This window comes from Hymenobacter rubripertinctus (assembly GCF_003583925.1).
Taxonomy (GTDB): Bacteria; Bacteroidota; Bacteroidia; order Cytophagales; family Hymenobacteraceae; genus Hymenobacter; species Hymenobacter rubripertinctus.
Map to the genome: position 1 here is coordinate 1 of NZ_QYCN01000033.1, position 42,428 is coordinate 42,428.

The 42,428-nt window shown below is 63.8% G+C and carries 36 protein-coding genes and 1 riboswitch; of the genes, 22 read left to right on the top strand and 14 right to left on the bottom strand.

Annotation, left to right across the window (positions count from 1 at the left end; all coding sequences use genetic code 11):
* A partial coding sequence (locus D0T11_RS17400; RefSeq protein WP_147374707.1) for a M4 family metallopeptidase occupies positions 1-2,384 on the bottom strand: 2,384 nt, incomplete at its 3' end.
* Positions 2,385-2,685: 301 nt separating this feature from the next.
* Here D0T11_RS17400 and D0T11_RS17405 point away from each other — a divergent pair.
* Positions 2,686-3,477, top strand: a complete 792-nt coding sequence (locus D0T11_RS17405; protein WP_119657083.1) for an SDR family oxidoreductase — start codon at positions 2,686-2,688, stop codon at positions 3,475-3,477.
* Between the two features lie 15 nt (positions 3,478-3,492).
* Here D0T11_RS17405 and D0T11_RS17410 read toward each other — a convergent pair whose 3' ends face one another.
* Positions 3,493-4,368 carry an ATP-grasp domain-containing protein gene (locus tag D0T11_RS17410; RefSeq protein WP_119657084.1) on the bottom strand — a complete coding sequence of 292 codons (876 nt, stop codon included), beginning with the start codon at positions 4,366-4,368 and terminating at the stop codon, positions 3,493-3,495.
* A 134-nt stretch (positions 4,369-4,502) separates the two neighbouring features.
* Positions 4,503-5,810 carry an amidohydrolase gene (locus tag D0T11_RS17415; protein ID WP_119657085.1) on the bottom strand — a complete coding sequence of 436 codons (1,308 nt, stop codon included), beginning with the start codon at positions 5,808-5,810 and terminating at the stop codon, positions 4,503-4,505.
* A gap of 218 nt (positions 5,811-6,028) precedes the next feature.
* Between D0T11_RS17415 and D0T11_RS17420 the strand changes: the two genes are divergently transcribed.
* On the top strand, positions 6,029-6,670 hold the full coding sequence (locus tag D0T11_RS17420) for a phosphatase PAP2-related protein (RefSeq protein WP_119657086.1): 642 nt from the start codon (positions 6,029-6,031) through the stop codon (positions 6,668-6,670).
* A 181-nt stretch (positions 6,671-6,851) separates the two neighbouring features.
* On the opposite strand, the gene D0T11_RS17425 is transcribed toward D0T11_RS17420, so the two are convergent.
* Positions 6,852-7,634, bottom strand: coding sequence for an SDR family NAD(P)-dependent oxidoreductase (locus D0T11_RS17425; protein ID WP_119657087.1), 783 nt, complete (start codon positions 7,632-7,634; stop codon positions 6,852-6,854).
* Between the two features lie 120 nt (positions 7,635-7,754).
* On the bottom strand, positions 7,755-8,573 hold the full coding sequence (locus D0T11_RS17430; RefSeq protein WP_182888471.1) for a phytanoyl-CoA dioxygenase family protein: 819 nt from the start codon (positions 8,571-8,573) through the stop codon (positions 7,755-7,757).
* Between the two features lie 224 nt (positions 8,574-8,797).
* Between D0T11_RS17430 and D0T11_RS17435 the strand changes: the two genes are divergently transcribed.
* The 5 genes from D0T11_RS17435 (at position 8,798) to D0T11_RS17455 (ending at position 13,522) form a co-directional block, all read left to right on the top strand.
* A complete protein-coding gene (locus tag D0T11_RS17435; protein WP_119657088.1) occupies positions 8,798-9,601 on the top strand; it encodes a WG repeat-containing protein in 804 nt (267 codons plus the stop codon).
* A gap of 71 nt (positions 9,602-9,672) precedes the next feature.
* Positions 9,673-10,446 carry an energy transducer TonB gene (locus D0T11_RS17440; RefSeq protein WP_119657089.1) on the top strand — a complete coding sequence of 258 codons (774 nt, stop codon included), beginning with the start codon at positions 9,673-9,675 and terminating at the stop codon, positions 10,444-10,446.
* Positions 10,447-10,483: 37 nt separating this feature from the next.
* The gene (locus D0T11_RS17445) at positions 10,484-10,966 is read left to right on the top strand and encodes a TonB family protein (RefSeq protein ID WP_182888472.1); all 483 of its coding nucleotides are present in this window, start codon (positions 10,484-10,486) and stop codon (positions 10,964-10,966) included.
* Positions 10,967-11,049: 83 nt separating this feature from the next.
* Positions 11,050-12,606, top strand: a complete 1,557-nt coding sequence (locus D0T11_RS17450; protein WP_119657091.1) for a hydroxymethylglutaryl-CoA reductase — start codon at positions 11,050-11,052, stop codon at positions 12,604-12,606.
* A 133-nt stretch (positions 12,607-12,739) separates the two neighbouring features.
* Positions 12,740-13,522: a hypothetical protein gene (locus D0T11_RS17455; protein ID WP_147374708.1), complete on the top strand. Its 783-nt coding sequence runs from the start codon at positions 12,740-12,742 to the stop codon at positions 13,520-13,522.
* Between the two features lie 110 nt (positions 13,523-13,632).
* Here D0T11_RS17455 and D0T11_RS17460 read toward each other — a convergent pair whose 3' ends face one another.
* Both D0T11_RS17460 and D0T11_RS17465 read right to left on the bottom strand, forming a co-directional pair.
* Complete coding sequence (locus D0T11_RS17460; RefSeq protein ID WP_119657093.1) at positions 13,633-14,169, bottom strand: hypothetical protein; 537 nt, start codon at positions 14,167-14,169, stop codon at positions 13,633-13,635.
* Positions 14,170-14,315: 146 nt separating this feature from the next.
* Positions 14,316-15,521, bottom strand: a complete 1,206-nt coding sequence (locus D0T11_RS17465; RefSeq protein WP_119657094.1) for a homogentisate 1,2-dioxygenase — start codon at positions 15,519-15,521, stop codon at positions 14,316-14,318.
* Between the two features lie 224 nt (positions 15,522-15,745).
* On the opposite strand from D0T11_RS17465, the gene D0T11_RS17470 reads away from it, so the two are divergent.
* Entirely contained in the window at positions 15,746-16,741 is a 996-nt protein-coding gene (locus D0T11_RS17470; RefSeq protein WP_119657095.1) for a transglutaminase-like domain-containing protein, read from the top strand.
* A 930-nt stretch (positions 16,742-17,671) separates the two neighbouring features.
* Here D0T11_RS17470 and D0T11_RS17480 read toward each other — a convergent pair.
* Entirely contained in the window at positions 17,672-19,354 is a 1,683-nt protein-coding gene (locus tag D0T11_RS17480) for a S41 family peptidase (RefSeq protein WP_119657096.1), read from the bottom strand.
* Between the two features lie 426 nt (positions 19,355-19,780).
* Between D0T11_RS17480 and ruvX the strand changes: the two genes are divergently transcribed.
* The 6 genes from ruvX to D0T11_RS17510 all read left to right on the top strand — a co-directional run bounded on the left by ruvX (position 19,781) and on the right by D0T11_RS17510 (position 25,281).
* Complete coding sequence (gene ruvX, locus D0T11_RS17485) at positions 19,781-20,191, top strand: Holliday junction resolvase RuvX (protein WP_119657097.1); 411 nt, start codon at positions 19,781-19,783, stop codon at positions 20,189-20,191.
* Positions 20,188-20,787 carry a peptide deformylase gene (gene def, locus D0T11_RS17490; protein ID WP_119657098.1) on the top strand — a complete coding sequence of 200 codons (600 nt, stop codon included), beginning with the start codon at positions 20,188-20,190 and terminating at the stop codon, positions 20,785-20,787. The genes ruvX and def overlap by 4 nt, the downstream gene beginning before the upstream one ends.
* A gap of 329 nt (positions 20,788-21,116) precedes the next feature.
* Entirely contained in the window at positions 21,117-21,470 is a 354-nt protein-coding gene (locus D0T11_RS23570) for a DUF4241 domain-containing protein (RefSeq protein ID WP_394365765.1), read from the top strand.
* Positions 21,391-21,681, top strand: a complete 291-nt coding sequence (locus D0T11_RS17500; RefSeq protein ID WP_119657100.1) for a DUF4241 domain-containing protein — start codon at positions 21,391-21,393, stop codon at positions 21,679-21,681. The genes D0T11_RS23570 and D0T11_RS17500 overlap by 80 nt, the downstream gene beginning before the upstream one ends.
* A gap of 22 nt (positions 21,682-21,703) precedes the next feature.
* Positions 21,704-22,678, top strand: coding sequence for a zinc dependent phospholipase C family protein (locus tag D0T11_RS17505; RefSeq protein WP_119657101.1), 975 nt, complete (start codon positions 21,704-21,706; stop codon positions 22,676-22,678).
* Positions 22,679-22,953: 275 nt separating this feature from the next.
* Entirely contained in the window at positions 22,954-25,281 is a 2,328-nt protein-coding gene (locus D0T11_RS17510; RefSeq protein WP_119657102.1) for a patatin-like phospholipase family protein, read from the top strand.
* 204 nt (positions 25,282-25,485) lie between these two features.
* Here the strand turns inward: D0T11_RS17510 and D0T11_RS17515 are convergent, their stop codons facing one another.
* The 6 genes from D0T11_RS17515 to D0T11_RS17540 form a co-directional block, all read right to left on the bottom strand.
* The gene (locus D0T11_RS17515) at positions 25,486-26,337 is read right to left on the bottom strand and encodes an aquaporin (RefSeq protein WP_119657103.1); all 852 of its coding nucleotides are present in this window, start codon (positions 26,335-26,337) and stop codon (positions 25,486-25,488) included.
* 11 nt (positions 26,338-26,348) lie between these two features.
* A complete protein-coding gene (locus D0T11_RS17520; protein WP_119657104.1) occupies positions 26,349-27,098 on the bottom strand; it encodes an alpha/beta fold hydrolase in 750 nt (249 codons plus the stop codon).
* A gap of 145 nt (positions 27,099-27,243) precedes the next feature.
* A complete protein-coding gene (locus D0T11_RS17525) occupies positions 27,244-28,932 on the bottom strand; it encodes a GMC family oxidoreductase (RefSeq protein WP_119657105.1) in 1,689 nt (562 codons plus the stop codon).
* 110 nt (positions 28,933-29,042) lie between these two features.
* On the bottom strand, positions 29,043-29,639 hold the full coding sequence (locus tag D0T11_RS17530; RefSeq protein ID WP_119657106.1) for a gluconate 2-dehydrogenase subunit 3 family protein: 597 nt from the start codon (positions 29,637-29,639) through the stop codon (positions 29,043-29,045).
* 231 nt (positions 29,640-29,870) lie between these two features.
* Positions 29,871-30,854 carry an SDR family oxidoreductase gene (locus D0T11_RS17535; protein ID WP_119657107.1) on the bottom strand — a complete coding sequence of 328 codons (984 nt, stop codon included), beginning with the start codon at positions 30,852-30,854 and terminating at the stop codon, positions 29,871-29,873.
* Positions 30,855-31,489: 635 nt separating this feature from the next.
* On the bottom strand, positions 31,490-32,284 hold the full coding sequence (locus D0T11_RS17540) for a class I SAM-dependent methyltransferase (RefSeq protein WP_119657108.1): 795 nt from the start codon (positions 32,282-32,284) through the stop codon (positions 31,490-31,492).
* 370 nt (positions 32,285-32,654) lie between these two features.
* A riboswitch (SAM riboswitch) is annotated at positions 32,655-32,766 on the top strand.
* Positions 32,767-32,835: 69 nt separating this feature from the next.
* On the opposite strand from D0T11_RS17540, the gene metH reads away from it, so the two are divergent.
* The 8 genes from metH to D0T11_RS17575 all read left to right on the top strand — a co-directional run bounded on the left by metH (position 32,836) and on the right by D0T11_RS17575 (position 42,255).
* The gene (metH, locus tag D0T11_RS17545; protein WP_119657109.1) at positions 32,836-36,645 is read left to right on the top strand and encodes a methionine synthase; all 3,810 of its coding nucleotides are present in this window, start codon (positions 32,836-32,838) and stop codon (positions 36,643-36,645) included.
* A gap of 85 nt (positions 36,646-36,730) precedes the next feature.
* Entirely contained in the window at positions 36,731-37,687 is a 957-nt protein-coding gene (gene metF, locus D0T11_RS17550; RefSeq protein ID WP_119657110.1) for a methylenetetrahydrofolate reductase [NAD(P)H], read from the top strand.
* A gap of 60 nt (positions 37,688-37,747) precedes the next feature.
* Positions 37,748-38,221 (top strand): tetratricopeptide repeat protein, encoded by a 474-nt coding sequence (locus D0T11_RS17555; RefSeq protein WP_119657111.1) that lies wholly within the window; start codon positions 37,748-37,750, stop codon positions 38,219-38,221.
* Between the two features lie 271 nt (positions 38,222-38,492).
* Positions 38,493-39,062, top strand: coding sequence for an energy transducer TonB (locus tag D0T11_RS17560; protein WP_119657112.1), 570 nt, complete (start codon positions 38,493-38,495; stop codon positions 39,060-39,062).
* Between the two features lie 45 nt (positions 39,063-39,107).
* Entirely contained in the window at positions 39,108-39,638 is a 531-nt protein-coding gene (locus tag D0T11_RS17565; RefSeq protein ID WP_119657113.1) for a hypothetical protein, read from the top strand.
* A 436-nt stretch (positions 39,639-40,074) separates the two neighbouring features.
* Positions 40,075-41,484 carry an OFA family MFS transporter gene (locus D0T11_RS17570; RefSeq protein ID WP_119657114.1) on the top strand — a complete coding sequence of 470 codons (1,410 nt, stop codon included), beginning with the start codon at positions 40,075-40,077 and terminating at the stop codon, positions 41,482-41,484.
* 107 nt (positions 41,485-41,591) lie between these two features.
* Positions 41,592-41,735, top strand: coding sequence for an MFS transporter small subunit (locus tag D0T11_RS22640; protein WP_182888474.1), 144 nt, complete (start codon positions 41,592-41,594; stop codon positions 41,733-41,735).
* 91 nt (positions 41,736-41,826) lie between these two features.
* Positions 41,827-42,255, top strand: coding sequence for a putative signal transducing protein (locus D0T11_RS17575; protein ID WP_119657115.1), 429 nt, complete (start codon positions 41,827-41,829; stop codon positions 42,253-42,255).
* Positions 42,256-42,428: the final 173 nt, after the last annotated feature.

Here is a 42,428-nt window from a genome sequence, read left to right on the forward strand (position 1 = left end):
TCGAAGCGGGCGCCGGCTACGCGGGCGCCGCGCAGGTCCGTTACCGTGGCCGAGAGCACGACGGCCCGGTTGGCCAGCGAGATGGTCAGCACATCGGAGGCCGGGTTCGGGAACAGGCTCACGGCTTTATCGGCCACGCTGGTGCTGAGCGAAGTACCCAGGGTAGGGGTAGCGGCCACTCCCTGAGGAGCCAGGGCAGCCCCGCCGGTGATGTTGAGGGTGTAGTCCTCCGTTTCGCCGTAGCTGAAGCTGCCGCAGCTGGTGGTAGCCGCCGCATCGCTCATCACTACCCGCATCCGGGTAGCACCAGTCTTGGCCGTGGTCGGAACCGTGAACGTGCTGGTCAGGGTAGTCGTGCTGGCCGAAGAGCCGGACACTACGGTTTCACCGGCATCGGTGAAGTCGCCATCCTGGTTGTAGTCGATGTACACTTTCCAGTTCTCGGTGTAGGCCGTCGAGGCGAAACCGGCCGAGAAGCTGATGGTCTGGGAAGAGCCGGCGGCGACCGAAGTCGAAGTGGCCGTGCCGTTGTAGTATCCTCCGTCAGCCGCCGAAGTGCGGGCAATGGTGCCGAGTTTCACGTAGTCGATCCACTCGTAGGCTACGCTCGTGCCCTTGCTGGTGCAGTAGGCAACGGCTGGCGGCGGAGTAGTTCCACCGGAAGCAGCGCCTACGCCCACGGCGTACCAGGCGTTGGTGGTGGCCGTTACCTGGGCCGAACCAGCTCCGTAGAGGTCGGTGGCGGCCGAAATGGCCGCAGTCCGGGCCGCAGCATAGGTAGAGGAGGCCGTCAGGTACACACTTTCGGTGCGGTAGGCAATTTTAGCGGCGGCATCGATGCCCACCCCCGTTACGGAGTATGCGCTGCCGATGTCGTTGGTGCCCGAGCCACCCTGGCTGAGCAGGTAGAACCAGTAGTTGAGCACGCCCGAGTTGGTGTGCACGCCACCCTGGTCGTTGGTGTTGTTGGGCGTAGTGGTAGTAGCCTTCCAGTAGGTGCCTTTGTAGGTATCGGGCTGGCCGTACTGGTTGGGGTTGCTCATCGAGCGCAGCGCGCCGCCGGCTTTTTTCACTTCTTCCCCAATGAGGAACGTGCTCTTGCCGGTCAGGCCAAACTGGGTCACGGCCCGGGCTTCCACGCAAGCGCCCCAGATGTCGGAGAAGCCTTCGTTCATGGCACCCGATTCGTTGGCGTAGGTCAGGTTAGCGGTTTTCTCGCAGATGGCGTGGCCGATTTCGTGGCCGCACACGTCGAGGGCTGCCAGGGGCTTGAAGGTGGTGGCCCCGTCGCCGTAGGTCATCACCGAGCCGTTCCAGTACGCGTTTTCGTAGCCCACACCGTCGCCGGGGGTATCGTCGAAGTGCACGTAGCTCTTGATTTTGGCACCTGCGTTGTCGTAGGAGTTGCGGTTGTGAACCGCTTTCCAGTAGTCGTAGGTTGCCTGGGCCCCGAAGTGGGCGTCGCCGGCCACGTTGTCGTAGTTGGCGTTGTTGTACTCGGCGGCAGTCCAGTTGTTGTCGGCATCCACGAAGTCGGTGGCGGCCGTGTAGCTGTTGCCCTTTTTGCAGTTGTAGGTTTCGATGCCTAGGCCGCGGGTGGCTTCGCGCAGGTTGTAACCGCCGGTAGCGGTGCCGTTAGCCAGCGAGCGGGTGCCGCTGTAGGCCGTGGCAAACGTTGCCGTCGCCGCCGCGTGCTTGATGATGGCATCCTGGCCGACGATGTCGCCGGTGCGGGCATCCACGTACACGAAAGCGCGGCTCAGGGGCGCCTTGGCGTACACGTTCAGTTTCCAGGCCAGGGTGGCCTTGCCGGCCAGCAGCGGGTTGTTGGTGTGCATGTTACGCACCACCACCAGCTCGCCTTTGGGCTTGTAAGTGGCACTCGGGTCGTTTTCGGATTTCTTCAGGCCGGCCTCTTCGGCCGCATCCTGCCACATGTACTCCTTGGCCCCCACGAACTGCATAGCGCGCTGCAAAGCAGCTGCGGCATCGAGGGAAGGCGTGGTGTTCAGGCCCCGCACTTTCTCAAACTGGCCGCTGATGCTCTGTACCGCACCCTGGCGGGCGTGCACCGAGTACGTGGCGTGCTCTACTTTGATGCCCTTGTAGTACTGCTGGTATTTTTCGTGCACGAAACCCAGCTGGTCGGCTTCGGTTTTCGTTTGCACCATCTGGTCATCTGCGCTCAACTGCAGCTGGTCGCGCAGCAGGGTGCCGGCTTCGCTGAGTTTGTAGGCGTTGCCCTCGGCGCGAAACTGCACCATGAACGGCGTGCCATTGTCGTTGAGGTCTTTGCTCTGCACTCGGGAGAAGTCCTGGGCCAAGGCAGTAGAAGTCAGCCCACCGAGCAGCAACAGGGTTGCCGCGGAGTACTTGTTGATCATAGAGCGTGGTCGGTTGTGAGTTGAGGGAAATTGAACAGTGCCACGAATTGCCTTTGATCAGAAGGCCTTCCGGTGATGCTAAATTATGCATCTTTCAACAAACTGATTCTTTCATTGAAATATTTTTTACTTAATGGCTATTTGATAGATAATTTAGCAATTATTACAAATACCCCGATTCAAGCAGTATACTACTGAAATTCAACTGATTATCTATTCAAACAGCTCAAAAACGATCCACCTGTCTGTTCGTCCGTTCTGTAAACAACCCTAAATTTTAAACATTTAAAGAAACCTGCTCATGAACCCTTCATCCGTTCTTCCTACTTCCCGCTGGAACCTGCGCGGGCAAACGGCGCTCGTAACGGGCGCTTCCAAGGGCATCGGCGCGGCCATTGCCGCCGAGTTGCTGGGCCTGGGGGCCACCGTGGTGGCCGTGGCCCGCACCGCCGCCGACCTGGAGCAGCAAGTGGCTGAGTGGCAGCAGCAGGGGCTGCCGGCCCACGCCCTGGCCGCCGACGTAAGCACGCCCGCCGGGCGCACCCAACTGCTGGCCGAAATAGCCCAACGCTGGCCCCAGGTGCACCTGCTCATCAACAACGTGGGCACCAACATCCGCAAGCCCACCGTGGCCTACTCCGACGAGGAGTACCGCCACCTGCTGGCTACCAACCTCGATTCGGCCTGGGAGCTGAGCCGGGGCGTGCAGCCGCTGCTGGTGGCGGCCGGGGGCGGCAGCATCGTCAACATTTCGTCGGTGGCGGGCCTCACGCACGTGCGTACGGGCGCCATTTATGGTATGACCAAGGCGGCGCTGGTGCAGCTCACGCGCAACCTGGCCGTGGAGTGGGCCGGCCTGAATATTCGCGTCAATTGCGTGGCCCCGTGGTATATCCGCACGCCGCTGGCCGAAACGGTACTCCAGAACGAGGACTTCCGCCGCAGCGTCATCAGCCGCACGCCGCTGGGCCGGGTGGGCGAGCCGGAGGAAGTGGCCGCCGCCGTGGCCTTCCTCTGCCTGCCCGCCGCCGCCTACATCACCGGCCAGACCCTGGCCGTGGATGGCGGCTTCACGGTGAATGGATTTAGTTGAGAAGTTAGAGAGTTTTCAACTTACCAACTCCCGCAGGGCCTGCTCGTAGCGGGGCAGGGCCTGGGCGTCGGAGGCGAGGTAGAGGAAGGGCTCGATGAGTTCCAGCTCCATGAGCAGCAGCTCGCCGTCCTGGTCGAGGCCATCGACGCGGGCGTAAAGGCAGCCGGGCGCGAACTCGCGCACGATGCGGTCGGCAGCCTGGCGCAGGTGGGCCGGGGCTTCGCGGGGGGCAATGCCGCCGCCCAGGTAGTGTTGCACCCGGAAGTCGCCCGATTTGGGCGTTTTGAGCACGCAATGACTGTATTCGCCCCCGAAGTAGAGCAACGACCACTCGCCTTCCTCCTGAATGCGCGACTGAAAGGGCTGGGCCAGAAAGTCCTCGTGCTGCACCAGCTCGGTGAGCTGGGGCTGGCGCACGGCCGTTTCCTGGCGGGTGAGGATGAAGGTATTCTTGGCCCCGCCACTCACGGCGGGCTTCACCACGACCTGCTCCTGGCCCATTTCTTCGAGCAGGGCGGCGGCGTCCACGGCCTCGCCCCGGGGCAGCAGGCGGGTAGGCACAATGCGCACGCCGGCCCGCTCCATATCGAGCAGGTACCTCTTGTTGGCATTCCAGCGCACCACGCTTACGGGGTTGAGCAGGCGAATCTGCTGGCGCTCCAGCACGTCGAGCCAGTGGTAAAACTCCTCCACCCGGTCGAAATAGTCCCAGGGCGACTTGAGCAGCACGGCATCGAAACGGGTCCAGTCCACGGTGGGGTTGCTCCAGATGCGGGGCTCCACGGTGTGGCCCTGCTGGCGCAGGTAGCTGGTGAGCAGGCTGTCCTCGTCGTCGACGTTAGGGGCGGCGTACTGGGCCAGGCTTTCGCAGGTTACGAGGGCGATATTCATATTTTTGGAGCTGTTAGCTACTAGCTGTTAGCCGTCAGCTTATGTTCGGGTTGATGGTCGTTTACAATTGGCTTCATTCCGGCCCGATGCTAAATGAACGCAAGCTAACGGCTGTCAGCTAATAGCTTGAAAAGCTACTTGCTGCTCAGGTAGTCGAGGGCCAGGGTGGCGAGGGTGCGCACGCCCAGGGTCAGGCCGCTTTCGTCAATGAAGAAGCCGGCCGTGTGGTGGGGGGCGGTGGTGGCGGAGTCCTTGCCTTTGGGCATGCCCCCCACAAATACGAACATGCCGGGCACCTTTTCCTGGTAGAAGGCGAAGTCCTCGGCCCCGGTCACGGCCTTCTGCACCCGCACGTTGGCCGGGCCGGCAGCGCGCTCCAGGCTGGGCACCATCTGCTGGGTCAGGCGCGGGTCGTTGAAGGTGATGGGGGCGTAGTTGGTAATGTCGACTTCGGCCGTGGCCCCGGCGCTTTCGGCAATGCCCTGGGCCGTGCGGCGCACCCCGGCCCACACCTTCTGCTGCATGTCTTTGTTGAGGCAGCGGATGGTGCCGGTCAGCTCTACCTCCTCCGGGATGATGTTGTTGCGCACCCCGCCGTGCACCATGCCCACGGTCAGCACCACGGCGTCCTCGGTCAGCTGGGCCTGGCGGCTCACGACGGTCTGGAGGCCCAGGATAATCTGGGCGGCCGTCACCACCGGGTCCACGGCCAGCCAGGGGTAGGCCCCGTGGGCCGATTTGCCCTTCACCTTGATAGTGAACACGTCGGACGACGCCATTTCGCCCCCGGGCCGGTAGCTGAGCTGGCCCACTTCGGTCTGGGCCTGAATGTGGACCCCGAACACGGCGTCGACCTTCGGGTTCTCCAGTACGCCTTCCTTCACCATGAGCCGGGCGCCGCCTTCCTGCCCGGGCAAGGAGCCTTCTTCCGCCGGCTGAAAGATGAATTTCACGGTGCCGGGCAGGTCTTTTTTCATCTGCGAAAGAACTTCGGCGGCCCCTAGCAGCATGGCTACGTGGGTGTCGTGGCCGCAGGCGTGCATCACGCCCACGGCCTGGCCGTTGTATTGGGTGCGCACTTTGGAGGCGAAGGGCAGGCCGGCGGCCTCCGTTACGGGCAGCGCGTCCATGTCGGCGCGCAGGGCCACTACGGGGCCGGGCTTGCCGCCCTTCAGCAGGGCTACCACGCCGGTACGACCCACGCCGGTCTGCACCTCCAGGCCCAGTTTGCGCAGGTGGGCGGCCACGAGGGCGGCGGTGCGGGTTTCCTGGTTGCCCAGCTCGGGGTGCTCGTGAATGTCGCGCCGCCAGGCAATTACCTGGGCCTGCTGCTGGTCGGCCAGTTGGGCAATGCGGGCGGAAAGGTCGGTTGGTTTCTGGGCGAAGGCCGGGGCGGCAGTCAGCAACGCGGCAGCCAGGGCCAGAGCGGAACGGTGGAGCATAGGAGCAGGAGGAAGTGGGGACGGGGGCGTATCCTGGCCGGCGGGGTGGCCGGCAACGCGCCCTCAAGTTACCGGCGGCAGCCGGTTTATGGTGCTGCAAGGCAGAATTTACCGTCTTCCACCACCTATTACGACACTTTCGTCCCCGCCCCGAAGCAGCCCGCGCGGAACAATCTGCGGTTTCGGCTGCTACTTTGCGGCGGCTTTTGCTTTCCCGTATGCCCTTCGCTGAACCCCTGAGCTGGCGCGCCGCCTGGCAACAACCCGCCTTCCGTGGTCGCCTGGGCGCGGTGCTGCTGCTACTGCTGGCCCTGGTGGCCCTGCTGCCGCGCTACTTCGCTTGGGTGCAGGCGCGGCCCGGTTACCAGCTGCCCGACCCGCTGCTGGCCGCGCTGCCGGCCTGCGACGTGTCCACGCTCATCTTTACCGTCATTTACCTGGGCATCGGGCTGGGCCTGATTACGCTGCTGCCCCGGCCGACGCGGCTGCTGCGGGCGCTCTGGGCCTACCTGCTGCTGCACTTGCTGCGCTGCGCCACCCTGTGGCTGCTGCCCCTGGAGCCGCCCCCGGGCCTAGTGCTGCTGCACGACCCGCTGGTGGACCAGCTCATCTACGCCGCCCCGGCCCCCATCACCAAGGACCTGTTTTTCTCGGGCCACACGGCCACCCTGCTGCTGCTGGCCCTGGCCGTGCCCGTCGGCTGGCGCCGCACGGCACTGCTGGCCGGCACCGGGGCCATCGGCACGCTGGTACTCATTCAGCACGCCCACTACACCTACGACGTGCTGGCCGCCCCCCTGTTCGCGGCCCTGGCGTGGTGGGGGAGCGGGAAGGTTTTGGGTGAGGTGGTGAGGTGGTGAGAGAACGTCATTCCGAGCGCAGCCGAGGAATCTCGCGTGCTGATGTTGCGGCAACTAACTCAACGCCGGAATTACCATTGCACGTGAGATTCCTCGACTCCGCTGCGCTGCGCTCGGAATGACGTTCGTCTTATTCCTTTCCCCCATCACATCTCCACCGGTCACTTCTCACCACCTCCCGCTACTGCAAATACTTCTCGTAAATCCCGGCCGCGATGCGCTCGGTCAGGCTTTTGGGCACGACGCTGGTGAGGGCGGCGGACACTTTGTTGAGGGCACCGGGAATGATTTCGGCCTCGCCGGCCAACAGGGCCGTGACGCCGAGGCGGGCCACCTGTTCGGGCGTCATCGATACTTTATTGGCCGTGGCCTGGAGGTCGGCGTTCATGCCGGCCCGGTCGGCGAAGCCGGTGGTGGTGGCCCCGGGGCTCAGGCAGCTCACCGACACGCCCGTGTCGCGCAGCTCGTAGCGCAGGCCCCGGCTGAAACTGAGCAGAAACGCCTTGCTGGCCGCGTAGAGCGTGAGCGTGGGCACCGCCTGGTAGGCAGCGGTGCTGGCCACGTTCAGCACGTAGGCTACCCGGGGCCGGTGCAGGGCCGGGAGCAGGGCGTGGGTCAGGGCTACGGGCAGGTGCATGTTGAGCTGGAGCATATTCTGCTGCTGGGCCAAGGGTAGTTCCTCAAACCGCCCCCACAGGCCGTAGCCCGCGTTATTGACCAGCACCGTCAGCTCCCCCGGCTGAGCCAGAACCCAGGCGGCCAGCTCCCCGGCCGCCAGCGGGGCGGCCAGGTCCAGGGGCAGTACCCGGGCCGTGCGGCCGAGCGCGCGTACCTCGGCGGCCACGGCTTCCAGCTGGTCGACGGAGCGGGCAGTGAGCAGCACGTCGTAGCCGCGGCGGGCCAGCTCCAGGGCCAGCGCCCGGCCGATGCCCCGGGAGGCACCCGTAATGAGGGCAGTTTTCAAGATTCGTTTTTCGTTATTGGTTTTTCGTTTTTCGTCTCGGGTTCGGTTGTTTTGTTCTTCATTCAGCCCGAGGGGGAAATTGCGACGAACAACGAAAAACCAACAACGAAAAACGAACCACTATTTCACCAGGTGCAAAAAGCGCAGGTAGAAGGGCGTGGGGCTGTTGTCGTGCTTGGGCTCGTACTTGCCGGCCAGGATGGGCACGTACATCACGCGGCGGCGCGAAGCCTCGCCCACCAGCGGCGACTGGGCCACGCGGTGCCACATGCGCCCGTCGTGCACGGTCAGGTCGCCGGGCTCGGTTTCGATGGCAATTTCGTGCGGGTCGGCGCTCACGTCCTTGTAGTATTTCTTGCGGAACAGGATGTCGCGCAGGCTTTGCTGGTGGGTGCCGGCCAGAATGCGCAGGCCGCCGTTGGTGGCGGGCGTGCCGTCGAGGTGGAGGCCCACGTTGAGCATCGGCCCGATTTTTTTGCCGTAGAACACGTCCCGCAGCGAGTCGGTGTGCCAGCCCATCTGGGAAAACTCCGAGCCCGGCACGTTCACGTAGTGGTTGATCACGAGGCCGTCCTTCTCGTCCTCACCCACCCGGCCGCCGGGGGCTTCAAGCAGCGGAAACAGCGCCGTAAAGCGCGGGTCCTGGAGAAACTCGTGCAGGACGGGGCTGTGGTGGGAGGCAAAGGCGAAGCGCTGCACAATGGGCGCGCCGTCTACGTCCTTGCCGTACTTGATGGGCACCCCGTTTACCTTCTGCACGCCGTCGGCGAGCCAGCGCTGCTGCACCTGCGCGGCGGCCTGCAACAGCTGCGCTACCGTGGCAGGCTCCACGAAAGCCCGGAAGTGCAGAAACCCGTGTTGATGAAAAAAATCCAGCTGCTCCCGGGTCAGCTGCGGGCCTAACGTAAAGCGGGGGTAAGTATCAATTATGGTGGCCATAGCAGAGAAGACGGAGGCTGATCCGCCCATTGGAACGCGGGCAAAGATACGCCGGCCGGCCGGCCCGCCCCCGGCCCGGGGCCAGGCTACGAGCCGGGAGCGGGTCCGCGAGTTGGGGCTTGCCCCGTGAAGAATGCGTGAATCAACCAACAAACCGCTTTTTGGTTTGGCCGGAGTGCGTATCTTAGCCGGTAAAGCCCTGATTCGCCCAACCTTCGTCGCGCATGAAACGAGTTCAGTTCCCGCTCCTGCTCCTGACGCTGCTGCTGGCGGCACCGGGCGGGTGGGCACAAACGGCCGCCGCCCGCCTCGTGCCCTTCCGCCAGGGTAGCCGCTGGGGCTACGCCGACCGGGGCCGCCGCCTGGTGCTGGCCGTGCGCTACGACGAGGCCGGCCCCTTCGCCGACGAGTTGGCCTGGGTGCGCCAGGACAGCCTGTACGGCTACATCGACGGCGGCGGCAACCCCGTCACGCCCATTCAGTTCACGCGGGCCGGCAACTTCCACCACGACCGGGCCACCGTGACGCTGCATGGCGAAACCTTCGACATCAGCCCCAGCGGGCAGCGCCTGCCGCCCCCACCCGCCGCCGACTTCGACGAGGACCCGCTGGAGCAGGGCGACGTGGTGCGCAACGCCGAAGGCCGGGTGGGCTTCCGCTTCACGGTGGGCGCGGCCACCGTACCGGCCATCTACGACGAAATCCGCGACAACTACAACGGTCTGCTCTTTGTGCGCCAGGGCGCGAAGTGGGGCGTCATCAATGGCAAAGGCAAGTTGGTGCAGCCCGTGCAGTACGACTCCATCCGGCTCCGGGGCAACCTGGAATACCCGATGGTGCGGCAGAACGGCCGCTTCGGCTACCTCAGTCCCGAAGGCACCCGCCTCACTGAAATCCGCTACCTGCGCGCCGAGCCCTACTTCCGGGGCGTGGCCCGCGTGCAGGCCCCCACCGGCCGCTTCGGCTACCTCGATGCCCTGGGCCGGGAGTTCTGGGACGATACCGAAGCCCTGACCCAGGAAAAGTAGGGCGGGCCGAGATGCAGCGGGAAGCACACCCAGCCGAGTTCGTATCTTCTGGCACCTCAGCCGATACCGTTATGCTACCACCCCCCATCCTCAACGTTCGCCTGCGGGCCTGCGCCGAAGACTGGCACCAGATGACGCCCGCCGCCCAGGGCCGCCACTGCGCCCACTGCGACCGGGTGGTAATCGATTTCACCCAGGCCACCCAGCCCGACCTCGAAGCCGCCTTCCGCACCGCCCCCGACGGCCGGGTCTGCGGCCGGTTCCAGCCCGAACAGCTGGCCGCCGACCAGCCGGCCCCGCTCCCCCGCCGCGTGGCCCTGCGCCCGAAGCTGCGGCGGTTTCTGGTGGCGCTGGCCCTCGTGTGCGGGCTGGGGCTGTCGGGGCGGGAGGCGGTGGCGCAGGTGCGGAAGGTGGTGCCAAGGCCCCCGGTTATCGAGGCGTCGGAGCAAAACCCCACACTACTAACTACCTATGGCGGCCTTGTCTTCTATGAGTATGAAGACACTGAAACCCCTGTAAGGACTTTAACGGGACAAGAAATCTTTACTTATGTGGAGCAGATGCCGATTTTTCGTGGTGGCAATGAGGACCTTAAACGCTTTATTGCTGGCCAAGTGCGGCAACCAAAAGACGCTCTATATGAAGGAAGAGTCTTTGTAAAGTTTGTGATTGACGAGCAGGGGCAAGTCACTACCGCTCAGATTCTGAGGGGTCTAAACGAGGCGGCCGATACGGAGGCGCTTCGGGTAGTACGCCTGCTGCCGCCTTTCACTCCAGGCCGCCAAAATGGACGAACAGTGAAAGTGAGTTACACGGTACGCATCAGTTTTGGCGGAGATGAGTAGGCCTTCTTCGCTGACATTTATAGCCCTACTGTGCCTGTTGCTGCTGAGTGGCTTATCGGCCGCCGCCCAGGTCGTTATCCCCTACCGGATTCCCCAGGCTCCTATCGACCTGACCGATTTGCCGGACAACGACCTCAAGAACCCGAAGGCGCAGACGCCAAGTGCGACAGCACACCATTTCTACCCGAGTTGTAATGAGAAGTTACCGGTTTTTATAGGCGGCAACGATAGTCTGCGTGCCTTCCTGAACCGACATGTACAGTGGCCGGATAGCTTGCCACAGTCCGTCAGGGGTACAGTATTCGTCCGGTTTACCATTGATGAGCGCGGCGAAATACGCAACGCCCGTATCGTGCAGAGCCTGCATCCGCTGGCCGACGCGGAGGCGTTGCGGCTGGCCGGGTTGCTAAGCGGGCACTTCACGCCGGGCAGCCGCGACGGCCGGTCATTTGCCTTGGAAACCACCTTGCCGCTAGCCTTCCGTGGGACGGACGCAGCTCCGAAGCAACGGGGCAACTGACCCTTTCCGCCCTACCGCCCGACTTCTAACCGAAAACATTCCTACTTTACCCCTCCCGAATTCCCACGTCTAATCCTGCCCGTATGCTCTTCACGCCCAGTCCCATGCTGCTCAAGCTGCTCTATACCCGCGGCAGCCTGCACAATACGCCCGAGGGCGTGGCCTTCAGCATCAAGAACCGCCTCGATACGGTCCGCATTACCCGCATCGACCACGTGCTGATTGATGGCCAGCGGCTGGGCGTAGAGGAAATTGCCCTCGACCTGGGCAACGGCGACGTGCGGCCGGCCGTGCTTTTCAACGCCGACAGCAAAGGCTTCACGCTGCCGGTGGGCCAGTCGGCCACCTTCCACCTGGTCACCGATTCGCTGCCCGAGGGGCTGCACACCATTCAGGTGCAGTTTGCGGCCGATCCGTTTGGCCAGCTCAACGTGGAAGTGGAGGACAGCATCACCCTCGTGCCCGACAACCGTCCCCGCATCCCGCGCGATGCCCAGGACGACTACACCGACGAGGCCATCAAGGCCCGCCAGGACTTTGCCGAGGAGTTTACGGGCCAGCAGTTTCACCACCTCAAGCAGTACTCCTTCGATGCCCACGCCTTGCAGGGCAACTGTGAGCATTTCACGGGCGTAGCCCAGATTCCGGTGGGCCTAGCCGGCCCCCTGCACGTGAACGGCGAGCATGCCCAGGGCGACTTCCTGATTCCGCTGGCCACCACCGAGGGCACGCTGGTGGCCAGCTACAACCGCGGCATTCAGCTGCTCAACCTCAGCGGCGGCGTCAAGTGCACCGTCATCGGCGACGCCATGCAGCGGGCGCCGGTATTCGTGTTCGACGATGCCCGCGGGGCCCGCGACTTCGGCCGCTGGGTGGAGGAGGAAATCGGCCGCATCCGGCCCGAGGCCGAAAGCACCTCCAGCATCGCCAAGCTCCAGTATATTGACACCTACCTGAGCAACAAGTTTGCCTTCCTGCGCTTCAATTACAGCACCGGCGACGCGGCGGGCCAGAACATGGTGGGCCGGGCCACCTTCGCGGCCTGCTCCTGGATTCTGGAAAACTACCAGGGCGCGCCGGTACGCCACTTCTACCTCGAATCCAACTTCGCCACCGACAAAAAAGCCTCGCAAATCAACGTAATGCGCACCCGGGGCAAGCGCGTGGTGGCCGAGGCCGTGATTCCGCGCCACCTGCTCCAGCAGCGCATGCGCGTGACGCCCGAGCAGCTGGCCTACCACGGGCAGGTGAGCAACGTGGGCGCGTTTATGTCGGGGGCCAACAACAACGGGGCGCACTCGGCCAACGGCATCACGGCCCTGTTCATTGCCACCGGCCAGGACGTGGCCAACGTATCGGAGTCGTCGGCGGGCGTGTTCTACTCCGAAATCACGCCCGAAAAAGACCTCTACATCAGCATCACCATCCCGAGTCTGATTGTGGCTACCCACGGCGGCGGCACCGGCCTGGCCACCCAGAACGAGTACCTGCGCATGCTGGGCTGCGTGGGCCGGGGCACGGTCAATAAGTTTGCCGAAATAGTGGCCGGCGTGGTGCTGGCCGGCGAGCTCAGCCTGGGCTCGGCCATCAGCAGCTCCGACTGGGTGAGCAGCCACGAGCAGTACGGCCGCAACCGGTAAGCGGGTGCTTGCCGGTTACGCCTATTCTTGAATATCAATAACTTAACTAGCTGAAGCGGCGTTGGCCGACCAAATTCGCGGTATATTTATGCTCCCGCTTCTCTATCCGCCAATTCCCTCTACCGCCGGTTCTATGCGTGTTTCTCTCGTTGTCCTTCTCACGGGCGCAGTGGCCGTTGGTGCTGCCCTGAACCCTGCTGCCGCACTGGCGCAGCGGGCCCTCAATAACTATGACCTGACCACCCTTGGCAGCGTCTCTACGACCAATAACGGCTACAATACCTACCTGCCCAACGGCCGCCCGGAGGATAGTGGGGCCAGCTTTGATGCCACAACGCCGCCCGAAGCATACTTGTCGGTGAACTGGCAGGCCGGCACGCTGCTGGCCGCCCACGGCGGCGCGGCCCGGGTACCGGCCATGCGCTATAATCTGAAATATAACCTGATTGAGGTGCGCGACTCCAGCGGCACCGGCCCCATCCGGCCGGTGCCGCTGGAGCGCCTGGAAGGCTTTACGCTCCGGGCCACGCCAACGAAACCGGCCCAGTCGTTTACGGCCGTGAACTTTCTGGCCAAGGGCGACCGGGCGCGCACCTTTATGCAGGAACTGCATCCGGCGGGCAGCAAGCTCCAGTTGCTGGCCTGGTACCGGTACGCCGTTACGGCCGCCCGCACCAACCCGGCCCTGGGCGTGGAGATTCAGCCGGCGGCCGTGGTGCAGGAAGTGCTGCTGATGATGCGCCCCGCCACTGCCGGTGCCCCCGCTACCCAGGTAAGCCTGAACCGCAAAGCGGTTCTGCGCCTGTTCGGGAGCCAGGCTTCGCAGGTGGAGGCCCATGCCCAGCAGCACAACCTGCGCTTCGACGATGCCAACCACGTGGTCGACCTGGTTACGTACTACAATTCGCTGCCCTGATTTTCCGGCGTTTTCCGCGCCTACGCCCAACCGCCCCCCGCTACCGAACTGGTAGCGGGGGGCGGTTGGGCGTAGGCGCGGGGCCGGTCAGGGGGGTCGGGTGCCCTTCGCTACGGCTTGCGGGCTTTCACTTTAAAGCGCTCGTCGGCCCGGATGGTCACGTCCTGGCCCAGGGGCTTCACGATTTCCACGTTGGTGGTCAGGGTGTAGGAGTCGGCACTCAGGAATACATCCAGCTTCTGGTCGGCGGGGGTGAGGGAAATCGTGCTGACGCCGGTGGGCACCGGGTTGAGCGAGGCCAGCAGCACCTTGTCGGAGCCCTTGGCATCGGTGCTGATGTAGACATCGATGCGCTTGAGAAAGTCAAAATTCTGCCCCGAGGGACTGGTAATGGCCAGCGTGAGCTTATCCAGCGTTACATCCTGCACGTAGTCGGCGGAGGTGCCGTTTTTGGCGTAGGTGCTGGTGCTGCTGGACGATACGGCCACCGGCGAGAGCGGAAAAAACTGCCCGAACGGCACCGTTTTCGGAATAACGATGGTCTGGGAGTCCTCCACGTTGAACTCGAACAGGCCGAGCACTTTCTTGCAGCTGCCGAATAGCAGGATGGCCGCGATCAGCGGCGCGAGAAACAGGATTCTTTTCATGGAGTCAGGATTTTTGTCTGGCACGTACGGAAACCGTCCCCGGCCGGATCGGGAATGAGTGACTCGGTGAATGAGTGAGTTCATGCGTTGCAATGGAAGAGTTGTACCACAGGGAAGGAAAAATCTACTCATTCACTCATTCACCGTTAGTCCATCATATCGGCTGCTTTGGCCGGGTTGTGGGCTTCGGGCTGCCAGCTGTAGGGGTACTGCTCATCCTCGTAGGCCAAAGCGGCTTCGGTGAGGTAGAGGGGCCGGAAGGTATCGAGCATCACGGCTAGCTCGTGGGTTTCCTTTTTGCCGATGCTGGCCTCCACGGTGCCGGGGTGCGGCCCGTGCGGAATGCCGCTGGGATGCCAGGTGAAGGAGGCCAGATCCACGCCCTTGCGCGACATGAAGTTGCCGGCCACGTAGTACAGCACCTCGTCGGAATCGACGTTGGAGTGGTTGTAGGGCGCCGGAATGGCCAACGGGTGGTAATCGAACAGGCGCGGCACGAAGGAGCAGATGACGAAGTTGTTGCCCTCGAATTGCTGGTGCACGGGTGGCGGCTGGTGAATGCGGCCGGTAATGGGCTCGAAATCGTGGATGCTGGTGGCGTAGGGGTAGAAGTAGCCGTCCCAGCCCACCACATCAAACGGCGAGTGGCCATACACCAGCGAGTGCAGCAGCCCGTCCTTCTGCACCCGCACCTCGTACTCGCCCGACTCGCGCACGTCGCCTTCAATCAGCTCCGAAGGGGCGCGGAAGTCCCGCTCGCAGTAGGGCGCGTGCTCCAGCAGCTGCCCGAAGTGGTTGCGGTAGCGCCGGCAGGTTTCCACGGGGCTGAACGACTCGATGATGAGCAGCCGGACCGGCCCTTCCTCGAAGTGCAGTTGGTGGATGATGGTGCGCGGAATTACGATGTAGTCGCCGGGCTCGAAGGCCAGCTTGCCCAGTTGGCTCCACAGCTCGCCCCGCCCCTCGTGCACGAAAATAACTTCGTCGGCCAGCGCGTTTTTGTAGTAGTAGTCCATGCGCCGCTCGGTGGGGTTGCAGACGCTCATCGTCACGTCGGCGTTGCCGAGCAGCGTCTGGCGGGCCTGGAGGTAGTCGCCGCCGGTGCTGGTCTGGCCCAGGGTGCGCAGGTGGGCGGGGGCCAGGGGCCGGTCTTTGAGCAGTTTGGGGCCGAAGGGCTTAGCCGCGCCTACTTTACGGATTTCGGTGGGCGCGTGGCGGTGGTAGAGCAGCGACGACACCCCGTGGAAGCCCAGCGTGCCCACCAGCTGCTCGTGGTAGAGCGAGCCGTCGGGTTGCCGGAACTGGGTGTGCCGCTTGCGCGGAATCTGACCTAAGCGTTGATAAAAGGGCATAATCGGGGCGGGAATTTCGGGTGGGAAACAAACGGGAATGCCGGGTGGTGAAGGTACAACGTTTCTGCGTGGGTCGTTTTTTGGTTGGTGGTTGGTGGTTGGTGGTTGGTGGTTGGTGGTTGGTGGTTGACGGAGAAGAACGTTATTCCGAGCGAAGCCGAGGAATAACGCTCCCACTGCTACCCGTAGCTCACTCCCCACCCACAACGCGGTACCTTTGCCTCATGCTGTCGTTTCTGCTTCCCCTGCTCATCCTGCTGGCCCCCGCCGATGCGGCCCCGGTGCCGCGCACCCGCACGTTCTCGTTCGAGTACACGGCCACCGTGCCCGCCTCCCCCGTCGGTACTAAAGCCGTGGATTTGTGGCTGCCGGTGCCCCACGATGATAAGTCGCAACAGGTGCGGGCGCTACGGGTAACGGCCCCGGTCCCCTACGACATCCAGACGGGCGAGTACGGCAACCGCATTCTACACCTGCGGGCCACGGGTGCCAGCCTGCAAGGGTTTCAGGTGAAGATGCAGCTCGAAGCCACCCGCCGGGAGCACCTTACGCCCGCCCTGGCCACCGGCCAGCACCCGGCCCGCGAGAAAGCCGACCCCAACCTGAGCCGCTGGCTGGCCCCCGACAACCTCGTGCCCCTCGACCCCAAAATCCGCCTCTGGGCCACCGAAGTCGTAGCCAAGGCCGGGGCGAAAACTGACCTTGAAAAGGCCCGCGCCATCTACGAGCACGTCGTCAGCACCGTCAGCTACGACAAAACCGGCCAGGGCTGGGGCCGGGGCGACATTTACTACGCCTGCGACGCCCGCCGCGGCAACTGCACCGATTTTCACGCCGTGTTCATCGGCTACTGCCGGGCCCTGGGCATTCCGGCCCGCTTCAGCATCGGCTTCCCGCTGCCGCCCGAGCGGGGCGCAGCCGAAGTGAAAGGCTACCACTGCTGGGCCGAGTTCTTCACCCCCGAAACCGGCTGGGTGCCCGTCGATGCTTCCGAGGCCGCCAAGAACCCCGCCCACCGCAACTACTTCTTCGGGGCCCACGACGAGAACCGCCTCGAATTCAGCCGGGGCCGCGACCTGCTGCTGGCCCCGCGCCAGCAAGGCCCGGCGCTCAACTACTTCGTGTATCCTTATGCCGAAGCCGACGGGCAGCCCCTGACCGGCATCGAGCACACCTTCCGCTTCCAGGATGTGAAACAGCAAGGCCACCTATTAGACTGAGGCTATTCAAGGCTGCCCGCCTTTAACCCGCGCATACTGACGGCAGTAATCCAGGCACAGGCCTGTCTCGTCGAGAAAATGAAAGCAGGCACATCGGGCCGCGTGTAAACGATTTGCACATGGGCGGCCCGGGCTTGCCGCACACGCTCGGTATCGCGCTCGGTGGCATGGTTACTTTTTTTCGGCGTAGCCCTTGCTCCTGAAGCACGGTCCAAATGCTGGTCTGGCGCACTGGGCGGCTAAATTCGGCTTGCCAGGCCGTGCTCAGCTCGGCCAGCTTGGCAGCGGCATATTGGCCCACGTAGGCCACGAACCACGTCTGCTCGGCGGGCGAAATGGCCCGCGCCCGACCGCCGCTGGTGGGCTTGGCCGCTAACGAGCCGGTTTGGCGCTGCTGGTAACGCAGCTATTTAATGAACGAGACGCTCACGCCGAAGCGGTCAGCGAACTGTTGCTGACGGGAGCCGGGCTGCTCGCAGGCGGCGGCCCCGCAGGTGCGTAAATCAAGCACTTATAGCGTTTTCGCGAACGATGTAGCCAAGCTGTAGAGACGCATCTTTGCGTCTCGTCGTCCGCGCCGTTCAGCTAGCTCCGTTCAAAGAGGAGACGCAAAGATGCGTCTCTACAGCCGATCGGGTACACCGTTTACGAAACCGCTGTAGTATTCTAAGGCCCCAGCGGGGCGACACCGACAGAGGAACGATTGCTGTCGCCCCGCTGGGGCTACTGCGTAACAGCAGGTACTACCGCTATAGTTGCTGCTCTTTCGCCTTAGTTATGCGTAGCATCAGCTGGCGGGCCTGCCCACCAACTGATGGGGGTTCCCGGCTTACGGCGGCGAAGCGGCCATACAAAATCGCGCTGCATTGAGCGCCCCGAACCGCTAACAAGGCTTCAGGGTTTCGTTACATCGGTTCCGGTTTGCGGCGGCTACTGTCCCAGCAAACTCAGCATGAGCGGGTTATTGGGTTCCTGAATGGCGCTCAGGGCCTGCTGCATTTCGGCATCGTCCTGGTTGAGGATGCGGAAGTAGGCGGCTTTGCCGTAGGCGCTGCGGGCAATGAGGGCCTTGAGCTGGGTGCGCAGCAGCGGGGCACAACGACGCAACCCGGCGGCATTGGGCGCGAGGCCGTCGCGGCTGGCGCGGGCCACGAGCTGCTGGAGCTGGGCATCGGTGATGCGGAAGCTCTGGCTGAACTGCTCGAAACGCAACGCGTCCAGCTCCTCTTTGTGGTCCTGGTAGTAGTTGAGGCTGTATTCGCGCACCAGGTTCAGGCTTTGCAGCCGCAGGTAATAGGCCGACTGGGCCGAGGTGTCGCGGGCCACGAACATGTCGGGCATGATGCCCCCGCCGCCGTACACGGTGCGGCCGTGGGCCGTGCGGTAGCGCAGCGAGTCGGCGAAGTGGATGCTGTCGGCGTGGAAATACTCCCCGTTGTCGGCCCGGTTCTGGAGGTCCTTTTCGTAGGCGGCCAGGCCGTGGCCGTACGATTTCTGGATGCTGCGGCCCGAGGGCGTGTAGTAGCGGGCAATGGTAAGGCGCAGCTCAGAACCGTCGTTGAGGGCAATAGGCTGCTGCACGAGGCCCTTGCCGAAGGTACGGCGGCCCACCAGCAGGGCCCGGTCGTGGTCCTGGAGGGCACCGGCCAGCACTTCGGCGGCCGAGGCGCTGCCTTCATCCACGAGCACCACCAGCGCGCCTTCCTCAAATTCGCCGGTCACCCGCGAAAACGTTTGGGTGTCGTACTGGTCGCCCTTGCCGTCGGTGTACACGATTTTCTTGGTGCCCCCGATGAACTCATCGGCAATCTTGGTGGCCCGGTCGAGGTAGCCGCCGGGGTTGCCGCGCAAATCCAGCACGAGGCGGGTAAGGCCCTGGCGGCGCAGGTCGCCCAGGGCGGCCTTAAACTCGTCGTAGGTGGCGCTGGCGAAGCGGCTCACCTTGATGTAGCCGGTCTGGTTATCCACCATGTAGGCCACGTCCACGGACGTGTTGGGGATGCGGTTGCGGGTTACCTGCACGCCGATGGGGCGGGCCAGGCCGTGGCGCAGCACCTGGAGCTGTACCGCGCTGCCCCGGGGGCCGCGGAGCTTGCCGAAGAGCTGCTCGGTGGTGAAATGCACGCCCGATACGCGCTGGCCGTTCACGGTCAGGATCCGGTCGCCGGGCTGGAGACCGGCCTGTTCGGCGGGGCCTTCGCTGATGGGGGCCACCACCGTCACGGTGTCGCGGAACATGTTGAACTCAACGCCGATGCCGTCGTAGTCGCTCTGCAAGAAGGAGGATGCCTGCTGCTGACGCTTGGCCGGGATGAAGACCGAGTGCGGATCGAGGCGCTCCAGCATCCGGGTAATGGCGTAATCCGACAACTCCTCGGCATTCACCGAGTCCACGTAGTCGCGGTCGACGTAGCTCAGGATTTCTTTGAACTTTAAGTAGCCCCGGGCCGTGAGGTCGGGGTTTTGATCGGAGGGCCGGAAGGGGTTTGCCCCCACCAGGATGCCACAGGCCAGCACCAATCCCAGCAGCCAGGGCTGGCGCACCTGCCACCGGGAATTGCGCGGGGTCGGCTCCAAAGCGGGGCGCGACGACTCGTTCGGCTCGGTGGTCATAAAGCGTTGAGAGAGTAGTTGTTCAACCGATAAGCAGCAATCCGGGGAGAAGACAGGTCTTCAAAACTATTGAAACTTTTCCAAGAAACCCACCCCGCACATAGAGGTATAGGCATTTTCGAATAACAGTGCAAATTTTTATTAGTCGAAGACAAGTAACAGGACACCAACCCACCTTACGAGTCGACGAAAAAATACTGATCCTGAATCTTCTACAAAGATTATTATAGTATTTTAAACAGATGGCGCCTTCTCGCCCAACGGCCGGGTTTTGGCGCTGAACGTCGCGCCCCGCGCTGCTGCCAGCTGCCGGGGCACAGCGGCAGGAGCAGCCCCTTTCGGGGCGGGCATCGTATCTTTGGGCTGCGGCGCTGGCTAAGCACCTGAACGGCCGCTGCTTGGCTTTCTACTTTCACTTTTTTCGCGATGGGCCGTATTCTTGCCATCGACTACGGTCACAAGCGCGTGGGCCTGGCCGTCACCGATCCGCTTCAACTCATCGCCACGCCCCTCGATACCATTCACAGCCAGGACCTGCTGGCGTATCTGAAGGCCTACCACCTGCGCGAGCCGCTGGCGGCCTTGGTTATCGGGATGCCGCGCACGCTCAGCAACGAGGCCACCGACGTGACCAGCGCCGTAGTGGGCGTGCTGCGCCGCCTGCGCAAGGAATTCCCCGAGGTGCCGGTGCACGAAATTGACGAGCGGTACACTACCCGCATGGCCCACGCCGCCATGCTGGCCGGCGGGCTGGGCAAAAAGGACCGCCGCGACAAGGCCACCGTGGATAAAGTAGCGGCCACCATCATTTTGCAATCTTTCCTCGAATCCCGATGATTTACCCCATTGTTGCCTTCGGCGACCCGGTACTTAAAACCCTCGCCAAACCCTTGTCGGCCAACTATTCGGCTTCCGAACTCGAACTCATCATCGCCAACATGTTCGAGACGATGTACCACGCCCACGGCGTGGGCCTGGCCGCGCCCCAGATCGGCAAGAGCATCCGCCTGTTCGTTATCGACTCGGCCCCCATGCTGGACGAGGACGAGGACGGCAACCCGATTCTGGAGGTGCCGACGGATGCCCCGGTGAAGCGCGCCTTCATCAATCCCCAGATGGTGAGCGAAACAGGCGAGGAATGGGCCTTTGAGGAAGGCTGTCTGAGCATCCCCGGCATCCGGGAGAAGGTCACGCGCCACGCCACCATCGTGCTGCGCTACGAGGACGAGCAGCGCCAGACGCACGAGGAAACCTTTACCGGCCTCACGGCCCGCGTGATTCAGCACGAGTACGACCACCTGGAAGGCGTGCTGTTCACCGATTACGCCTCGGGTCTGAAGAAGCAGCTGCTGAAAGGCAAGCTCGCCCGCATCAGCAAGGGCGACGTGGACGCCGACTACCGCATGCGCTTCGTGGGCCAGGGTCGGCGGTAAGCTTCCTTCATTACACGCTATTGATAGCAGCTCCGGCCGGGGACAGCAAACCGCTGCTTCTGGCCGGAGCTGCTGTTTTTGCTGCCGGCTTTATCCTTATTTCAATCCTTATGCAGCACTTACGTTACGTCATTTAGTACCTGGTTGCACTCTCCATACTTGGGTTATCGTTAAGCAGTTGCACCACGGAAAACTCGGCAACGACCTCCGGCTACGTGCTTTCTCCGGGCCGGCCCACGGTAGGCTCCTCCCCGTACGCGGTGCAGGCCGAGCCAGCAATTTTCGAAACCAGCTTTTTCCCGGCTACCCGCGTGGAACAGAACGGAGTGGTGTTTGAACTGCAGCGGCAGCTGCTGGGCAACCTGCCCATCGGTTCCGGGCGCATCATTGCGGCCTCGCCAGTAGGGCTTTCGCCAGCTACGGCGGCCTTTACTACTGCGTTTCCGCGGGGTCGGTTTCCGGTAGAGCTGGCCGTAGCTCATTTCAACGGTGATGAACGCGTAGCCTTCGCACGAATTCTCTTTTCGGCGCAGCCCGTCGTGACGTGGCAGCTAGCCCTGCTCCCCGGCCAGAAAACCCTGCCGGTGTACGGGGAGGAGTTTTATGGCTACCCCGTTGATGGAGGATGCGCTTTTTTTCCTGGACGCGGCCAGTCTGGCTCCGTTGCACCGATTACTGGTTGACAAGGCCGGCGCGGATAGCCTGCTGGTTGCGGGTTTCCGCCTCACTACCGCTGCCCCTGAAAATGGCCTGCTCTATGCCTGCCAGGGCGATACTATTGCCGCCTTTACCACTGGTTTCGGCGACGGCTCCTACGCCACCTACGTGGGGTTAGACGCGCACAACCAGCCATGCCGGCTGCTGACTGATTTCCAGGTAGTTGCCTGGCACTAACGCGTTACCTATCTTACGGGCTATGAAGAAGATACCCTACGCTATCCTTATTATCTTCGGCCTGCTGCTGCCCGCCCGCGCCGGGGCCTGGGGTTTTTTCGCCCACCGGCTGATTAACCGCCTGGCCGTGTTCACGCTGCCGCCCGAAATGGTGGGCTTCTACAAGGCCAACATCGATTACCTGACCACCAACGCTACCCGGCCCGACTCGCGGCGCACGGTGGTGCCCGGCGAAGCGCCCCGCCACTTCCTCGACCTGGACGTGTACGGCGACTCGGCCGCCTACAAGCTGCCCCGTTCCTACCCCGACGCGGTAGCCCTGCTGGGCGAAGACTCGCTGCTGCGCCACGGCATTGTGCCCTGGCAGGTGGCGCGCATGAAGGGCCAGCTCACGGCCGCCTTCCAGGCCCACGAAACCGACCGGATTCTGCATCTTTCGGCCGATCTGGGCCACTACATTGCCGATGCCTGCGTGCCCCTGCACACCACCCACAACTACAACGGCCAGCTCACGGACCAACGGGGCATCCATGGTTTCTGGGAAAGCCGCCTGCCCGAGCTGCTGAGCAGCGGCTACGACTTCTTCACCGGCCCCGCGCCCTACCTGGAGCGCCCCACCGACGTTATCTGGGCCACCGTGGCCCGCTCCAATGCCGCCGTCGATTCGGTGCTGACCTTTGAGCGGGAGCTGAGCCGTAAGTTCCCGGCGGACCGCAAGTACGGCTTCGAGCAGCGCGGCGCGGCCACCGTGCGCACCTACTCCCGCGACTTCGCCCGCGAGTACCACCAGCGCCTGAATGGGCAGGTGGAGCGCCAGCTGCGGCTGGCCGTGCGGCTGGTAGGCGCGTTCTGGTACACGGCCTGGATCGATGCCGGTCAGCCTGACCTCAGCACCCTGCCCCGCACGCCCTCCGAGAAGGAGCAGCAGCGCCTCGCCCTGGAAGCCAAGCAGCTGGAAGCCGCCCCCGTGAAAGTGGTGCCGGGCCATGAGGAGTGAATGGGCGAATAAATCAATGGGTGAACTCGCTTACTGAGTTGCCGCCCCCCCCATGGCACGGCCCGGGGACTTGCGGTTGAGCCATGGGGGGGGGCAGGGGCAGGCGGGCGCGGCAAATCCCCCGGCGCGCCGCCCGGGCTTTCTGCCGACAAAACCGCCATATTTGGCCAGTCCCGGACCCGGACCCGGCCGGGCCGGGCAACCTGGCGGGGGGCGTTGCGTAGGAAACGCCCCCCGCTCCCGGGACCTTGCTGATCTTTTTGTTGCTGACCTGTATGCGGAAATTTTATTGCCTGCTTGCCCTGCTGTGCCTGGGCCTGCCGAGTGTCCACGCCCAAAAAGTAGGCTTGGTTTTAAGCGGCGGCGGCGCCAAAGGCCTGGCCCACGTAGGCGTGCTGCGGGTGCTGGAAAACAACCAGATTCCCATCGACTACATTGTGGGCACCAGCATGGGGGCCATTGTGGGGGCCATGTACGCGGCGGGCTACTCGCCCGACCAGATCGAGGAAATTGTGCTCAAGCCCGAGTTTCAGACCTGGGTTTCGGGCGACCCCCTGGAGGGCAAGGTCTACAACTACTACGACTCCGACCCCMCCCCCGCCGCCCTGCACCTGCGCCTGGCCGTCGACTCCACCTTCAAGACCCGCGTGACGCCCCGGCTGGTCAACGACGTGACGCTCAACTACGTGCTGGCCACCATGCTGGCCCCGGGCGGGGCCATTGCCGAGTACAACTTCGATAAGCTGCTGGTACCCTACCGGGCCGTGGCCTCGGAGGTATTCACCCGCGAGAAAGTAATCCAGCGCAGCGGCTCGCTCTCCGATGCCGTGCGCAACTCCATGGCCTTCCCGCTGGCCTTCCGGCCCATCCGCCAGCCCGACGGGCGCTACCTCTTCGACGGGGCCGTGGTAGACAACTTCCCCACCGGCGTGATGCGGGACGAATTCCGGCCCGACGTGATTATCGGGGTGAACGTGGGCGACGTGGCCTTCAATAAATACCCCAAGGAGCGGGACGACGCGCTGCTGACCAGCACCTTGCTGTTTCTGGGCTCGAACGTGGCCGACACCACCTCGGTGGGCCGCAACGGCATCTTTATCCAGCCCAGCCTGGGCGACATCACGGCGGCCGATTTCAACAAGGCCAAGCAGTTGGTGGAGCTGGGCACCCAGGCCACGCTGGAAAAGCTCGACCTGTTGCGCCAGCGCATTCCGCGCCGCCAGGACACGCTGGCCTTGCAGGCCCGCCGCCTGGCCTTTCAGCAGCGCGCCCCCCGGCCCGAGTTCACCCAGATTACCGTGCAGGGCCTGCCCCCGCAGCAGCAGGAATTCGTGCGGCGCTTTTTCCAACGATCGGGCGACAAGTACACCCCCGGCGACGTGGAGGAGGGTTACTACCGGCTCGTCAACAACGACTTTTTCAACAACGTGTACCCGCGCATCCGCTACGACAAGGCCCAGAAAGGCTACGTGCTGGGCGTGGATGCCCGCCAGAACAGCAACCTCACCACCGATCTGGGTGTGATGCTCTCTACCCGCTCGATGAGCAACATTTTCCTGGGTGTAGGCTACCGCTACCTCAACCGCTACCTCTACACCGTGAAGGCTGATGCCACCATCGGGCGCTTTTACAACGGGGCGCGGGCCTCGTTCCGCATCAGCGTACCGGGCAATATTCCGCTCTATTTTGAACCGGTGCTGACGTTCAACAACTTCAACTACCAGGATACCGGCGGCCTGCTCGGCTCCACGGCCCAGAACACCCAGATTCAGCAGCGCGACGTTAAAACCTATCTTCAGGTGGGCGTCAGCCCCAACTACCGCAGCCGCTACATTCTAAGTGGCGGCCTGTTCACGAACCGCGACCGGTTTGCCAATACCGATGCCATCAACAGCAACGCCACGCTCGACCAGAGCCGGCTTCAGGGCCTGACGGTTTCGGCCAACTTCGAGCGCAACTCCCTCAACCGCCGCCAGTACGCCGTGAGTGGCCGCCGGGTAGAGTTTGGCCTACGGGGCGTGACGGCCCGGGAGAAGTACGACCCCGGCACAACGGCCGGCGACCTGCCCGGCCGCACCAAAAACCACAAATGGGTGAAGCTGGGCGTCTACAACGAGCAGTATTTCACCTTCAACAGGAGCGACTCGGTGGGCACGCGGGTGCACGCCTGGGGCTATCTGATGGAGGCCGAGCTGAGCACCCAGGGGCCGTTTGCCACCTACCGCTCCTCGCTCACCTCGTCATCGGTGTTCCTGCCGCTGCCCGACTCGCGCACCCTGTTTCTGGACCGCTACCGGGGAACGGCCTTCGCGGCAGTGGGCCTGCGGTACGTGAAAGCCGTGTTGGGGACCATCGAATGGCGCACTGAGGTGTACGCGCACACCCTGCTGCGGGGCTGGGACCGACAGGATTTCAACCCGCTGCTGCCCAGGCGCGGCTCCACCGTCAGCCGCCCCTACCTCACGGCCATGACCGGCCTGATGTCCCAGACGCCCGTCGGCCCGGCTGCCCTCCAGTTCGTTCACTACGACGACCCCGACCACCAGTTCGGCGTCTTCGCCCACATCGGCTTCGTCCTCTTCCGCGACCGGTCGTTGGACTAAAACGCGAATCGGTGACTGCTTGCCGCGGAAGCTGTTGAGCACCCCCACATTGCGCGGGACTGGGGCGCGGCTTTTGCGCCTATCCCGCGCAAACCGCGCCGCGCTTACACGCTGGTGGGGTGCACCACGCGCAGAACGGCCGCAGGAGCCAGGGCGCGCGGCAATGCTCGGGAGGGGGCAGGCCCTAGTCCCCGGCCCTGCTCTTCACGCATCCGGGTAGTGCGGCGGCTCTTCGCCGGGCGAGTGGGGTGAGGAAGGGGTGGGGGAGCAGCCGGCCAGAATGGCGCACGTCAGGTCTTCGCCGTGGTGGAAATGGCGGAATGCTACCGTAGCCAGCCACATAGCGGCCGGTGGGGCCAGCCAGTAGACCCACAGGCCGGAGTAGCTGCCCGCGGCCACAGCCGTGCCCAGGGAGCGGGCCGGGTTCAGGCTCATGCCCGAAAGTGGGGTTTCCAGCAGGATGTACAGGGCCAGCAGCAGCCCCAGCAGCCAGCCGGCCCAGGTTTTCAGCCGGGCCGAATGCAGGGCCAGCAGCAGCACCCACATCATGACGAACGAAATGACGAACTCGGCCCCCAGCGCCACCGGCCAGCCCCCGAGGGCGGGGTCGGGCTGGGTAACGGTATAGCGAACGGCCGGATGCCCATACCACTGCCGCCCCAGCGTGCCCCGCAACAGTCCGGCCCCGGCCAGCGCCCCGGCCAACTGGGCCAGCACGTACCATACGGCATCGGGGGTGCGCAACTTGCCCAGCTGCCAGAACGCCAGCGTAACGGCCGGGTTGATGTGGGCTCCCGAGCGTTTGCCCCAGGGACTGTACACGATGGCCGCTACGACCAGCAGCATGCCTGCCCCCAGCCATGCCCGCCGCAGCAGGTGGCTGGCCGGTACCACGGCCGCCAGCGGCGAGGCCGGGTGTTCCATCAGCACCGTCAGCAGCCCGGCACAGACCACGAAAAAGCCCAGGCCCGCCGCTTCAGCCACGTAGTGCGGCCAGTGCCGTTGCCAGGCACGGGCCAGTTGGCCCGCAAAAGTAGGGAGAGCAGTCAACGACATCGGGCAGGCACTTACACGGTGGCCGCCTGGCAGCGCCCGGCAAAGGCGCGCAGCAGGTCGGCCACCTCCGTCGGGGCTTCGTAGGGTAGCAGGTGGCCCGCCCCGTTAATGATTTCCAGGGGCGTGCCCGCAGGTAATAGCGGCAGCGTTTCGAGGCCATGCACCGAAGGCGACATCACGGGGTCCTGATCGCCGGCCAGGATGGTGCAGGGTACCCGTACGGCGCTCATGCGGGCACTCAGATTTTCGCGGCTGCCGTGCAGCAGCCAGGCCTCCCAGGCCGCGCGGGTGGTGCGCAGGTTATCGGCCACAATTTGCTGGTGCAGGCGGGCAGGCAGCGTCCGGGCCGTGATGTCGCGGGCCGTTTTCGCGGCTTCCCCCGGCTGGCCCCAGGCCTGCACGCTGGCTTGGCGGTCGTGGTCGGTCATGGGCTCGGGGGTAGGGGGCGAAGGGCTGAGCAGCGCCACGCCCAACAGGCCGGCCGGCTGCCGGGCGGCCAGGGCCAGGGCAATTTTGCCGCCCATACTATGGCCTACCACCACGTAGCGGCGCAGCTTTTCCTGCTCAATGAAGGCCGCCACTGCATCGGCGTAGGCGTCCACAGTCAGGCCCCCGGCCGGAAGCGGGGCGGAGCCGAAGCCCCCCAGATCGGGGGCCAGCAAGCGGTAACCGGGGGCCAGCAGGGCGGCTACCTGGTCGAACTCGTGGCCGGCTCCGGCCCAGTAGTGCAGGGCCAGGAAAGTGAGCGGGATTTCGGGCATACGCACTGTACGATAAACGGCTGCTGCTGGCCGTAGGCCCCCCTTCTGGTGTCCGTGGCTTTGCCTTAGCCAGAGAGGGAGGGTGAGAAAGTTATCCGGCCGGTAGGGACCCCTACCGGCGGCCAAAGCCACTGACGGCCCGCTCTCAACCCGCGGCTTTGCGCTGAAGCAGAAACTTATCGGCCGTACGCAGGCTGAGGGCCATAATGGTGAGGGCCGGATTCACGCTCAGGGCACTCGGGAACACCGAGTTGTCGCAAATGTAGAGGTTGGGCACGTCGAAGGCCTTGCCGTCGGGGTCCACTACCGCGTCGTCGCCGCTGCGGCCCATGCGGGCCGTACCGATGACGTGGGCATAGCGCTCGAAGGCCCAGATATCGGTGGCCCCGGCTTCGGCCCAGATCTGGCGCATGAGCTTCTCGGCGTGGCGGTTCATGCGCTGCTCGTTTTCCTGGGCCGTAAAGTGGAGGCGGGGTTTGGGCAGCCCGCGGGCATCTTTCTCTTCGCTGAGCTCCATGAAGTTGCTGGCGTGGGGCATACAGTCGCCCAGGATATTGATGCCGGCAATGTGGTTGTAGTTGCGCATGTAGTCGCGCAACGGCTGCCCCCAGAGCTTGCGCTGGCGCACCATCTGGGTGGCGAAGGTGACGGGCATCACGCCAATGCTCTGCAACAGGTAACCGCCCGCGAAGTCGGCGTCTTTGGGCCGGTGGGTATCCTCGGAAATCAGGCCGCCCGGAATACCCTTGTAGGGCCGGATATCCTCCGGAAAAGTCCCCCAGACCTGCATGCCGGGGTGGGCCATGAAGTGCTTGCCTACCTGCCCGCTGCTCAGGGCCAGCTCGTTGAGCATCAGCAAACGGGGCGTTTCCACGGCCCCGGCGCATAAAAACAGGTTACGACAGCGCTGGCGCACAGTGCGGCCGTGCTGCTCGTACACCACGCCCGTAATGCGGCCCGAAGCATCACGCTCAATCTCCGTCACGTACGCATCGGCCCTGATTTCGGCCCCGTAGCTTTCGGCCAGGGGCAGAAACGTGACGTCCATGCTGGCCTTGGCTCCGCGGTTGCAGCCGGCCTGGCAGAAGCCCCGGTTGGTGCAGGCCTCGCGCCAGCCAATCCCCTCCTGGTAGTAGCGCGCCGAGAGGGCCGCATTGGCCGCCGGCGAGGTACGGATGCCCAGCTTCCCACAGGCCCGCTCCATCAGCTGGGCCGCCCCGTTCAGGGGTAGCGGGGCCAGCGGGTAGCCCTTGCGCCGGGTGGGGTCCCAGGGGTAGGGCGTGGGGCCGGAGATGCCCAGAAAGTGCTCTATCTCCTCGTAATACAGGGCCAGCTCGTCAATCTGAAAGGGCCAGTCGACGCCCTGGCCGAAGTCGGTGTGCAGGGTCAGGTCGCCGCGGTGGGCGCGGGGGGTGTAGGCAGTGTAGTGGAGCGTGGAGCCGCCCACGCCGGTGCCGGAGTTGTTCTTGCCGAAGGCCACCGGATTCTGGCCCGCCGAGAGGCGCTCATCGTTCCAGAACAGGAAGTTCTGGGCCTTTTCGTCGGTGGCGTAATCGTGCTTGGGGTCGCGGCGGGGGCCGGCTTCCAGGGCCACCACGCGCAGGCCGGCCTGGGCCAGGCGGGCCAGCAGGGGCGCGCCGCCCGCACCGGTGCCAATCACCACGCAGTCTACCTCGTCGGTGGGGTCGGGCAGGGGGGCGGGCTGTTCCAGCGGGTTGCGGCTGGGGTCGGCCTGAAGGTCGTTTTCTTCGAGTATCTCCCGCAGCAGCGGGTCCTGTATTTCGGGTTGCAGCGGGGTCAGCGTGCCTTCTTCCAGCGTTTCTTCGTCGGGCATGAGCGGGGAATGAGTGACTCGGTGAATGAGTGGATGGGCAAAAGGGCAGCTTGGTGAGTAAGTAAGTCGGTGAAAATGAACATCAATCACTCATTCACCGACTCACTCATTCACCCATTCGCCTCTGGTTCGCGAGGTTCGAGTTCGTTGAGGCCGATGTGGGTCCAGCCGGGCACGTCGGCCATGCCCACGTAGCCGATTTCTTCCTGGGCCAAGGGGTGGGCGTAGTAGCTTTCCGTCAGCTCGGCCAGCATTTCCTCGAAAAACTTGTCCTGAGGTACTTCCTGCCAGTTCTGGCCGGGCGCTTCCGCGGCCGCCAGCTGCCCGATCACCACGTCCTGCTGCCCGGCGCTCAACGCCACGAAGGGCTGCTGAAAACCGGCCTGCGCGGCCTGGTTGATGCCGCCCAGCCCGAGGCGGTAGGCCTCGCGGTCGGGGGGCATGGCATCGTAGCGCCAGCCGTCGGCAAGGCCTGCCAGCAGCCGCTTATCCACATTCGGGGCCAGCTCGATGGGGATTTCGCGGTCGGGCTGCGGCAATACGCGGGCGGCCACGGCCCGCAGCAGCTGGTAGGTGTCGGCGTCGAAGAACTGCGGCTCGTAATTGGGCTGAGGAGCCAGCCGGGCCTCCAGCGCGGCCCGGGTGGCGGGCGTCACGAGGTCGGTTTCCAGCAGCGCCCTAACGGTGCCTTCGGGATAATGGGGCATGAGGTGAGTGGTGAAATGGTGAAATGGTGAGTTGACGTTCCGGTGGCCCGATTGCGCGAATGGCGCGGACCGCCGGAACGTCAACTCACCAGAAAGAGCAGTATAGCACAAACAGGAAAGGGGGGCGCTAGGGTTTTGCAGAAAGGGGCTGAAGATGGCCGCTGACTCCAAGAAAACGACTGGCGCAGTCTGCGCACCCAAGCCCCCAACACGTCAACTCACTATCTCCCCTTACCCGTCGGTGCTGAGCTTGCCGCCGGTTACCTGGAGCAGCGAGCCGGTCATGAACGAGCCGTCCTGGGAGGCCAGCAGCACGTAGGCGGGGGCCAGCTCCTCGGGTTGGCCGGGGCGGGCCAGGGCTACCTCGTGGCCGAACTTCGCAATTTCGTCCTTGGGCATGGTGCCGGGGATGTTGGGCGTCCAGACCGGGCCGGGCACCACGCAGTTCACCCGGATGCCCCGCTCGCCCAGGTTCAGAGCCAGGCTTTTGGTGAAGGCATGGATGGCGGCCTTGCTGCTGGCGTAATCAATGAGCAGCGGAATGCCCGTCATGCCCACGATGCTGCCGGTGTTGATGATGCAGTCGTGCTTTTGCAGGTGGGGCACGGCGGCCTGGGCCATCCAGATGTAGCCGAGAATGTTGGTGTCGAAGGTGCGGCGAATCTGCTCCTCCGGGATGTCCTCGAACTTCTGCTGGGCCTGCTGATAGGCGGCGTTGTTGACCAGAATATTGAGGCCGCCCAACTCGGTGCGGGTGCGGGCCACGGCCTGGCGGCACTGCTCGGGCTCGCGCACATCGTACTTGAGCAGAATGCAGCGGCGGTTCTGGGCTTCCACGAGGCGCTTGGTTTCCTCGGCGTCCACGGTGTTTTCGTTGTAGAGCACGGCCACGTGGGCACCCTCCATGGCGAAGGCCACGGCCACGGCCCGCCCGATCCCCGAGTCGGCCCCGGTTACCAGGGCCACTTTATCCTGGAGCTTGCCGGCGGCGCGGTAGGTGCTGAAACTCATGCCCGGCTGCAACTCCATATCGGCCTGTTTGGCCGGGTAGGGCAGCTTCTGGGCGTACTCGGCCATGTCTTTGGCGGTAGGGTAATCGACCGGCTCGGGGGCGCGGCCGGCGGCCTGGGCAGCCTTCTGGGCAGCGGGCGTGGCGGCCGAACCAGCGGCGGGCGGCGGGGTCGGAGCGGATGCGGGAGTCTTTTGGGTAGCCATAGTGCAGAATGGGAAGGCGTAAGATCGTGTCACTCCTTACGCGAATCCTGCTTCGGCGTTGGCCCTACCGGGTCAGCCCTGCTCAGACGGTTGCCGTGCGGAAACGGAGCGTGTTCAACCCAGGTTGCGAAGCCCCGCACCCTACGCCGTACGGATAGACCACACCGCCACGTGGGGTAGTAGTACGGAGCAGCTGGTAGTGCATGTTGGGAAAACGATAGGCCAGACGAATGCAGGGCTGAAGCGCTTTTCAAGGGCCTGTTCGGCGCCCTATGGCGCGGAATAAAAGCCGGTATCGGCTTCATATTGCTGCATCTGCGCAACTGGCGGAGTGCTACGCCACGGCCGGCGCGGCGGCCATGCGGGCCGGGCTGAAAGGGGCAGGAGTGGGATTGCCGCTGGTGCTGGTGCTGCGGGGGGGGGTGCGTTGTTGCTCCGGCTCGTCGGGTCGGCCTTGCCGCGGCGGGGGTAGTGGTAGGCTATTTTTCAGAGAACAGAAAATATCCTACCCGAATGGTAGGGTATTTTTTTACGCCAAAATAATACCCTACCTAACCCGAGTTGTGGAGCACCGACATCAGGTTTAGAAGGCAGCGCCCTTCCGGCCAGGCAAATGAGCCCTGGTCCACAATTGTTCAGCGGGGTTTTTGTGCCACCAGCTTCACCAGCCGCACCTGCTCCTTCGTGAAATCGGCCGTGCCGACGGGTTCTTCGTAGCGCACGATTTTCAGCCCCGCCGCCCCGTAGAGCCGGGGCAGCTCATTGGTTTTGAAGAACACCCGGTAGTCGCCACCCACCACCTGGAGGCGCTGGGTGGCATCCAGGTGAAAGGCTTCGAGCACCACAAGCCCACCCGGTTTAAGCGCCCGCATCACCCGGTCGGCGTAGTCGCGGCCACCGGCGTAACTGAGCACGATCAGGTCCCATTTGTTGGTTCCCCAGTCGTAAGTTGCCATATCGTGCACTTGCGTGGTGAGCGGCACCCCCAGGGTATGGGCCCGTTTTTGGGCGTAAGCCAGGGCCTGCTCGGCAATATCCACCCCCGTTACCTGCCAGCCCTGCTGGGCCAGATAAATAGCATTGCGGCCTTCCCCCATGTCGGCGTCGAGGGCCGCGCCGGGCCGCCGACCGCGCACCGTTTCTACCAGCAGGGCGTTGGGGTGCTCGTTCAGCACCCGGGTCCGGGCCACCGAGTCGGTGAGGATAAAATTCCAGCGTTGACGCGTACGCTCGGCCATCAGGCGGGTGTAGCTGGCCTTTTGGGCGGGCGTGGCGGTGGGCGACAGCACCGGGTCGGGGCCGAGGCCGGGAATGAGCGGCAGCGCCCGCTTACCCGCCGCAGGTTGCTGGCCCCGCACGGGCGGCACCAGCAGCAGCGTAGCAGCTGCCAGCAAAACTGCGGCAACTGTAAAAAGAGGGGACTTTTGCATGGCAGATGAACAGGCAAGAAGTGAGCAATACGCGCGGTGCGCCACCCTGAATCCAACGGCCCCCGAGCCGGGCCGAAGCAAGATCCGGGAAGCATAGGGCAGTTGTGTACCCGAATTCCGAACCGCCTATGAAATTACCTATTTTACCAAAAAATATACCTGTTCCTGCCTATTCAGAGCAGACCGCCAGCGGGTTGCTGGTACGGCCTTTGGTTGCCGCAAGCCCACCCCAGCAACCCGCTGGGCGGGTGAGAGCCCGCCATTGGCTTTGCCCAAAACCTGATTTTGTCCCGCCCTGCCCCAACGGTTGGTGGCGGATGCCCGATTGCCGATTGCAATTGCCAGCATTCCGGTTGTACCTTCGCCTCGTTACTTATCCAGAAAGACCGAGGGATTGGGCCCGACGACGTCTTAGCAACCTGCCACAAACAAGGTGCTAACTCCCTTTTCAAGCCGCTGGTCGGTCTGGAAGAAGATAAGTGCGGAACCGGCCTCGTGCCTGGCTCTTTCTGGATAGGCGTTTTTACCGCCGATTTTTCCGAAGAGCCGTTATGCCGACCACTTCCGTCACCTCTACTGTTGCTACTTCTCCCCTGCCCGCCATTCTGCGCCAGCGCGTGCTGGTGCTCGACGGGGCCATGGGCACCATGATTCAGCGCCACCCGCTCACCGAGGAGGACTTCCGCGGGGCGCGCTTCGCCGGCCACCCCAAACCCCTGCGCGGCAACAACGACCTGCTCAGCCTCACCCGCCCCGACCTCATCCAGGGCATCCACGCCGAGTACTTCGCCGCCGGGGCCGATATGGTGGAAACCAACACGTTCAGCGGCACCACCATCGCCCAGGCCGATTACGGGCTCGAGCACGTGGTGTACGAGCTCAACTACGAGTCGGCGCGGCTGGCCCGGGCGGCGGCCGACGAGTATTCGGCCCGCACGCCCGGTAAGCCGCGCTTCGTGGCCGGCGCCATCGGCCCCACCAACCGCACCGCCTCCCTCTCGCCCGACGTAAACCGCCCCGGCTTCCGGGCCGTGACCTTCGATGAGCTGGCCGCCGCCTACCACGAGCAGGTGCGCGGCCTGATAGACGGCGGCGTGGATGCGCTGCTGATTGAAACCATCTTCGACACGCTCAACGCTAAAGCCGCGCTGTACGCCGTGCAGCAGTTCTTCGATGAGGGCGGTCGGGTGGTGCCACTCATGATTTCGGGCACCATCACCGACGCCTCGGGCCGCACCCTCTCGGGCCAGACGGTGGAGGCCTTCTGGAACTCCATCCGCCACCTGCCGCTATTAAGCGTGGGCCTCAACTGCGCCCTGGGCGCCGACCAGCTCAAAACCTACGTGCAGGAACTCAGCCGCCTGGCCGACGTCCACATCTCGGCCTACCCCAACGCCGGCCTGCCCAACGCCTTTGGCGGCTACGATGAGTCGGCCCGCGAGTTTGCGGCCGTGGTGGAAGGCTACCTCAAGGAGGGTTTAGTGACGATTGTGGGCGGCTGCTGCGGCACCACGCCCGAGCACATTGCGGCACTGAGCGAGTTGGCGCTCCGCTACGCTCCGCGCCAACTCGCTCAGTTAAAAATTAAAAGTGAAAAATTAAAAATTGCTGCTGGAGAACAGCCGGTTGGGGGACCTGACGGTGAAATTTTTAATTCTTCATTTTTAACTTTTAATTCAAACGGGACGCGCCTGGCCGGCCTCGAACCGTTCAATATCACGCCCGACAGCCTGTTCGTGAACGTGGGCGAGCGGTGCAACGTGACCGGCAGCCGGGCCTTCGCCCGCCTCGTGCGCACCGGCGACTACGACGCGGCCCTGGCCGTGGCCCGCGAGCAGGTGGAGGGCGGCGCCCAGGTGCTCGACATCAACATGGACGAGGGCATGCTCGATTCGGAGCTGGCCATGACCACGTTTCTGCACCTGATTGCCTCGGAGCCCGATATTTCGCGGGTGCCCGTCATGCTGGACTCCTCGAAGTGGAGCGTGCTGGAGGCCGGCCTCAAGTGCGTGCAGGGCAAGAGTATCGTCAACTCGGTTTCCCTGAAAGAAGGCCCGGAGGTGTTCCTGCAACGCGCCCGCACCGTGCGCCAGTACGGGGCCGCCATGGTGGTGATGGCCTTTGATGAGGACGGCCAGGCCGACACGTTGGCGCGGCGCATTGCCATCTGCCAGCGCAGCTACGACCTGCTGATGAGCATCAGTTTCCCCGCCGAGGACATCATCTTCGACCCCAACATTCTCATCGTGGGCACCGGCCTGGAGGAGCACGTGAACTACGGCGTGGACTTTATCGAGGCCGTGCGCTGGATAAAAACCCACCTGCCCGGCGCGCTCACCAGCGGCGGCGTCAGCAACATCAGCTTCTCGTTTAGGGGCAACGACGTGGTGCGCGAGGCCATGCACGCGGCCTTCCTCTACCACGCCATCCGGGCCGGGCTCGATATGGGCATCGTGAATCCCAACCAGCTGGCCGTGTACGATGAGGTACCGCCAGCGCTGCTGGAGCTGGTGGAAGACGTGCTGCTCAACCGCCGCCCCGACGCCACCGAGCGGCTGCTGGAGTTTGCCGAAACGGTAAAGGGCCAGAAAGCTAATAGCCAACAGCTAGTAGCTAACAGCTCAAAAGAATGGCGCAATCTGCCGGTGAAGGAGCGGTTGCAGCACGCGCTGGTCAAGGGCATTACCGATTTTATTGACGAGGACACCGAAGCCGCCCGGCAGGAGTTCAGCCGGCCGCTGGAGGTGATTGAGGGGCCGCTGATGGCCGGCATGAGCGTGGTGGGTGACCTGTTCGGGGCCGGCAAAATGTTCCTGCCCCAGGTGGTGAAATCGGCGCGGGTGATGAAGAAGGCCGTGGCCTACCTGGAGCCCTACCTGCTGGCTGACAAGCAGCGTGGCGAGCGGCAGACGGCCGGTAAAATCCTGCTGGCCACCGTGAAAGGCGACGTGCACGACATCGGCAAGAACATCGTGGGCGTGGTGCTGGCCTGCAACAACTTCGACATCGTGGACCTGGGCGTGATGGTGCCCCTGGAACGGATTCTGGACGAAGCCCGGAAGCAGGGCGCGGATATGATTGGCCTGAGCGGGCTGATTACGCCCAGCCTGGACGAGATGGTGTACGTGGCCCAGGAGATGGAAAAGCGCGGCCTGAAAACGCCCCTGCTCATCGGCGGCGCCACCACCTCGCGGCTGCACGCGGCCGTGAAAATTGCGCCCCAGTACGCCGGCCCCATCGTGCACGTCAACGACGCCTCGCGCTCGGTGGGCGTGGCCGCCAGCCTGCTCGGCTCGGCCCGGGAAACCTACGCCCGCACCATCCACGACGAGTACCGCCAGCTCCGAAACGACTACGCCGGCCGCCAGCGCGAAAAGGCTTACCTCACGATTGAGGCGGCTCGCGAGAACGGATTCAAAGCCGATTGGGTAACCGTACCCATCACCAAGCCCAGCTTTTTGGGCACTAAAACCCTCGACAACTACGACCTGGCCGAGCTGGCCGAATACATCGACTGGACGCCCTTTTTCCAGACCTGGGAGCTGAAGGGCCGCTACCCGCGCCTGCTGGATGACCCTACCGTGGGCGAAGCCGCCACCCAGCTTTTCCAGGATGCGCAGAAGATGCTGCGCCGCATCATCGACGAAAAGTGGCTCACGGCCCGCGCCGTGCTGGGTTTCTGGCCCGCCAACACCGTCGGCCACGATACGGTGCAGGTGTACCAGGACGAAACCCGCCAGCAAGTGCAAACCGAGTTCTTCACTTTGCGCCAGCAGAGCGAAAAGGCCGCCGGCGTGCCCAACCTGGCCTTCTCCGACTTTCTGGCGCCCCGCGAAACCAGCCGCGCCGACTACATCGGCGGCTTCGCCGTAACGGCCGGCCTCGGCATTGAGCAGCACCTGGCGCGGTTTGCCCAGGAGCACGACGACTACTCCAGCATTATGCTCAAAGCCCTGGCCGACCGCCTGGCCGAGGCATTTGCCGAGCGCCTGCACCAGCGGGTGCGGGAAGAGTTGTGGGGCTACGACGCAGCCGAAAACCTCTCCAACGACGACCTCATTCAGGAGAAATACCGGGGCGTGCGCCCGGCCCCCGGCTACCCCGGCTGCCCCGACCACACTGAGAAAATCACGCTTTTCCAGCTCCTCGACGCCGAAAACGCCACCGGCATCCGCCTCACCGAAAACCTAGCCATGTACCCCGCCTCCTCCGTCAGCGGCCTCTACTACGCCCACCCCGACTCGCGCTACTTCGGCCTCGGCCGCATCGGCCCCGACCAGGTAGCCGATATGGCCGAGCGCAAGCAAATGCCCCTGCCGGAACTGGAACGCTGGCTGATGCCGAATTTGAACTACCTGTAATGAGCTGCAAGCCGCAAGCTGCAAGCCACAAGCTAAATGCCTGTGCAGCTTGTGGCTTGCAGCTTGCGGCTTACAGCTCAATAAAATGAAAGTAACCGACCACCTGACCCGTGCCGAGGGCAAAACGCTGTTTTCCTTTGAGGTGCTGCCGCCTAAAAAGGGCGAGAATATCGAGAGCCTGTTCTGCAATATCGAGCCGCTGCTGGAGTTTAAGCCGCCGTTTATCGACGTGACCTACCACCGCGAGGAGTACGTGTACCGCCAGCACCCCAACGGGCTGCTGGAGAAGAAAACCGTGCGCCGCCGGCCCGGTACGGTGGGCATCTGCGCGGCCATCAAAAACCGCTTCGACGTGGACACCGTGCCCCACCTGATTTGCGGGGGCTTCACGAAGGAGGAGACCGAAAACGCCCTCATCGACCTGCACTTTCTGGGCATCGACAACGTGCTGGCTTTGCGCGGCGACCCCATCAAGAGCGAGGGCCGCTTCGTACCCGAACCCGACGGCCACAGCTACGCCTGCGACCTGATCGGGCAGGTTGCCGACCTCAATAAAGGCGAGTACCTCGACCAGGAACAGGACGATATATCGGCCACCGACTTCTGCATCGGGACGGCCGGCTACCCCGAAAAGCACTTCGAGGCCCCCAACTACGGGGCCGATCTGCGCTACCTCAAACACAAAGTCGACCGTGGGGCCGAGTACATCGTGACCCAGATGTTCTTTGATAACGAGCAGTTTTTCGCCTTCGAGCGGCGCTGCCGCGAAGCCGGCATCACGGTGCCCATCATCCCCGGCCTCAAGCCGCTGACCACCAAAAGCCAGCTTACGATGCTGCCCAGCGCCTTTTACCTCAACCTGCCCGAGGAGCTGGCCGACGCCGTGCACCTGGCCCCCGACAACGCCGCCGCCCGCCAGATTGGCCTGGAATGGTGCATCAGCCAAAGCCGCGAGCTGATGGCCCACGGCGTGCCCTGCCTACATTATTACAGCATGGGCAAGTCGGAAACCATCCGCCAGGTAGCGGCGGCGCTGTTTTGAGGGAAGCAGGATGACCGTCGTACTTTTGCCCGTCCTCCCACCTCACCACCCCACCTGCTCATGCTCGACGACCTGTTTGCGCGGCTGCGCGACGCCACGGCCCCGGCCGAAATGGAGGCTTTGCAGGACGGCATCTGGCAGATCTGGCTGTCGGCGGGCCATCCGCTGCTCGACAAACGCCTCGAAACCGGCATCCGCGCCCTTTCGGCCGACGACTATGGCCTGGCTATTCGGGAGTTTACGTTTCTCATCGAAACCGCTCCGGACTATGCCGAGGGCTGGAACAAGCGTGCCACCGCCTACTACCTGCGCGGCGAGTACAAAGCGGCCCTGCGCGACGTGCGCGAAACCCTGCGCCGGGAGCCCCGGCACTTCGGAGCCCTTTCGGGTCAGGCCACCATACTCCGGATGCTGGGCGACGCGCGCGGTGCCCTGCGCCCCCTCTTGCGCCTGGAGCAGCTCTGCCCTGCCTGGCCTGGTTTACAGCTTCAGCTCCGGAGCCTGCGCAATGGCCTGGGGGAAGACCTTGGCTAGCGCAACAGCCAACCCAATATTCTCATCCCGGGGGTTTTGCGGGCTGAGGAGATAGTTGTAAATTTCCCGGACCGCGTACTCGTCCCGACAAAGCTCTGCCGGTTGGTTACGGCTCTTTCACGCCAACTAAGGCAGGATATTTGATGGTCCCAACCTCCGTAAAAATCAGCGCTGCGTTGCATTAAAGCGGGTTTTATTTTGGCTATCGGGCACCCACGCCCGCAATTCCCTGGTCCTTGCTCTCTGTTGCTGCCTACTGCCCACCTTGCTCATGAAAAAAATTTTATTTCTCTGTTTACTGATATGCTCCTTCTCTGCCCGGGGCCAGAAGCTGCGTAAAACCGACGCGGGCAGCGGCCTGATTGACAAAGGCGACAAAACGGGCCTCTGGGAGTATTACGCCTACACCCGCGACGGGAGTCAGGTTATCACGCAGAAGTACGACCATACTGCCAAAAAACTGGTCTTTTTCCGGCCGTTTGATGAGGTGCCGTACCCGGTGAAGAACGCCAGCGGGGAATGGACGCGTCAGCAGGTTACCCACCCCATCTTCTTTATCGGGGGCGATGCGGCGCTGGCCCCCTACATGAGTAAGCTGAACTATCCAGCCGCAGCTCAGAGCAAAAACGTGCAGGGCCGGGTGCTGGTCTCTATTGTGGTAGATACGCTGGGCCATGCCATCGACCAGCAGGTAGTGGTGGGTATTGGGGCGGGCTGCGACGAGGAGGCCCTGCGGGTGGCACGCACCATTCCCGACGAATGGATTCCGGCCCACATCGGCAGCCAGGCCGTGGTGTCCAGGCTCGAAATCCCTTTTACGTTTCGCCTTCAGGCACGCTAGGCGGGTATCGGGCCGCTTTCCACCGGCAATTCCTACCTTTCCGTCATGAAAATACCTGTTCTGTTTGCCTGGCTAGGGGCCGCCAGCTTGTGCACTGCTTGCGACTCGACGCCCCGCGAGCGGCAGGCCGTAGTGGATCAGGAGGCCCGTAAGCTCGATACCCTGGCCGATAAAGCAGCCGCCAAGCTGCGCATCGCCGGTCGCCGGGCCGCCCGCTTCGACTCCGCCTCCCGTGCCCGCAGCCGCCAGCCCCTCGACCCCGCCGCCGAAATGGCGCTCACCAGCGAGCTGCTGGGCACCTACACCGCCGTTGAGCAGCTCACGCCCGCCACCATTGAGCCCGCCTTCGTGCAGTTTATGCAGCAGGTGCGCGCCCGCCGCAAAGCCTGGACCCAGCGCGACTGGGATTATGCCACCGCCATCAGCCGCCGGCTGAACGCGCAGTTCCGCGCCATCCGCCTCGACATCCGGGGCCGCGACGAGCTGCACATCCGGGCCTTGCAAACCGAGTTCACGGCCCTCGAAACCAGCCGCGACGTGAAGGATCTGGGCCAGGCCGTAAAGCAGCAGCCTTAGCTTTCGTTTGTGCCCTGTCGGCCGCTCAGCTTTAGCCCCGCCCCCGGCGGGGCTTTGGCGTAGTGGGCACTGGGGCGGCCGCCATAGCAGGCCGGAATAAGGTGCGCAAGCAGGGCTGGTGTTCCGCTTCCGGCCACGATTCTTCCTGGCGGGGCAGCCCGCGCATTTTTCTTTTGGTGAGGTGGCGGGGGAGGAGCAGGCACTACTGTAGGCACAGCAATCCGTGAGAGCCGATTTCCTTTCCCGGGCAGGCAATACGGGAACCCGGGCGGCGGATGGGCTATAGTTTTTTAGCAAAAAATAGTTAGTCCAATCCGCCTATCCCAGCCGGAAGGCCTTTACCTTAAGTGGCGTCAGCGCATAGTTCCGGGGAAATTTCCCTCAGTCGACCACCGCGGCATTCGTCCTCTTCCTCCTCCCAAACCACCTCCCTCTTATGGCACAAGCCTCCTTACTGGACCGCAGCCGCACCGTGGCCGGTCCCGGCTACAACCGCTGGCTGATACCGCCCGCTGCCCTGGCCATTCACCTGGCTATCGGGCAGGCGTACGCGTTCAGCGTATTCAAAAAACCCCTCGGGGCCCTCCTTAGCGGCACCCCCGACGCACCCGCGCCGGCCGACTGGACCCCGGCCCAGCTGGGCGTTACCTTCTCCATCGCCATTGTGCTGCTGGGCCTTTCGGCGGCTATTTTTGGCAAGTGGCTGGAGCGCGTAGGGCCGCGCAAGGCCATGATGGCTTCGGCCCTGTGCTTTAGCGGCGGCTTTTTCATTGCGGCCCTGGGCGTGCATCTGCACAACCTCTGGATCGTGTATTTCGGCTACGGCTTCGTGGGGGGCATCGGGTTGGGCATCGGCTATATTTCGCCGGTGAGCACGCTCATCAAGTGGTTTCCCGACCGGCGCGGCGTGGCCACCGGCATGGCCATTATGGGCTTTGGCGGCGGGGCCATGATTGCCTCGCCCATGTCGGTAGCCCTCATGGACCACTTCAAGGCCAGCGGCACCGGCTCGTTGGGCGTGGCGGCCACCTTCCTCGCCCTGGGCGTAATCTACCTGCTGTTCATGCAGTTCGGCGTCTGGACCATCCGGGTACCGGCCGACGACTGGGTACCGGCCGGCTACGTGCCCAACCCTCAGCACAGCGCCCTGATTACCAGCGGCAACGTTTCGGCCGATAACGCCCTCAAAACGCCGCAATTCTGGCTGCTGTGGGTGGTGCTGCTCACCAACGTAACGGCGGGCATCGGGGTACTCGAAACGGCTTCGCCTCTGATTCAGGACACCTTTTCGGACAAGTATATGGGGGCCGGCAAGGGCGTAACGGCGGCGGCAGCGGCCGGCTTCGTGGGCCTGCTGAGTCTGTTCAACCTGCTGGGCCGCTTCTTCTGGTCGTCGGCGTCCGATAAGCTGGGCCGCAAAACGACGTACGCCATCTACTTCGGCTTGGGCATCGTGCTCTACGCCCTCATCCCCACGCTGGGTAACGGCCTGCAACTGGCGCTGTACGTGGCAGTGGCCTGCGTGATTATCAGCATGTACGGCGGGGGCTTCGCCACCATTCCGGCCTATCTGTCCGACCTGTTCGGCAAATACCAGGTGGGCGCCATCCACGGTCGCCTGCTCACGGCCTGGAGTACGGCCGGAGTCCTGGGGCCGCTCATCGTCAACTTCCTGCACGAGAGCCGCAAAGCCGAAGGCTTTACCGGCGCGGCGGCTTACCAGACGGTGTTTTACACCATGGCCGGCCTGCTGGTGGTGGGCCTGCTGGCCAACTTCGCCGTGACGGCCGTAAATGAGCGCTACAACGAGAAAGGCCCGGTGAAAGCCGAAGCCGGCGGCCATTAAGCTACACTAGTTGGTAGGTATCGGTTGTCAGTCAGTGACAGTAAAAAGTGCCTCTGACTGACAACCGATACCTACCAACGCATACCTTCTCCCTCAACTTCTCCGTTATGAATCAGCCTCCTGCTTCTTCCGCTGCGGCCCCCGAAAACAGTTCGGGCGGGGCCCTGTTTCTGGCCTGGGCCTTCGTGGGCATTCCGCTGCTCTGGGGTGTATCGCAAACCTTCGTTAAAGCCCTGACCCTGTTTCAGTAAGCGACCAGCCAACCAATAATGCGTACCTTCCACGGCACCCCAGCGGGTGCCGTGGTTGTGTAGTAGCCTTCCGATTCCGTTTTTTTGCGTCATGGCGCCGAATGTACCTGAGGCTTCGGCCATCGTCCTGCTCGATTCGTTTACCGATTCCATTGCGGCTCATCTGGCCCGCAACCAGGTAGAAGCGGCTGGCCTGCCCTGCTTCCTGAGCAACGAGAACCGGCCCTACGGCCCGGTAATGGGCAGCGTGGGCCTCTACGTGCGTGTTCAGGACGTAGCCGCCGCCCGGCAGGCCCTGCATCCCCAGCAAACCCGCATGCACGCCGTGGCCGAGGAAACCGACGCCCCGTCCGAAGCCGCCTCCCACCGCTGCCCCCGCTGCCACCACCACGATGTGGTGTGCCGCCACCAGCCCGCGCCCACCGACAACCTGTTCGTCAAGCTCCGCTTCTGGCTCACCGCCCCCGACAAGCCCCAGTGCCACTGCTTCCACTGCGGCCACGATTTTGAGGGAGAGTGACGGACTTTCTAAACAACACTACTACTACTCTACCCTACTATTTTAGTGGGTTGTCCACGAGCAAGATAGCGACTAAATACATCCAGTAGGTTCAGAATTTTGCGTGCCAGCGGCTGGTCAGGGGCCGTATGTGGCCGGGTGAGTTGGCGCAACAGATTCAGGCCGTGCCGACT

Excerpts from the sequence above, each read along its gene's own strand:
- D0T11_RS17405 (WP_119657083.1), top strand. The coding sequence starts at position 2,686 with ATGAACCCTTCATCCGTTCTTCCTACTTCCCGCTGGAACCTGCGCGGG.
- D0T11_RS17410 (WP_119657084.1), bottom strand. The coding sequence starts at position 4,368 with ATGAATATCGCCCTCGTAACCTGCGAAAGCCTGGCCCAGTACGCCGCC.
- D0T11_RS17415 (WP_119657085.1), bottom strand. The coding sequence starts at position 5,810 with ATGCTCCACCGTTCCGCTCTGGCCCTGGCTGCCGCGTTGCTGACTGCC.
- D0T11_RS17420 (WP_119657086.1), top strand. The coding sequence starts at position 6,029 with ATGCCCTTCGCTGAACCCCTGAGCTGGCGCGCCGCCTGGCAACAACCC.
- D0T11_RS17430 (WP_182888471.1), bottom strand. The coding sequence starts at position 8,573 with ATGGCCACCATAATTGATACTTACCCCCGCTTTACGTTAGGCCCGCAG.
- D0T11_RS17435 (WP_119657088.1), top strand. The coding sequence starts at position 8,798 with ATGAAACGAGTTCAGTTCCCGCTCCTGCTCCTGACGCTGCTGCTGGCG.
- D0T11_RS17440 (WP_119657089.1), top strand. The coding sequence starts at position 9,673 with ATGCTACCACCCCCCATCCTCAACGTTCGCCTGCGGGCCTGCGCCGAA.
- D0T11_RS17450 (WP_119657091.1), top strand. The coding sequence starts at position 11,050 with ATGCTCTTCACGCCCAGTCCCATGCTGCTCAAGCTGCTCTATACCCGC.
- D0T11_RS17455 (WP_147374708.1), top strand. The coding sequence starts at position 12,740 with ATGCGTGTTTCTCTCGTTGTCCTTCTCACGGGCGCAGTGGCCGTTGGT.
- D0T11_RS17460 (WP_119657093.1), bottom strand. The coding sequence starts at position 14,169 with ATGAAAAGAATCCTGTTTCTCGCGCCGCTGATCGCGGCCATCCTGCTA.
- D0T11_RS17465 (WP_119657094.1), bottom strand. The coding sequence starts at position 15,521 with ATGCCCTTTTATCAACGCTTAGGTCAGATTCCGCGCAAGCGGCACACC.
- D0T11_RS17470 (WP_119657095.1), top strand. The coding sequence starts at position 15,746 with ATGCTGTCGTTTCTGCTTCCCCTGCTCATCCTGCTGGCCCCCGCCGAT.
- D0T11_RS17480 (WP_119657096.1), bottom strand. The coding sequence starts at position 19,354 with ATGACCACCGAGCCGAACGAGTCGTCGCGCCCCGCTTTGGAGCCGACC.
- ruvX (WP_119657097.1), top strand. The coding sequence starts at position 19,781 with ATGGGCCGTATTCTTGCCATCGACTACGGTCACAAGCGCGTGGGCCTG.
- def (WP_119657098.1), top strand. The coding sequence starts at position 20,188 with ATGATTTACCCCATTGTTGCCTTCGGCGACCCGGTACTTAAAACCCTC.
- D0T11_RS17500 (WP_119657100.1), top strand. The coding sequence starts at position 21,391 with ATGGCTACCCCGTTGATGGAGGATGCGCTTTTTTTCCTGGACGCGGCC.
- D0T11_RS17505 (WP_119657101.1), top strand. The coding sequence starts at position 21,704 with ATGAAGAAGATACCCTACGCTATCCTTATTATCTTCGGCCTGCTGCTG.
- D0T11_RS17515 (WP_119657103.1), bottom strand. The coding sequence starts at position 26,337 with ATGTCGTTGACTGCTCTCCCTACTTTTGCGGGCCAACTGGCCCGTGCC.
- D0T11_RS17520 (WP_119657104.1), bottom strand. The coding sequence starts at position 27,098 with ATGCCCGAAATCCCGCTCACTTTCCTGGCCCTGCACTACTGGGCCGGA.
- D0T11_RS17525 (WP_119657105.1), bottom strand. The coding sequence starts at position 28,932 with ATGCCCGACGAAGAAACGCTGGAAGAAGGCACGCTGACCCCGCTGCAA.
- D0T11_RS17530 (WP_119657106.1), bottom strand. The coding sequence starts at position 29,639 with ATGCCCCATTATCCCGAAGGCACCGTTAGGGCGCTGCTGGAAACCGAC.
- D0T11_RS17535 (WP_119657107.1), bottom strand. The coding sequence starts at position 30,854 with ATGGCTACCCAAAAGACTCCCGCATCCGCTCCGACCCCGCCGCCCGCC.
- D0T11_RS17540 (WP_119657108.1), bottom strand. The coding sequence starts at position 32,284 with ATGCAAAAGTCCCCTCTTTTTACAGTTGCCGCAGTTTTGCTGGCAGCT.
- metH (WP_119657109.1), top strand. The coding sequence starts at position 32,836 with ATGCCGACCACTTCCGTCACCTCTACTGTTGCTACTTCTCCCCTGCCC.
- metF (WP_119657110.1), top strand. The coding sequence starts at position 36,731 with ATGAAAGTAACCGACCACCTGACCCGTGCCGAGGGCAAAACGCTGTTT.
- D0T11_RS17555 (WP_119657111.1), top strand. The coding sequence starts at position 37,748 with ATGCTCGACGACCTGTTTGCGCGGCTGCGCGACGCCACGGCCCCGGCC.
- D0T11_RS17560 (WP_119657112.1), top strand. The coding sequence starts at position 38,493 with ATGAAAAAAATTTTATTTCTCTGTTTACTGATATGCTCCTTCTCTGCC.
- D0T11_RS17565 (WP_119657113.1), top strand. The coding sequence starts at position 39,108 with ATGAAAATACCTGTTCTGTTTGCCTGGCTAGGGGCCGCCAGCTTGTGC.
- D0T11_RS17570 (WP_119657114.1), top strand. The coding sequence starts at position 40,075 with ATGGCACAAGCCTCCTTACTGGACCGCAGCCGCACCGTGGCCGGTCCC.
- D0T11_RS22640 (WP_182888474.1), top strand. The coding sequence starts at position 41,592 with ATGAATCAGCCTCCTGCTTCTTCCGCTGCGGCCCCCGAAAACAGTTCG.
- D0T11_RS17575 (WP_119657115.1), top strand. The coding sequence starts at position 41,827 with ATGGCGCCGAATGTACCTGAGGCTTCGGCCATCGTCCTGCTCGATTCG.